This window comes from Streptomyces sp. NPDC007983 (assembly GCF_042958345.1).
Lineage (GTDB): Bacteria > Actinomycetota > Actinomycetes > Streptomycetales > Streptomycetaceae > Streptomyces.
This window is the reverse complement of sequence record NZ_JBIBJI010000031.1, coordinates 1-57671: the sequence shown is the minus strand read 5'-3', so window position 1 is coordinate 57671 and position 57671 is coordinate 1. Positions and strand designations below refer to the sequence as shown.

Sequence of the window (57671 nt, the reverse complement as noted above, 5' to 3'; positions counted from 1 at the left end):
GGTGTACGAGGTCGCCGACGCCTTCGCGGTGCTGCGCGACGGCCGCCTCGTCAGCCAGGGCCTGCTGGCGGCACACGGCGCCGCCCGCCTCGTGCGGGACATCGTGGGCGAGGAACCGGCCCGGTACCGGCCGGCTACGGCCCCCGCCGGAGGCCCGGCCGTCCTGGCCCTCGACGGCGTGCGGACGGCGCGGGCCGGGCCCGTCTCCCTCGCCCTGCGGGCCGGGGAGATCCTCGGCCTGGTGGGGCTCACGGGCGCCGGGCACCGGGAGCTGGGCCGTGCGCTCGCGGGCGCCCGGCCGATCGTGGCCGGGCGGGTGCTCCTCGACGGGCGGCCGTACCACCCGCGTACGGTCGCCGCCGCCGTCGCCTCCGGCGTCGGCCTGGTGACCGGCAACAGAGTGGAGGAGGGCTGCGCAGCCGACCTGACCGTACGGGAAAACCTGCTGGCCAACTTAGCGGCGGGCGGACCGCCGAAGCGGCACTGGATCAGCCCCCGCCGGGAGCGGGCCGAGGCCCGCGCCCTGATCGAACGGTTCTCGGTGCGGCCCCGCGACAGCGAGGCGCCGATCGCCACCCTGTCCGGCGGCAACCAGCAGAAGGTCATGCTCGGCCGATGGCTGCGAGGGGGCTCGCGCGTACTGATCCTGGAGGAGCCGACCGCGAGCGTGGACATCGGTGCCAAGGCCGCGCTCTACCGTCTGCTCGACGACGCGCTGGCGGCGGGGCTCGCGGCCGTGCTCATCTCCACCGACTTCGAGGAGGTCGCGGGGGTGTGCCGACGCGCTCTGGTGTTCGTACGGGGCGCCGTGACGGCCGAGCTGAGCGGCGCGTCGCTCACCGTCGCGGAACTCACCCGGGCGGCGTCGGCGCTGCCCGCGTCCGGAACGTCCGGAGCATGAGGACCCCATGACGCCCCCACCCTCCCCACGGTCCCGGCCGGGCGGGCACCTCATCGGCACGTACGGCCTGCTGGCCCTCACCGCCCTGCTGTTCCTGATCTTCTCCGTGACCCTGCCGCGCACGTTTCCGACCCTGGACAACATCTCGTCGATCCTGGCCAACCAGTCGATCCCGGCCATCCTCGCGCTCGGCGCCACGGTGCCCATCGTGACCGGAAACTTCGACCTGTCCATCGGATACGGCCTGGGCCTGGCGCATGTGATGGTGATGCAGCTCATCGTCCACAACGGGTGGCCCTGGCCGCTGGCCTGCCTGGCGGTGATCATCGGGGGAGCGGTGGTCGGCGTGCTCAACGGGGTCATCGCCGAGTTCGGCCAGATCGACTCCTTCATCGCCACCCTCGGGACCGGCAGCATGCTCTACGCCGTCACCGGCTGGGTCACCGGCGGCGGCAGGATCGTTCCCGGGCCGGGCGGCCTGCCCGACGCCTTCATCGGCCTCTACGACTCCACCTTCCTCGGCCTGCCGGTGCCCGCCTTCTACGTGCTCGCCCTGGCGGTCGCCCTCTGGCTGCTGCTGGAGCGGCTGCCGCTGGGCCGGTATCTGTACGTGGTCGGCTCCAACCGCCGCGCCGCCGACCTCGTCGGCATCCCCACCCGCCGGTACTCCGTCTACGCCTTCACCGTGTCGGGCCTGGTCGTCGGCTTCGCCGGGGTCCTGCTCGCGGCGCAACAGCAACTCGGCAACCCGAGCGTCGGCCTCGACTATCTGCTGCCCGCCTTCGCCGGTGCCCTGCTCGGCTCCACCGCGATCAAACCCGGCCGCGCCAACGCCATGGGCACCCTCGTCGCCGTGGCGGTCCTCGCCATCGGGCTCTCCGGCATCGGCCAGCTCGGTGCCGACTTCTGGGTGACGCCGCTGTTCAACGGCGGCACCCTGCTGGTCGTCGTCGGCCTGGCCGGTTACTCCGCGCGCCGCCGACTGCGTACGGGCATCACCGCGGACCGCCGGAGGAGGCCCCGTGCGGCCCGGCCGTAGGACCGCCCTGACCGCCGCCGCCCTGCTGACGGCGGCCGTCCTCGCCGGGTGCGACCACGGCTCGTCGGGCGGGGGAGGGGAGCCCACCGCGGGGCCGCGCGGCTGCCCCGCCGTCCTCGCCCGGGCCGAGGCCGCCGTCAAGCGGGCCGAGCGGACCGACGTGCCCTGGACCGGCCCGGCCCGCGGCCCCCGGGCGGTGCCGGGCAAGACCATCGTCTACGTCGCGCAGACCATGACCAATCCCGGAGTCGCGGGCGCCGCGCAGGGGGTACGGGAAGCGGCGAAGGCCATCGGCTGGAAGGTCCGGGTGATCGACGGCGGGGGCACCCCCGCGGGCATCCAGGCGGCGCTGAGCGAGGCCGTCACCCTCAAGCCCTCGGGCATCGTCATCGGCGGCTTCGACCCCAACTCGACGGCGCGGCAGGTCGCTCAGGCCCGGGCGGCGCGCATCCCGCTCGTCGGCTGGCACGCGGTCGCGTCCCCCGGCCCCAGCCGGCGGCCGAGGCTGTTCGCCAACGTCACCACCAGGGTCGAGGAGACCGCCAGGATCAGCGCGGACTGGGTGATCGCGAGGTCCAGAGGCAGGGCCGGGGTCGTCGTCTTCACCGACGCCTCGATCCCGTTCGCCAGGAACAAGTCCGAGCTGATCAGGAAGGCACTCGCCGACTGCCGGGACGTCAGGCTGCTCGCCTACGAGAACATCCCGATCCCGGACGCGGGCAACCGCACCCCTCAGGAGGTCTCCTCCCTCCTCTCCCGCTTCCGATACGAGTGGAACTACTCCGTCGCCATCAACGACCTGTACTTCGCGGACGCGGCCCCCGCCCTCCGCGCGGGCGGCAAGCCCGGCTCCGGGCCTCCCTTCAACATCGGCGCGGGCGACGGCGACCCCTCCGCCTTCCAGCGCGTCAACCACCGGCAGTACCAGGCCGCCACCGTCCCCGAGCCGCTGTCCCAGCAGGGCTGGCAGATGATCGACGAGTTCAACCGGGCGTTCTCCGGCCGGGGCCCCAGCGGCTACAGCGCCCCGGTCCACATCGCCACGGCCGCCAACAGCGCGGGCGCCACGAGCTGGAACCCACCGGGGTACCGAGCGGCGTACCGCAAGATCTGGGGCGTATGACGTCACGACTCTCGGCAGGGGCAACGGGCGAGGACCGGCCGGCCCCGCACATGTCATGACACCTTGACACCCCCAATGGTCCAGGCCAACATCCTGGTGATCTGTACCAAGCCGTCGAGCCCGCGGCGGCGCGCATCACTCACGCCTCGGAGGCCCCGCCATGGGAGCGAGCAGCGATCCGGAACTGCGGCGGCTCGCGCATGCCGTGCTGCAGCCGGGCTTCGTGGGGACCACCGCTCCGGAGTGGGTGCGCCGCGCGATTGCCGAGGGCCTCCACTCGGTGGTGCTGTTCGGGCGGAACATCGTGGACGGCGAGCAGGTCGCCGCGCTCACCGCGCAACTGCGCGCCGAGAACCCGGACCTGGTCATCGCCATCGACGAGGAGGCGGGGGACGTCACCCGCCTCGAGGCGCTGTCCGGCGCCACCCGCCCGGGAAACCTGGCCCTGGGCACCGTGGACGACGTCGACTTGACGGAGCGCGTGGCCCATGACGTCGGCCGCGAACTGCACGCGGCCGGAATCTCGTTGAACTACGCGCCCAGCGCCGACGTCAACTCCAACGCGCTCAACCCGGTCATCGGGGTGCGCTCCTTCGGCGCGCGGACCGACATCGTCTCCCGGCACACCGCCGCCTGGATCCGCGGCCTGCAGTCCGCGGGGGTGGCGGCCTGTGCGAAGCACTTCCCCGGCCACGGCGACACGGCCGTCGACTCCCACCACGGCCTGCCCACGGTGACCGCCGACGCGGAGGAGATCGCCTGGACCGCGCTGCCCCCGTTCATCGCCGCCATGGAGGCGGGCGTGCGCGCGGTGATGACGGCACATCTGCTGGTGACGGCGTACGATCCCGAGCTGCCCGCCACGCTCAGCCGCCGCGTCCTGGAGGATCTGCTGCGCAGGGAACTCGGCTTCACCGGCCTGGTGGTCACGGATGCCATCGAGATGGCCGCCGTCGCCGACCGCTACGGCCTCGGCGGGGCCACCGTCAAGGCGCTGGCCGCCGGGGCGGACGCGGTGTGCGTGGGCGGCGAGAACGCCGGGCAGGCCGTCACGGCAGGGCTGGCCGACGCCGTCGTACAGGCCGTACGGGATGGCGCCCTGGCGGAGGAGCGGCTGGCCGAAGCGGCCACGCGGGTAAGGCGGTTCGCCGGCTGGTCCGGTGAGCGGGCGCGATCCGTCGCTCCCGATGCCACGCGTTCCGACATCGGGCTGACCGCAGCGCGCCGGGCGATCCGGGTGCGCCGCCGCCCGGGCGCACCCGAGGCGCTGCCGGTGTCCGGTGACGTCCACGTGGTGGAGTTCTCCCCGGAGATGAGCCTCGCCGTGGACGGCCACACCCCCTGGGGGCTCGCCGCCCCGCTGCGCCAGATGCGGCCCACGACCACATCGGTCCGCCTGACGGAACCCGACCTCGACCACGCGGGCCGGGCGCTGGAACGCCGGGCGCTGACCCCGGCCGCCGGCCGGGCCCTCATCGTCGTGGTGCGCGACGCGGCCCGGCACCGCTGGATGTCCGACGCCGTGGCGCGCCTGCTGCGCAGCCGCCCGGACGCCGTCGTCGTGGAGATGGGCTTCCCGCTGGACGGCGCGGACGACGCCGCCGACCTGGTCACCTACGGCGCCACCCGAGTCTCCGGCATCGCCGCCGCCGAGGCGGTGACCGGCTCGCTGACCGCCTCGCCGATGGCGCGCCCGCTGGGGTGAGCGCGCTCGCGGTACGCGCGCTGATGCGGTCAGACGGGCTCCGGGAGCGGGCCCAGGTGCTCGATGACGCGCTCCCGCAGCAGAAGGTACTCCGCCCAGCGGCGCCGCAGGGGGCCCGGCGGGCGCGGGAGGACACGGGCGGCCGTGATGGTCTGCCCGTCCTTGAACTGCTCCCGGGTCAGGTCGAGTTCCACGCCGCTGGGCAGCCGGTTCCACCAATGGGATCCGCGCCGGGAGCCGTCCGCCCGGTACACCTCCCCGACCACGAGATCACCGCCGAAGACATCGGTGACGATCAGGGAGGTGATGTCGCAGTGCCCCCGGGCCGGGTTGCCCGGCTGCCAGTCGGCCAGATCGTCGGGTGAACAGGTGTCGGCTGCCCAGCTGGCGCGCAGCGCCTTGTCGAGGTCGAGCAGGGTTAATGGAGTCATGGCGGCAGCATCGCAGGCGGCACTGACAACGCCGCCCGCGTGCGCGGCTATCCGGCCGGGCGCACCGCGATCCTGAGGCCGGGGGCGGCCTGCCGGACCGGGCCGGGGAACTCGCTCTCGGCGGTCTTGGCGAGATGCGCGAGCCATTCCGGCTCGCCCGAGGCGAAGTGGGTGAGCACCAGTTCGCCGACGCCCGCGGCCTGCGCCGTGCGGCCCGCGTCCGTACCGGAGAGGTGGCCGTGGTCGCTGTGGTCGGGCTCGGCGAGGGTCGCCTCGGCGAGCAGGACGTCCACCCCTGCGGCCAGTTCGGTCAGCGCCGGGGTGACGCCGGTGTCCCCGGTGTACGCCAGGGAGCCGGACGGTGCCTCCACCCGCAGCCCGCAGTTGGGCAGGACATGGCGCAACTCCCGGGGGGTGACGGTGCAGTCGCCGACCTGGAAGCTCGTCCCGGGGGTGTACTCGCGCACGTCGAACGCCACCTCGAAGGCCCGGTCCAGCAGCGGCAGTGTGGTCACCGGAAACAGCGCGGCCCACGTGGTGAACAATTCCCTTGCGCCCGAGGGCACATACAGCGGTACGGGGCGGAATTCGCCGCCGGGGCGCGGCGGGCCGCCCTGCACCTCGATCAGACCGTTCAGCAGCGTTGTCCCGATCGGCAGCAGGTCGTAGCAGTGGTCGGAATGGAAATGGGTGATCACCACGGCGTCCAGGGAGGTGGGTGGTGCGACCGCGCTCAGGGCGACGGCCGTACCCGGTCCGCAGTCGAGCAGCAGTCGTGCCCCGGCGGTTTCCACCAGATATCCGGAACTCGCCGTCGGCCCGCTCGTCCTCGGTCAGCACCGAGTCGCGGTGCTCCACCTCGCCGTCGAGCACGGTGGTCTCACAGCTGGCGCAGGTCCCCTCGCGGCATGACGACGGGACGTCGACGCCCGCCGCGCCGAGGGCGTCCATGATGGACTGCCCGGGACCGACCCGGACGGTCGCGCCCGTGCTGGCGACCTGGACCTCGAAGCCCTGGTCGGGGGCGGTGGAGGGCTCCTGGGGGCGGGGCTGGAACCGTTCGATGTGCAAGGTGCCCGTGTGCCGCTCGCCCCACAGCCGCTCGACGGCGGCGAGCAGCGGCTCGGGGCCGCAGCAGTAGACGGCGGTGTCCGGCCCCGCGGTGTCCAGGATCCCGGCCGGCGGCAGCAGCCCGTGCTCGTCCTCGGGCAGGGCCCGCACCCGCTCGTCGTAGCCGCCGAGTTCGGCGAGGAACGCCATCCGCTCGCGCCGCCGCCCTCCGTAGTGCAGCTCCCAGTCCGCGCCCCTGGAGCGGGCCCAGCGGCGCAAGCCGGCCTGGGTCGCCGAACAGCTCGGGCTGACCGGGGGCGAACGGATCCTGGACGCGGGCTGCGGCTGGGGCGCCCTGCCGCTGATCATGGCCGAGGAGTACGGCTGCCGGACGGTGGGCATCAGCCCGGCACCCCGCCAGCACGCCTACATCCGGGACCGCGTCACGGCCCGCGGCCTCGGCGCCCTGGTGCACACCGAAGCCATGTCCTTCGAGGAGTACGAGCCCGAGCCCGGCGCGTTCGACGCCGTCACCCTGCTCGGGTCCGTCGTCCACATGGACGGCCTGGACGAGGTGTTGGCCAAAATCCGCCGCGCACTGCGGCGCGGCGGAACGCTGTACCTGTCCGAGAGCTGCTTCCGCAACGAGGCCACCCGCCGGACGTTCGACGAACGCCCCGGCACCGACTTCATCCGCCAACGGCGTCTTCGGCTCCGGCGAGCTGCGCCCGCTGTCCGAACTCGTTGCCGCCGCCGAAGGAGCGGGCCTGTCCATCCGCGCGGTGCACGACCTCACCGCCGGCTACCACCGCACCATCGAGTGCTGGATGGCGAACGTACGGGCGGCCTCCCGGGCCCTCGACGCACACGGCGAGGGCCTGAGCGAGCAGCTGCTGCGGTACCTGGAGACCGCCAACGCCGGCTGGGGATACACCACCAAGCACTACGCCCTGGTATGCCGCAAGTCGCGCTGACCCGCGCGCGAGGAGGGACGTCATGACCGCCACCGGGACCGCCTGCGCCGAGGCGGGCCTCCTGCCCGCCGAGGACATCGCCCGCGCCGTCGGCCACTACTTCACCGGCGCCGCCCAGGCCCGGCCGTGGAGCGTCGAATCCGGCCTGGACTGGGACCTCGCCGACGCGAACCGGCTCTCCGAAGGCGAGCGCTCCGCCGTCCAGTTCATCACCCTCATCGAGGACCACCTCCAGGGCTACTTCTCGCTCTACACCGAGAACTTCCCCGTCGACGGCTCCGTGCCGCCCGAGGTCTACGCGCACAACCGCGAGCTGTACCACTTCACCATCCGCTGGGCCTACGAGGAGGACACCCACGCCCGCGCCCTCACCCGCTACCAGCTGGCCTCCGGCATGGGGGACGAGGCCTCGGTGCGCGAACAGCTCATCGTCCCAGGCCAGGCCCGCTTCGAGCTGCCCTACACCCACCCGGTGCAGTTCTTCGCGTACGCCCTCATCCAGGAGAAGGCCACCCAGATCTACTACCAGCAGCTGCGCGCGGTGACGAACGACCCGGTGCTCACCCAGGTCCTGACCCGCCTGAGCCCCGACGAGGCCCGCCACTTCACCTTCATGGCCGACATCGTCACGTCCTACCTGCGCGCCTGCGGCGACGCCGTGGTCGAGCCGGTCAGAGAGGTCGTCGCGGGCTTCCGCATGCCCCTGTCCGACACCATCCGCGGCTACTGGCGCTGGGCCCTGAAGATCGCCGACACGGCCGACTACGACCACACCGACGCCTATGACCACCTGATCAAGGTCATCAACCGGGCCGTCGACACCCCTCGCGGCGAACGCGTCGACTCCCTGCTCGGCTTCATCGACTCGTTGAAGGTCAGCGGTCGAACCGGCACAGGAGTTCGTGGAGGTAGTCCTCCAGCCGGCTGGTGATCAGACCGGGAGTCAGATCGTCGCGTCCCAGCTCCCGCCACGGCCCCGCGACCTTCTCCGCGTCCGGGGCGAACCCGAGCGCGTCCAGGACGCGCCAGTACAGGTGCGCCGCGGGATCCTCGCTCAGCGTGCCTCCGGAAGCCAGATAGCGATCGGCGAACCGCATGCCCTCCCCGGCGCCGTAGAGGAGAGCGTGGGCGGTGGAGCAGTGCGCCACGTCCAGGTCGGCGGGCCCCCAGGAGGTCTCCACCCAGTCGACGACACCGCTGATCTCCAGACCGGGACCCTGCCCGGTGAAGAGCACATTGCCGGGGTGGAAGTCCCGGTGCAGGAAACAGGGCCGGTAGTCGGGGGGATCGCGGCGGATGATGTCCACAGCGCGCTCCCACACCTCCGGCCGCCGGGTGGACTCGGGCCGTCGCACGAGTTCGGGTGTGGTCCATGCCTCGTAGACACGCGGCCGGGACCCGGCAGGGACGCGCACCCGGTGTATGGCGAGCAGCTGGCGTGCCAGAAGCTCGGCCCGCGGCCCCGCTTCCTCTTCGTCCAGCCGCACACTGCCCGGCAGCAGCGACATCAGCAACGACGGATGATCGCAATACGCCGCCGTCGCGTCGACGCCCTTGAAGACCGCCACCGGCACATCGGTCTCCGCGAGCAGACGCAAGATATCCGCCTCGCGCGTGAGTAACCCCTTCGCGTGCCGAGCGAAAAAGGGCTTGACGAACGATCTCAGCACGAGCCACCGCGGCGCTCCGGGTCCACTGACGCGCAGACGGCGCATCTCCGAGGTCCACCCGCCGCGCAGCCGTTCGACTCCCTCGACCCGGCACCTCGCGCCCACCCGCTGCTCCACCCAGGCCCGTGTACCGACGGCCATACCCTCATGCGTATCCATGCGCACAACGGAGCGGCCGCCCCCGTGGACGGTGGGTCAGTCGGACACGGGCACGCGGATCACCGGGTCGAAGGGGTGCTGGCTGAAGCCGGTCCGCAGATTGCGGCAGCCCGGGGCCGTGCACATGAAGAATTCCTCGACGCTCTTGCGGCCCGTACGGTTCTTGAGCCAGGTCTTCTCGTCGGCGGTGAGGCGCCGGTGCTGTTCGTCGGATCGGCAGGTGTAGCAGTACATCTTCTGCTCTCGCACGACACCTCCGGTAGCGGGCGGACAGGGCGAACGCGTCCCTGTGCGGCATGCTAGGGCACCGAATGGTGCGTAGCGGGACGACTCGCCCCGGACGACGCGTGCCGCATGACGAGTTCGTACGACCGCAGGCGGGCCGCCAGCGCGTAGACCGGGGTGACCAGCATCAGTTCGTCCGCACCGGTCGCGTCCGCCACCTCCGACAGGCGGCGTACGACGGACTCGGGCGTGCCGTACGCCTGATGGGCCCCGAAGGCCGCCAGCGCCTGCCGCTCCTCCGCCGTGAACGGGTGCGCGGACGCCTCGGCGGGCGAGGGGAACGGCGCATCGCTGTGGCCCTTCAGCAGCCCGGCCTTGACGACGTTCATCGGGCCGGCCAGCCGCAGCGCCTCCTCCCGCGTCTCGGCGCAGATCGTTTCCACGCACACCAGCACACGGGGCCGCGCACACCACGCGGAGGGGGAGAAGTGGGCACGGTAGTGGCCGAGTGCGGCGAGGGTGTTGTCCGGGCGGATGTGGTGGGCGAAGGCGAGGGGCAGGCCGAGGTCCGCGGCGAGCGCGGCACCCGCGGTGCTGGAGGCCAGCAGCCACGGTTCCGGAAGCGGCCCGAGCGCCACTTCGTCGACCAGGAACCGCAGCGTCGCCGCCACGTCGTCCCGGTACGCGTCATCCGTCGTCGGCCCGGCGCCGCGCCGCAGCGCCCGGGCGGTGGACTCGTCGAAGGTGCCGGGGCCACGGCCGATGCCCAGATCGATCCGGTCGGGGTGCAGCGCGGCGAGCGTGCCGAACTGCTCGGCCAGCATGATGGGGGCGTGGTTGGGCGCGAGCACGCCCCCGGAGCCCAGGCGGATGGCCGACGTCGACGCGGCGGCATGGGCGGTCAGGACGACTGGCGGGAACGCGCCGATGGCGGGGGAGTGGTGGTGTTCGGCGTACCAGAGCCGACGGTAGCCGAGGGCGTCGAGACGCCGGGCGAAGGCGGTGGTGTCACGTAACGTGTCCACGGCCCGCGTCCCGGTCTCGACCATGGCGACTTCCAGCGCGGAGAGCGGCAGGTCGATCATGCGGCCAGCATAGGGAGTTCGGCCCGCCCAGGACGGGCGTTTGCCCGACGTCTGTCCTAGCCGGCAACGCCCAGTGAGGCGTAGTCGTAGTTGCCGTCCCAGGCCTCGCTCGTACGGACGTTGGTCAGCCGGGAGCCGCGCCAGATCGTGCTCCGCTGGAACATGAGGGGCAGATACGCGGCGGAGTCGGAGATCTTCTGATTGATCCGCGCGTAGTCCCTCCCGGCCTTCGCCGGGTCCTCTTCGGCGATCGCCGCGTCGAAGAGATCGTCGACCGTGGGGTCGTCCAGCTCGGAGATATTGATATTGCCGGTGTTCTGGATGAGGCGGCCGTCGGCGATCGGCTGGAGAAAGCCCTGGCCGGTGGGGAAGTCGGCGGCCCATCTCTGGACGACGATGCCGTAGCCCTTCTTCTTCACCGTCGCCGGCGAACCCATCGTCTCGGCGTAGTTCACGAGGTCGATCTCCTCGACCCGGGCGCTGATACCGACCCGCTTCAGCGATTCCGAGAGCGCCGTGGCGATATCCACGTCGCCGGGGCGGTTACGCGTCGCGATGGTGGTCGTGAACCCGTTCGGCTTTCCGCATGCCCTCAGCTCCTCCTTGGCCTTGGCTTTGGCCTCGGCGGTGTTCGGCTTGCCGCCGTCCTTGAGGGTCCCGTACGGGTCGTAGGAGGGATCGGAGCCCGCGACGGCCGGCGGGAGCATATGGGGCGCGATATCGCCGCTCTGCGGGCCGCCGGCCGCTGTCCGCACGTTCTCCCTGTCCGCCGCGTAGAGGATGGCCTTGCGGCAGTGGACATTGTTGAGAGGTTTGACGGAGCGTGGAAGGGCGGCGTACAGGAGTATTCCGTTGTACGGATTGTCCAGCCGGGCCCTGAGGCCGGAGTCGTTCCGGGCCTTGCTGAGGCCCTCCCCGGTGAGGCCGGTGAATCCCATGGCGAGGTCGTAGCGGCCCGAGAACAGCGCCTGTGCGGTCGCCTGCTCATCGGACGCGATATCCACGGTGATCCGGTCCGGGAGGGCGGTGCGGATCGGGTCGGACGCCCGGTTCCACTCGGTGTTGCGGACCAGTTCCAGCGATTTGCCCGACTGATAGGAACGGAACGCGTAGGGCCCGGAGGAGAACGGATCATCCTGATACCGGGCTTTGGTGTCCTTCGCCCTCTTGACGGGCGATCCGGCCGGCATCGCGAGCATCCGCTCGAAGTCGCCATTGGGCTTCGGCAGTCTGAAGACGATGGTCCTGTCGTTCGGGGTCTCGATGGCCTTCAGGCCCAGCTTGTCCTCGGACGTGTCCTTGTACGGCCCCTTGTAGGTGTGATCGGGGTCCAGCACCTGCTGCAGATAGGCCGGGCCGCCGGAAATGACGTCCGTGGCCCAGATACGTTCGATGCCGTATTTGATGTCCTTGGACGTGATCTTCGAGCCGTCCTGCCAGGTGATGCCGTCGCGCAGGGTGTAGGTGTACGTCTTGCCGCCGTCGGTCACCTCGGCCCTCTTCTCGGCGAGGTCCGGGACCAGTTCGGTGCCGCCCTTGCCGGCTTTGGGGGCATAGGTGACCAGTTGGCGGGCGTAATAGCGGGAGAAGTTCCAGACGAAGCCGTAATAACTGCGCTGCGGATCCCATGAGTCCGGGGTGGTGCTGCTGACGAATTTCAGCGTGCCGCCGCTCTTCGGCGAGGCGTTCACCGTGTCCTTGGTCGCTGCGTTGTACCCGGAGGTGGGGCCCGTCTTCGGCGTGCTGGAGGACGTGGATCGCGGCTGCCCCGAGTCGTTCGTGGAGGAGCCGGAGTCCTTCACCCAGGACATCACCAGGGGGATGCCCGCGGCGATCAGCGCGAGGGCGAGCCCGCCCGCCAGCGCGTAACGGAGGGCCCGGCGGCGGCCCGGTGAGGCACCGCCAGGGGAGGGGGCCGGGGCGGGCGAGGGCAGGGATACCGGCGACCAGGCGGGTTTCGGCGGCAGCGCGGCCGGCGGTCCGGGCGCCGGGGCCGGGGCGGTTTCGTCCTCGTACACCGATGGCGTGGGAGCGAACGGCGGTTCGTACGGCGGCGCGGGCGCGGGCCCCGGTTCGTGGCCGTACGGTGGCGGCGGCGGGCCGAAGCCGGGCGGCGTCCAGGCCACGTTGCGGGCCAGGGCCAGGCCGCCCGCCGTATTGCGGTCGCGCTTCTGCGGCAGCGGCCGCCCCTTCGCCCGCAGCGCCGAGTACACCCGTGCGTAGACCGTGTCCAGGTCCAGTAACTCCGGCCCGCCCGGCGCCCCCTCGCGCAGGAGCCGCAACAGCTCACCGGTGAAAGCCGTATGGGGCTCACCCGGCGGGGCGAGCGCGAAGCTGGTGTCGGGGACGGACGCCAGCAGATAGGTGCCCTCCACTTCCACCTGGTCGATCACGGTCTCGGCGCCCGGTGCGCTCATGAAGCCGAGCACCCGCCCGCTGAAGCAGCAGTCGAGCAGCATCACCTGGCGGCCGGTCCGCCCGTCGAGCACGACATCGCGCAGCGTGCCGTAGGGCAGCCCGGTGTAGGAGCGATGCTGTATCGACCCGGTCAGTCCCAGGAACAGCTCGCCGCGGCGCGGCTCCACGAGACCGTGTCCGGCGAAGTACACCAGCAGCGTGTCCGTGGCTTCCTCGGCCGCGGTCCGCACGGCCTCGAGGACCTCGACCGCGGTCGCGGGATCCTCGACCACCGTGCAGTGCTCGGGTGCCAGCCCCCATGAATGCGGGGCGCATAAGAGCCCGGCCAGCGCGCTCAGGTTGTTGGCCACCGCCGGGAGTTGTTGCAGATGGGCGTACCGGCTGGTGCCGATGAGCACCGCGCGAGTGGCGGCCGGGTCGGGGAGGACGGCCACGGCTATCGCCCTTCCCCCGTGCCGGCCTGCCGGTCCCGATCCCGGTCCCGTTCGCGCTCCGGTGCGGGCTCGGCCGGGCGCTCCAGCGCCTCGATCAGGCGCCGCAAGTCCTCGTCGCCGCCGCCGTCGAGGGAGACCGCGAGGTCACCCCGGCGCACGGTGATCCGACGGGCCTGCGGTCGCGTCTGCCGCCAGGTGGACAGCGCCAGCGCGAAGGAGGCCGCGCTCCAGGCGTTGTCGGTGACCAGCTGCAGCACATCGGTGAGCACGCCCATCTGGCCCGGTGCCGGCGCGGCCTGGACCAGCTCCACATGGGCGCCGCGGCGTACGGCCGGATCCCGTCTCAGCCAGTCCTGGAGCGATCGCAGCTCCTCCTCGCCGCCACTCACCGCTACGTCGATCCGCACCAAGCCCCCCCCTTGTGACGACGGTCTCCATGATTCTGACCTATGCGGGGGCGTCTGCGCAGGGTCATCGCGGAGCAGGATCACGCGGAACAGGACCAACGCGGAACGGCATCAACGCGGGGCGGGGCCAATGGAGTACGGGATGATCCGGCGTGCGGTTCGGGCGGTTCGGGCTCGTCGTCGACGACGTCACCCACTCCTCGCCACTCTTAACGTATAGCGCACCGGGGGCCTTGCGGCAAGGCCCCCATCGTGCCGCAGAATTTCCGGCCGAAGCCAGGACCTGCGGAAACGGAGCGCGACGTGCGTGTGGTGTTGTCGGAGCATGGGTCGAGCGGACCCATCGGCGCGTTCGATCTCCCCGGCCGCCTCTCGGCCAAGGCCGACCCGGCGCTGATCGCCCGTGACGAGCGGCACTTCGCCGCCGTCGCGGAGTGCCTTGAGCGGTCGATCGCCGAACTGTCCGGCCGGCTCGACGCCGCGCGCAAGGCGCCCGGCGGCATCGGCCAGCAGGCGATGGACCGGGACACGGAGATCCACCGGCTGACCGCCCGCCTGCGCACACTGCGGCGCTTCGGCCTGGACCTGTGCCTCGGGCACATGGTCGGCCAGGAAGGCGCCGAGCCCGTGTACGTCGGGCGGCTCGGCCTCAGGGACAGTGCGGGCCGTCAGCTGCTGCTCGACTGGCGTTCCCCCGCGGCCGAGCCGTTCTTCGGGGCCACCCACGCCAACCCGATGGGGCTGGCCAGCCGCCGCAGGTACCGCTGGACCCTCGGCCGGGTCAGCGACTACTGGGACGAGGTGTTCACCCCGGACGGGTTCGCCGGACACGCCGCGCTCGACGACCAGTCCGCCTTCATCGCCAGCCTGGGCGGCAACCGGTCGCCGCGGATGCGCGATGTGCTCGGCACCATCCAGGCCGACCAGGACGCCATCATCCGGGCGGGGTCCCGCGGCGCTCTCGTCGTGGACGGCGGTCCGGGTACGGGGAAGACCGTGGTCGCCCTGCACCGCTCCGCCTATCTCCTCTACTCCGACCCTCGCCTCGGGCACCGCCGGGGTGGTGTGCTGTTCGTCGGCCCGCACCAGCCGTATCTGTCGTACGTCGCCGACGTGCTGCCCAGCCTCGGCGAGGAGGGCGTGCGGATCTGCACCCTGCGGGACCTCGTGGCCGAGGGAGCGGGGGCGGTGGTCGAGGACGACCCGGAGGTGGCCCGGCTGAAGTCGTCCGCGGACATGGTGAAGGCGATCGAGAAGGCCGTCCGGTTCTACGAGGAGCCGCCCGCCGAGGGGATGACGGTCACGACCGACTGGGCCGACCTCTGGCTGAGCGCCGACGACTGGGCCGAGGCGTTCGACGCGCCGGAGCCGGGCACTCCGCACAACGAGGCGCGCGAGCAGATCTGGGAGGAGCTGGTCACGATCCTGCTGGACAAGCTCGACGGTGATATCGCGCCGGACCTCTTCCGGAGGTCGCTGGCGCACGACGAGGAACTGGTCGGGGCCCTGCACCGGGCATGGCCGCTGATCGAGGCGGCCGACCTCGTCGGGGACCTGTGGTCGGTGCCCGCCTACCTGCGGATGTGTGCTCCCTGGCTCGGCCCCGAGGACGTCCGGGCGCTGCGGCGCACGGCGGCGCCCCAGGCCTGGACGGTGTCCGACCTGCCGCTGCTGGACGCGGCGCGGCAGCGGCTCGGCGACCCGCAGGCGGCCCGGCGCAGGCGCCGCCACCAGGCCGCCGTCGAGGCCGAACGCGAGCGGATGGTCAGCGTCGTGGACAACCTGATGGAGGCCGCGGACGACGAGTACGGCGTGGGTCTGGTGACGATGCTGCGCGGCGAGGACTTCCAGGACGCCCTGGTCGACGAGACCGCGCTGCCCGGCGCCGACCCGGACCTGCTCGCCGGTCCGTTCGCGCACATCGTCGTGGACGAGGCTCAGGAACTGACCGACGCGGAGTGGCAGATGCTGCTGCTGCGGTGCCCGTCCCGGAGCTTCACCATCGTCGGGGACCGGGCCCAGGCCAGGCACGGGTTCACGGAGTCGTGGCGGGAACGGCTGGAGCGGGTCGGGCTGGACCGGATCACCCTGGCGTCCCTGAGCGTCAACTACCGGACGCCGGAGGAAATCATGGCGGAGGCCGAGCCGGTCATCCGGGCCGCTCTCCCGGACGCCAACGTGCCGACCTCCATCCGCGGCGGCGGCCTCCCCGTCGTCCACGGATCCGTCGCGGATCTGAGCGCGATCCTCGACACGTGGCTCGCCGCCCACGCCGACGGGATCGCCTGCGTCATCGGCGATCCGTCGTTCCGGGCGACATCCCGCGTCCGGTCGCTGACCCCGGAGCTGTCGAAGGGGCTCGAATTCGACCTGGTCGTCCTCGTCGACCCGGAGGAGTTCGGCGCGGGCATCGAAGGAGCGGTGGACCGCTATGTGGCCATGACCCGGGCGACGCGGCAGCTCGTCATCCTCACGAGTCAGCCGGGACCGGGCTGACGTGTTCCGGGCGTGTGCCCGAACGTACGGCGGAAGACATCGATGAACGCGCTGGCGGACGACCAGCCGCACCGGTGCGCCACCGTGGTCACCGGGTGGTCCCCGGCGAGCAGGATCAACGCGTGGTACAGGCGCAGTTGGGTGCGCCACTGCGGGAAGGTCATGCCGAGGTCGGCCTTGAAGTGGCGGGAGAGGGTGCGGTCGCTGGCGCCGACCTCCCTGCCCAGGGCGGCCAGGGTGCGGCCGTCGGCCGGATCGGCGCGCAGGATCTCGCACACCGCCGTCAGCGCGGGGGCGGTCGGGGTGGGCAGGTGCAGGGGCTGCTGGGGCGAGGCGCGCAACTGGTCGAGCAGCACGGCCCGCAGCCGCCCGCGCTCGGGGCTGTCGTCGTGCGGGGTGCGGGTGTAGGCGAGGAGCAGTTCACGCAGGAGGGGCCCGACGGCCAGCACGGTCGGCTCGTCCAGGCCGAGCGGGTTGTCGCACGCGGGCAGGCCCACCAGGTGCAGTTCGAGTTCGCCGTGGGCCTGGTGGGCGTGCGCGGTACCGGCCGGTACCCAGATGGCGCGCGTGCCCGGCGCGATCCAGGTGCCGGTGCTGGTCGTCACGGCCAGCACTCCCCGCCCCGCGTAGACGATCTGGTGGTCGTCGTGGCGGTGGGCGTCGATGGCGGCTCCGGACGCCAGCCACTGGGTGCGGGTCGGCGCCACCGGCTCATGGCGGACTTTCGTCACTGCTTGGCAGTTTATCGGAAGCCGGACAGCACGCCCGGTGAGGACCATGGCGGGGTGCCCAGAAACAGATCCATCATCATGCTGTCGGTCGGTCACGCCTGCGTGGACGTCTACCAAGGCGCTGTCGCGTCCCTCGTCCCGTTCTTCGTCGCCGAGCGCGCCTACGGCTACGCCGCCGTCTCGGGCATCGTGCTCGCCGCGTCGCTGCTGTCCTCGGTGGCACAACCGGTGTTCGGCGCGCTCACCGACCGCTGGGCGATGCCCTGGCTCCTGCCGGTGAGTACGGTCCTCGGCGGACTGGGGATCGCCCTGAGCGGGGTGAGTGGTTCCTACGGCTGGACGCTGGCGTTCGTGGCCGTGTCCGGGGTCGGGGTCGCCGCCTACCATCCGGAGTCCGCCCGCGTGGCGCGGCGCGTCAGCGCGGGCAGTCACACCGCGATGAGCTGGTTCTCCCTCGGCGGCAACCTCGGCTTCGCCACCGCGCCGCTCATGGTCGGCGCCGTCGTCGCCTGGGGCGGTCTGCGCCTGTCGCCGCTGCTCGTCGTGCCGGCGCTCGTCGGCAGTGTGCTGTGCCTGCCCGTGCTGCGCGCCCTGGACAAGCCGGTGCGCGGCGGCTCCGGCGGCGCGGTGGCGGCGGCGGGCACCGACGACACCGCCTCGTTCGTGAAGCTGGCGCTGGCCGTGGTCTGCCGGTCCATCGTCTTCATCGGCCTGAGCACCTATATCGCGCTGTACGCGCAAGCACGTCCGGGCGGCAGCACGGCGGCGGGCACCGCGGCGCTGTTCCTGCTCTATCTCGGCGGCGCGGTGGGCTCCGTGCTGGGCGGCCATCTGGCCGACCGCTGGGACCGGGTCACCGTGGCCCGCTGGTCGTACCTCGTCACGGTCGCCGCCGTCGCGGGGGTCGTGTTCGTACCCGGCCCGGCGCTCTACCTGTTCGTGGCGCTGACCTCCGTCGGCCTGTACGTCCCCTTCTCGCTGCAGGTCACCCTCGGCCAGGACTATCTGCCCACCCGCGTCGGCACCGCCGGCGGAATCACCCTCGGGCTGACCGTCAGCGTCGGCGGCCTGGTCACCCCGCTCATCGGCAGCGTCGCCCACGCGACCTCGCTGCGGACGGCCCTGGCCCCGCTGATCCTGATGCCCGCCCTGAGCTGGCTGCTGTTCCGCACGCTGCCCGAACCCACCGCGCCGGGACAGCACACCTAGGGGGTGTCCTCCGGAGCCTCGTCGGGCACGTAGCGCAGCACATCCCCGGGCTGGCAGCCGAGGGTGCGGCAGATCGCGTCGAGCGTCGTGAACCGCACCGCCTTCGCGCGGCCGTTCTTCAGCACGGCGATGTTGGCGGGGGTGATACCGACGGCGGCGGCGAACTCGCCGACGGACATGTGGTGCCGGGCGAGCTGGACGTCGAGGTCGACGATGATCGCCATCAGACGACCTCGGCCATCTCGGTCTGCAGATCCGTCGCCTTGCGCAGCAGGCCTCGCATGATGACGATGAGCATCGCGAACGACGCCCCCACACCGGCGCTCGCGGTCGCGGCGAACAGCGCGCTGATGACCTCCATGCCGTCGTCGGGGGAGGGGATGCTCGCCATGGCGAGATGGCCGGTGACCCCGACCGCCAGCAGCGTCGCCACGACCGAGGACCCGATGATGATGTCGACCCAGCGGAACGCCCGCGGGGTGAAGATGGCGCCGCGCCGGACCATGTCGAGCAGCATCCACGTGGCGACGAGCGCGACTTGGACGCAGGCGATGCCGAGGATCGCCACCGTCACGTAGGGCGTGGCGTAGGGGGCGTACGGCGGGAACCGGTCGACCTCGTCGGCCGCCGTCGTCGGGATGACGACGATCTGCCCGAAGAGACCCAGCAGGATCGCGGCGACGATACCGGCCCGCAGCGCGGCGATGAAGAGTCGATGCATCTATCGATTCTCGATCGCTATCTATCGAAAGTCAATCGACGCCTTCTCGGTTCGAACCGGTGAAGTACGGTCTGCGGAGTGACGAACCAGCGAAAGCCACGGGGCCCGTACCGCAAGAGCGCGGAACGACGGGAACAGATCCTCCAGGCCGCCTACGAGGCCATCGACGAGCACGGCGAACGAGCCTCCCTGCAGGACATCGCCGCCCGGGTCGGGGTGACGCAGCCCGCGTTGACGTACTACTTCCCCACCCGTGACGACCTGCTCCTCGCGGTCCTGGAGCGGCGCGATGTGCTGGGCAAGGCGTTCGCCCGTGCCGCCGGAGACGGTGAGACGGTGGTCGACGGCGTGGTGGCGGGCGCCCGCCTCATCACCGACCACCCCGGGGTGGCCAAATTGTGCGTCACGCTCTCGGCGGCCGCCACCGATCCGGGGAGCCCCGTGCACCGTCACTTCGCCGAGCGCTACCGGGGTCTCGCGGCCGAGGCCACGCAGGACTTCGAGAAGGGGCAGCGGGCCGGTGAGATCCGCGCCGACGAACCGGCCGACCATCTGGCCAGGGCGGTCGTGGCGGTGATGGACGGTCTGCAGATCCAGTGGATGCACGACCCCACCGTGGACATCGCCGCGATCGCCGAGACGTTCGCCCGGATGCTGGTGCCCACGGACGCCTCCGGGCAGGAGGCGGCCCCGGCCGACCGATGAGCCGTGCCGTACGGCCACACCGCGGACTTACTGGCTTCCCGCTAAATTTTTAGGTGATAGATTTTCGGCGTCCGATCTCCCGGTGGCGCGCCGACGAGCACGGCGGCCGCCGATGGACCACAGAGAGGAAGAGGACGCCGATGTCCGCCCCGAACACCTCCTCCACCCCGCCCCGGCCGCCGCGGGACCTGGGATTCGATCCGGAGGCCTTGCGCGCCCGCTACCGCGCCGAACGCGAGCGCCGGATCCGCCCCGACGGCAGTGCCCAATACCGGGGCGTCGGCGGCGAGTTCGGCTACTACGCCGAGGACCCGTACGCCGACCCCGAGTTCACGCGAGAGCCGTTGCACGACCGGGTGGAGGTGGCGATCGTCGGCGGCGGGTTCGGCGGTCTGCTCGCCGCCGCCCGGCTGCGGCAGGCGGGCGTGGAGTCGATCCGGGTGATCGACAAGGGCGGGGACTTCGGCGGCACCTGGTACTGGAACCGCTACCCGGGCATCCACTGCGACATCGAGTCGTACATCTACATGCCCCTGCTGGAGGAGGTCGGCTACGTCCCGAAGTGGCGCTACGCGCCGGGGGAGGAGATCCGGCGGCACGCGCAGGCCATCGCGCGCCACTTCGGCCTCTACGAGGACGCCTGCTTCCAGACCCAGGTGACCGAACTCCGCTGGGACGACGACCGGTTGGAGTGGACCGTCGCCACCGACCGCGGCGACCGCATACGGGCCCGGTACGTCATCACCTCCACCGGCACCCTCAGCCAGGCCAAACTGCCCGGCATCCCCGGCATCGAGACCTACCGGGGCCACACCTTCCACACCAGCCGCTGGGACTACGACTACACCGGCGGCGACGCGGACGGCGGACTGCACAAGCTGGCCGACAAGCGCGTCGCCCTCATCGGCACCGGCGCCACCGCCATCCAGGTCGTGCCCCACCTCGGCGATGACGCCCGGCACCTCTACGTGTTCCAGCGCACGCCCTCCTCCGTCGACGTACGGGACAACCGCCCCACCGACCCGGACTGGGCCGAGGCGCTCAAGCCGGGCTGGCAGCGGCACCGGATGGAGAACTTCCTCAAGGTCGTCACGGGCGTCCGGGCGGATGAGGACCTGGTGAACGACTCCTGGACCAGCAGCGCCCGGCTCCAGGAGAAGCTCATCCCGACCAACGCCTACGGCGACGTCCCGGCCGAGGACCGGGAACGGCTGTACGAGATCGCCGACTTCCAGAAGATGAACGAGATCCGGGCCCGCGTCGAAGCGGTGGTCGAGGACCCCGCGACGGCCGAGAAGCTCAAGCCCTGGTACCGCTACATGTGCAAGCGGCCCACGTTCAGCGACCACTACCTCCAGACTTTCAACCGGCCCAACGTCACCCTCGTCGACACCGCCGACACCCACGGCGTGGAGCGGATGACGGAGACCGCCGTCGTGGTCGGCGGCACCGAGTACGAGGTCGACTGCGTCATCTTCGCGACCGGCTTCGAGGTGGGCGTCTCCGGGATCCTCTCCGGACGGCTGCCGGTGTACGGCAGGGGCGGCGTCCCGCTCTCCGAGGCCTGGGCGGACGGCCCCAAGACGCTCCACGGCTTCTGCACCCACGGCTTCCCCAACCTCTTCCAGCTGGGCCCGCTGCAGAACGCGTCCTCCGTGAATTACGTCCACATCCTCGACGAACAGGCCCACCACGTCGCCGAGATGGTCACCGCGGCCCGCAAGCGCCGGGCCCGGTACGTCGAACCCACCTCCGCGGCACAGGACGCGTGGCTGGCCGTCCTCCGGGAGAACGCCCCCGACCTGCACGCGTTCCAGGCGGAGTGCACCCCGGGCTACTACAACAACGAGGGCATGCCCCAGAAGCGCAACGCGTACGCCGACGGGCCGGTCGCCTTCCACGACCTGCTCCGGCACTGGCGCGCCAGTGGTGGCATGGACGACGTCCTGGCCGGGGCGGAGGAAGCGTGAGCGCGCGGGGCCACAACCGCTTCGGAGGCACCGGCGACGACACGGCCGTCCCCGGCTCGCGCCCGCGCGCCCGGCGGCTCAACCACCCGAGCCCGCTGTGGGGTTCGAACGGTGTCGCCTTCGGCCCGGACGGGCGGCTGTACGTCGCCCAGTACCTCGCCGGGCAGATCAGCGCCGTCGACCCGGCCACCGGGGACGTCGAGGTGGTTGTCCCGATGGACGGCCCGGTGCAGTCCCCGGACGACCTCGCCTTCGGCGCGGACGGGTCGATGTACATCGCCGACCTGATCCCCGGCCGCGTGTGGCGGCGCAGCCCGGAGGGCGCGTACACCGTGGTCTCGGACGAGGTGAAGGTGGTCAACGGCATCACCTGCGTCGGGGACCGGCTCTTCGTCAACGAGATGCGGCCCGGCGGCCGGCTGCTGGAGCTGTTCCCGGACGGCGGCGAGGCCGTGGTGCTCACCGAAGGGCTCGCCCTCGGCAACGCCATGCAGCTCGGCCCGGACGGCCTGCTGTACTACCCGCACATGATGACGAACCAGGTCTGGCGGATCCCGCCGGACGGCGGTGTGCCCGAGGTGGTCGCCGAGGATGTGCACCAGCCGGTCGCGGTCCGCTTCGACCAGGGCGGGGTGCTGCACGTCCTGTCGCGCGGGGTGGAGGGCATCGTCACCCGGATCGACCTGTACGGCAGCGGCTCCCGCACGCTCGTCACCAGCGGCCTGGTGGGTCTGGACAACGCGGCGTTCGACGCGGAGAACCGCATGTTCGTCTCCAGCTACGCCAGCGGCGGCATCACCGAACTGCACCCCGACGGCCGCACCCGGGAGATCGTCCCGCGCGGACTCGACGGCCCGTACGGTGTGACGGTCGACCTCGGCGGCACGGTGTACGTGGCCGACCACTACCGGCTGGCCGGCCCGGCGCCGGTCGACGAGGGCGAGCCGGTCACCGCCGACGCGGCGGGCGAGGAGGGCGGCGTCACCTCGCTCACCCTGATGCCCTTCGTCCACGGCGTGACCAACGCGGGCGGGCTCGTCCACTCCACGTCCCAGTACGGCGACGTCCACACCTACGACCCCGGGCAGCGGACCACGCGGCAGCGGGTGACGGGCCTGAACGAGCCGGTCGGCATCGCCGTGGGACCGGACGGCTCACTCGTCGTCGCGGAGGCGGGCGCCGGGCGGGTCGTGTCCATCGACGACGGCGACACCGTCACCGTCCTCGCCGAAGGGCTCGGCCACCCGGTGGACGTGGACTTCGACGCCCGGGGACGGTGCCATGTGAGCGACGACCGGCTCGGGGCCGTCCTGCGGATCGACGAGGACGGGACGACGGCAGTCGTCGCGGACGGGCTCGGCGCGCCCCAGGGGCTGGCGGTCCTCGGCGACACGCTGTTCACCGTGGAGACCGGGCCGCGCAGGCTCACCGCGATCTCGCTGAGCACGGGGGAGTGCCGGACCGAGGCCGAGGACCTGCCCGTCGGACAGCCCCCGGGCACCGCTCCGCGCACCGCGCCCGCGCTCTTCGCGCACGGCATGGTCGGCGCTCCCCGCCCGTTCGCCGGACTCGCCACCGGCCCGGACGGCTCCCTCCTGCTCTCGGCCAACGGGGAGGGGACGGTATGGCAGCTGAAGCCTTGACACAGGGAGAAGGTGGGGGTCACATGACCAGTACTACGGGTCTTGAAGGGCGCGGTGTCGTCGTCACCGGCGCCGCGTCCGGAATCGGCAGGGCCACGGCCCTGCAGTTCGCGCAAGGCGGTGCGAAGGTGCTGGTCGCGGATGTCGACCGGGCGGGCGCCGAGGGGGTCGTGGGGGAGATCGAGGCCGCCGGGGGAACCGCCCTCGCGGTCGTCGGCGATCTGAGCGATCAGCGGGTGGTGGACGGCGTGGCCGAGCGGGCCGTCGAGGCCTTCGGCGGCGTGGACGTGCTGGTGAACAACGCCGGGATCATGGACCGCATGTCCGCGCTCGGCGAGACCGACGACGCCGAGTGGGAGCGGGTCATACGGATCAACCTGACGGCGCCGTTCCTGCTGACCCGCGCGGTTCTGCCGCACATGCTGGCCGCCGGACGCGGGTCGATCGTCTTCACCGCTTCGGAGGCGAGTCTGCGCGGCAGTACGGCGGGCGCCGCGTACACCGCTTCCAAGCACGGCATCGTCGGCCTGGTCAAAAGCCTGGCCGTCATGTACCGGGGGCAGGGCATCCGTGCCAACGCCATCGCTCCCGGGCCCACCGCGACCGCCATCCGGGTGGATGCCGCTGAGGAAGCCCACGGGCCCGCCGTGGTGGGGCAGTTGATCGGCGCCACCATGGGCCGGTTCGGGTCGGCGGAGGAGCAGGCCGCCGCCATCGTCTTCCTGGCCTCCGACGCCGCCTCGTTCGTCAACGGCGCCGTGCTCCCGGTCGACGACGCCTGGGCGGCCGTCTGACGGCAGGGGGCGCGGGCGGCGCCTCGCCCGGGTCGGCGGTGTGATCGCGTACTGATTGCGTACGCTTTCCTCGTTCGACCTCGCCGACCCGGTCGAGGATCCGCGGTGGCCTGGGGGACGGGCCTTCCGCGGACCGGTGTGATGTCCCGAAGTGGTGGTGGCGATGGCCGGCAGGGTGCGGCGGGACGAGCAGGTCAGCGCGACACGGGAAGCGCTCCTGGACGCGGCGGAGCGGCTGTTCGCCGAACACGGGGTGCACGCGGTCGCCAACCGCCAGATCAGCACGGCCGCCGGGCAGGGCAACAACGCCGCGGTCAGCTATCACTTCGGCACCAAGACCGACCTGGTGCGCGCCCTTGCCCGCAGGCACGCAGAGAAGATGGAGGCGGGGCGGCTGCGCATGATGGCCGAGATCGGCGACTCCACCGATCTGCGGGACTGGGTGGCCTGCGCGGTCCGCCCGGTCACCGGGCATCTGGAGGCCCTGGGCACCCCCAGCTGGTACGCCCGGTTCATCGCCCAGGTCACGGCCGACCCGGCCCTGCGGGCGGTCACCGTCGAGGAGTTCGCGGCCGGATCGCCGTCGATGCGCACGTTGCAGGAGGGCCTGGAACGCTGTCTGCCCGACCTTCCGGCCGAGGTGCACGCCGAGCGCGCCGCCATGACACGCCACTTGATCACGCAGATGTCCGCGGAACGGGAGCGCGCGCTCGCGGACAACGCGCCGACGTCCAGGGCCAGTTGGCGGGAGACGGCGAACGGTCTCATCGATGTCATCGTCGCCCTCTGGCAGGCGCCGGTCACCAGCGATTCCGGGGTGGCTTGATCAAGAGGGTCGCCCAAGATCGTTTAAACCGTCCGCTTGACTGGATTAAGTCGTCGGGTTTACCTGTGCGGGTCAACGAACCGACGAAGGGGCATCCGCGATGAAGGTCACGGTGGACGACGAGAAGTGCTGCGCCGCGGGCAGCTGCGTGATGATCGCGCCGGAGGTGTTCGACCAGCGCGAGGAGGACGGCATCGTGATCCTGCTCGACGCGGCCCCCTCCGAGGACCAGCACGACGCGGTGCGTGAATGCGTACAGGTGTGCCCCGCGGGCGCGATCCAGGTCAGCGAGGACGCGTGACCAGCCCCCGGTACGCCGCAAGCGACGAGGGCGCCGAGCTCCCGGAATTCCCCATGCCCAGGGCGCGCGGATGCCCCTTCGACCCGCCCCCGGCGTTCCGCGCGCTGCGGGAGAAAGGCCCGCTCACCCGGGTCCGGCTGCGGGACGGCAGCACCCCGTGGGTGGTGACCCGGTACGCCGAGCAGCGGACACTGCTGTCGGACCCCAGACTCAGCGTCGTCCCCGCCCTGCCCGGCTTCCCGCGCCCGGAGCGGCCGTACGCCGATGACCAGGAGGCGCCCGCCGACGGCCACGGCCTCAGCTTCATCAACATGGACGACCCCGAGCACGCGCGGCTGCGCCGGATGGTCACCGGGGCGTTCGCCATCAAGCGGATGGAGGCCATGCGCCCGGCCGTCCAGAAGATCGTCGACGACCGGATCGACGACCTGCTGTCCGGGCCGAACCCGACGGACCTGGTCGAGGCCTTCGCCCTGCCGGTGCCGTCCCTGGTCATCTGCGAACTGCTCGGCGTGCCCTACGACGACCACGCGTTCTTCCAGGCCAACAGCAAGGCCATCATCACCCGCTCCTCGACGCCCGGGCAGCGCGCCGAAGCCAACGGCCGGCTGAGCGCCTACCTCGGCGGACTGCTGGACACCAAGCTCGACACCCCCGGCGAGGACGTGCTGTCCGACCTGGCCGCGAAGGTCGAGGACGGCGCGCTGACCCACCGGGAAGCGACCTCGATGGCCGTGCTCCTGCTGTTCGCCGGGCACGAGACCACCGCCAACATGATCGCCCTGGGCACCCTGGCCCTGCTGGAGAACCCCGGCCAGCTGGCCCGCCTCCGGGACGGCGACGACCCGAAGCTCGTCGCGGGCGCGGTCGAGGAACTGCTGCGCTACCTGCACATCCCGCACCTCGGGATGCGCCGGGTCGCCCTGGAGGACATCGAGGTCGCCGGTCACACCATCCGCGCCGGCGAAGGGCTGCTGCTGCTCAACGAGATGGGCAACCGCGACCCCGACATCTTCCCCGACGCCGACCGGCTCGACCTCGACCGCGACGCCCGCCGTCACATCACCTTCAGCTTCGGCGTGCACCAGTGCCTGGGCCAGCCGCTGGCCCGCATGGAACTCCAGGTCGTCTACAGCACGCTCTACCGGCGCGTCCCCACCCTCCGCCTGGCCACCGGCCTGGACCGGATCCCCTTCAAACACGACTCCTTCGTCTACGGGGTCCACGAACTGCCCGTGGCCTGGTGACGCCGTAGGGAGAAGTAGTGGCGGGCGGTCCCGCCGGACACCGTCCACAGGGCCGCCACGTCGATGCCCGCGACCACGAACACCGCGAGGTTGGGCGCCCCGGCGGCCAGCGAGCCGAGGAAACCGGCGCCCGTCGACAGCGCCACGAAGCCCAGGCACACGATGAGCACCACACGGACCCAGGCGCGGCGCTGACGAGCCAGTACGACGCAGACGACCTGAAGCGCCGCCAGCCCCCAGCAGAACAGCGCCACGAACCAGGCCATCCCCATCGGCAAGAGCAGATCCTGCCCGTGCTCCTGCTTGCTCTCGTTCTCCTCGAGGATGGCCCAGCCGCCGAAGACCGTGCCCAGCGCGTGCGCGGCGACGACCACGAGAACGAAGATCAGGGCCCCGGGCATGCGCGCCGTCATGGGTGTGGCGGACGGGGAGGGAGTGGTCTGCATCGCGGATCACCTCACGCTTTCGGTTTCGTGTCGCTGTCGTTGTCGAGCTCCGGCAGGTCGTGGACAGGGGGCCGGTCCGAACCCTCCCCTCGCGGGGTTCGGACGCACTCTGGCCCGTCCTGGCCACGTCCTCCGGGTATTCGACCGCCGTACGGGGTTGTTCAGCAGGCCCCGGCCCCGCACCGAACAACCCCGAGACACGAACCGCACGAACGGTCCGGGAAGAAGAGAGAAGAAGAGTGAAGATCGGGTGAACGCCCCTTGCCCCGCCCGCCGGTACACCGGTAGTTCGATTGCGGCCGCCCCTGCGACTACCTACCGTGGGCGCCCGGACGGCCACGCCGGGTGATGCCCCGGCGGCGGCACGGTGAACGAGGGGAGGGCGGGCGCATGGCGGGACGGCCGGGGCCCGGGCGCACCGAGGGGGAGCTGGATCCGGAGGCCGGGACGGTGCCGCGGTTCGCCGCCGGGCTGCGTGCGCTGCGCGAGTCCGCGGGCAGGCCCACGTACCGGGCGATGGCCGAGCGGACGCGGTACGGGGTGACCACGCTGTCGCAGGCGGCGGCCGGGAAGCAGCTGCCCAGCCGCGCGGTGACGCTCGCCTATGTGAAGGCGTGCGGCGGCGATGTGAACGAGTGGGAGCGGCGCTGGGGCGAGGCGTCGGCCGAGCTCGCCGCCGAGGCCGCCGCGGACGACACCTCCCGGCCGCCGTACCGGGGCCTGACCCGGTTCGAACCGGCCGACGCCGAACTGTTCTTCGGCCGCGACCGGCTTGTGGAGCGGCTGACCGAGCTGAACCGCAAGCACCGCTTCACCGCCGTCTTCGGCCCCTCCGGCAGTGGCAAGTCCTCGCTGCTGCGCGCCGGGCTGATCCCCTGGCTGCGGGCCCCGCGGGAGTGCCCCGACGGCGACGGTCCTCCCGCGGCCGTACGGATCCTCGCGCCCGGTGCGGATCCGCTGCGCACCCACGCCGACCGGCTCCTGCCCGTAGCCGGCACCGACGCCGACACCTGGCTGATCGTCGACCAGTTCGAGGAGCTGTACACCCTCGGCGCCGACCCGGCCGACCGGGACACCTTCATCGACCGCCTCGTCGCCGCCACCGCCCCCGACAGCCGTTTGCGCGTCGTCATCGCGGTGCGGGCCGATTTCCTCGGCCGCTGCGCCGAACACCCCGGCCTCACCGCCGCGCTCCAGGACGCCACGCTGCTCGCCGGGCCGATGAGCCGCGCCGAGCTGCGGGAGGCCATCGTCCGCCCGGCCGCCGCGGACGGCCTGATCGTGGAACGCTCCCTGACCGAACGCCTGCTGGACGAGGTCGAGGGCGCCCCGGGCGGACTCCCGATGATGTCGCACGCCCTGCTGGAGACCTGGCGTCACCGCAGCGGCCGGGCCCTGACCGAGAGCGCGTACGAGGCGGCGGGCGGGCTGCGCGGCGCCGTCGTCCGTACGGCCGAGCAGGTGTACGGCGAACTCACGGATCCCCAGGCCGAGCTGGCCCGCCGTATCCTGCTCAGGCTCGTCGCGCCCGGAGACAGCACCCCGGACACGCGTCGCCCCACCGAGCACGCGGAACTCGACTTCGGCAGCCCCGCCGACACCCGAGTGGTGCTGGAACGCCTGGTCCGGGCCCGTCTCATCACCTTCGACGACGGCACGGTCGACCTCGCCCACGAAGCCCTCATCACCGCATGGCCCCGGCTGTGCGCGTGGATCGACGACGAACGCGACCGGCTGCGCGTCCACCGCTCGCTCTCCGAGGCGGCCCGCACGTGGCAGGTGCTCGGCCGGGAGAACGCCGCGCTCTACGCGGGCTCCCGCCTGACGGCGGCCCGCGACGCCTTCCCGCGCGACACCGGGCCGGAGGATCGTCGCGGCGATGAACTCACCCCGCTGGAGCGGCAGTTCCTCACCGCCTCGCTCCGGCGGCGGCACCGCGCCGTGCGGCTGCGCCGTTCAGTCGTGGCCGTACTCACCGCGCTCGTGCTGCTCGCCACCGGTACCGCTGTCGTCGCGCTCCAGGCGCGCGTCACCGCGCAGAACGAGCGGGACGACGCCGTGTTCGGCCGCCTCACCGCCGAGGCCGACAGCGTCCGCGAGACCGACGCGGGCCTGGCCGCCCGCCTCGACGTCGCCGCGTACCGCATGCGCACCACCCCGGACCTGAGGACCCGGCTGGCCTCGGACGCGGGCCGGGTGCTGGCCACCCGGCTGCCCGGCCACCGCGGTCTCGGCAGCTCCGTGGCGTACGCGCCCGATGGCCGCACCCTCGCCAGCGGCGGCCACGACGGCACGGTCCGGCTGTGGGACACGGACCGGGAAAGGCCGCTGGGTGAGCCGCTGCGGTTGCGTACGGGACGGGTCGGCGCGGTGGCCTTTTCCCCGCCGGACGGCGACCTGCTGGTGGCCACCGGGGAGGGCGGGGGCATCCAGCTGTGGGACCTACGGGACCGGTCGCGGCCCCGCCCTCTCGGCCGACCGCTGGTCAGCCACGGCAAGGAGGACGTCGTGTCCGTCGCGGTCGCCCCCGACGGCCGGCGGCTTGCCACCGCGGGCGACGACGGGACCGTACGGCTGTGGGACCTGAGCGACCCGGCCCGCCCCACGCCACTGGGCAAGCCCGCCGAGGCCGACGGCTCCGAGACACGCAGCGCCCGGGCCGTCGCGTTCGCCCCGGACGGGAAAACCCTGGCCACGGGCGGCTACGACGGGACCGTACGGATGTGGCGGGTCGGTGAGGACGCCGGGCTCACGCCGCTCGGCAAGCCGCTGCGCGAACACACCTCCTCCGTCTGGTCCCTGGCCTTCTCCCCGGACGGCCGGACCCTGGCCACGGCCGGTTTCGACGAGACCGTACGGCTGTGGGACGCCTCCGCCCCGGGCCGCGTCCAGCCGCTGGGTGAACCGCTCACCGCGCACACCGCGCCCGTCATGTCGGTGGCCTTCAGCCCCGACGGCGAGACCCTGGCGACCGCGGGGGAGGACGACTCGCCCATCCTGTGGAACGTGGCCAATCCCGCTTATCCGCAGCAGCTCGGGGAGCCGCTGACCGGCCACACGGAGGCCGTATGGGAGGTGGCCTTCAGCCCCGACGGCCGTACCCTCGCCAGCACCGGTGGCGACGGCAGTGTCCGCCTCTGGCACCGGCCGCCGACCGTCCTCACCGACTTCACCAACCCGCTGACCGCCGTCGCCTACAGCCCCGACGGCCGCCTGCTCGCCGCCGCCAGCACCGACGACGGACTGATCCGCCTGTGGGACGTACGTCGTCCGGACCGCCCGCGCCGCCTCCCACGGACGCTCGGCCACGAGGACGCGGTGCTGGCCGTGGCGTTCTCCCCGGACGGCGGCACGGTGGCCAGCGGCTCGAAGGACGGCACCGTACGGCTGTGGGACGTGTCCGCACCCGAGCGTCCCGCCCCGCTCGGCGACCCCCTGCACGCGCACGACGGCGGCGTCCCCGCCGTGGCGTTCGCCCCGGACGGCCGCACGCTGGCGACCGGCGGAGACGACGGCACGGCTCGGCTGTGGGACGTACGGCGGCGGGACCGCGTACGTCCGCTCGGCGCACCGCTGCGCGGCCACACGGACGCCCTCACCTCGGTGGCCTTCGCACGGGACGGCCGGACCCTGGCCACCGGCAGCGAGGACAGCACGGTGCGGCTGTGGCACGTGGGCGACGGGGCGCGCGCACGGCCTGCGGGGGCCGCCCTCACCGGGCACGGTGAGCAGATCAACGCGGTGGCCTTCGCCCCGGACGGCAAGACCCTGGCGACGGGCGGCGACGACCGCACCGTGCGGCTGTGGGACGTGGCACGGGCGGACCACGCACGCCAGGCGGGGAAGGAGCTGACCGGGCACCGCGGGCCGGTCAGGTCGGTGGCCTTCGCCCCGGACGGCAGGACGCTGGCCTCCGGCGGCGGCGACCACACGGTCCGGCTGTGGGACGTGGCCGACCCGGCCCGCGCCGAGATGGCCGGTCAGGAACTCACCGGCCATCTCGACACCGTTACCTCCGTCGCGTTCAGCCCCAAGGGCGACGCCCTCGCCTCCGTCGGCTACGACCTGACGGCCCGGATCTGGCCCCTGGACGCCGACCGCGCGGCGGCCTCCGTCTGCGGCCGAACCGGAGGCGTCCTCACTCGCGCCACATGGCAGGAACATCTCCCACGACTCGGCTACCGGGAGGTGTGCGACACCCCCTAGGGGGTGCTGAACTTCAGCACGGCGCCGTCCTCGTTCTGCGCGACGACGGTCGCCTTCAGGGTGTCTCCGAACGTGGCCACACCGCCCTGACCGCCAAGGTTCATGACGGTGCCCGAGGTCTGGAAGGTGACGGAGCTGTCCCCGACGGTGACATGCACGCTCAGTCCGTTCGCCGTGATGTCCGCGGCGGAGGTGATCAGCACCTCGCACTCGCCGTCCGAACAGGCGGCCGTGTTCTTGCCGTCCGCCGCCTTGGGCAGCGGGCCGGTGGGGTCGGGCGTGGGCGAGGCCGTCTCCTCGGTCGGCTTCCAGCCGGGGGCGCACTGCTCGGCGCGCTGATGCGCGGCCGCGAGCCGCGGGTACTTCTTCGTCAGCGCCGGCAGATCCGGTTCGGGCGGGGTGAGGGACCGGATGAGCTTGTCGGCCTCCGCGACACTGCCCTCGGCGTCGTTGAAGGCCGTAGCCGGGGACATCGCGTCGAGCTGGGGCACGACGCGCTTCAGCTTCTTCTGCCAGGCGTCGAGCAGCCGGTCGGCCGCGGGAACACCGGACGGCCCGAGGTCGTTCAGGTCACGGTCCACGTCGTCCACCGCCGACGGTGTCCCGGCGAGGTAGCCGACCGCTCGGGACCGGGCGGTCAGATCGGCCTCGTCCATGCCCCGGATCTCCTTCAGATCCGCCGCGCTTTTCGTCCGCAGGTTCTTGAGCGTGCGCGTCGACTCGCACAGGCCGCCGATCCACTTCACCAGTTCCCTGGACGGCGGCCGGGCCGGCGCCGGCTCGGCCGACCTCCTGTCCGGCGCGCCGGCCTTCTCGTCCGTCCCGCCTCCACAGCCGCCGAGGGCCAGTACCAGCCCGGCCGTCATCACCGCGACGCTCCCCCTTGTGAACATGCGACGACCTCTCTTTCGTGGTTTCGCGGGCCGACACCGGCACCGCGGGCCCAGTTCAACGCGGCACGGATTGTTCGGTCACCCGGTCCGCAACCGTGAACAACGCCCGCTTCCCGGTAGGCGGGACGCGGCCGTCGATAGTGGTGACCGGGGCGTCTAGCCTCGGGGCAGGCGGCCGCACGGGAGGCCGTACACCGAGGAGAAAAGAGGCCACTGGTGGACTTTGAGCAGCTTGTCGCGTTGCGCCGGGAACTGCACCGGAATCCGGAGCCCGCGTTCGTGGAGATCGGCACGGCGGCCCGGATCGAACAAGCCCTCGAGGGCCTGCCGATACGTGTCCTCACGGGGAAGGCCGCCCAGGACCTCTCCGCCGTCGTCAACTTCCCGGCCCCGGAAACCCTGGACACCTGGGCGGCCCGAGCGGCCGATTCGGGTGTTCCGGAGGACCGGGTCCGGTACTTCCGGGAGAACGGCACCGCGCTGGTCGTGGACCTGGTGGGCACCCGCCCCGGGCCGCGCTGGGGGCTTCGCGTCGACATCGACGCGCTGCCGATGCGCGAATCGTCCGATGCCGCCCACTTCCCGGTGGCCAACGGGTTCGCCGCCACGAACGGCGCCATGCACGCATGCGGCCACGACGCCCACGCCACCATCGGCGTCGGCCTGCTGCACCGGCTGGCGGACCGCGACTTCGCGGGTTCGCTGCGGGTTCTGTTCCAGCCCGCCGAAGAGGGGGTCCGGGGAGCGCAGACGATGATCGACGCCGGGGTGGCCGACGAGATCGACCACATGCTCGCCGTGCACATGGCCGGGGACACGGCCGTCGGCGGGGTGGTCGGAAGCTTCACCGGCGGCCTGGCCACCCGCAAGCTGAAGGTCGACTTCGAGGGCAAGGCGTCCCACGCGGCCGGGGCGCCGGAAGCCGGACGCAACGCGCTGCTCGCCGCGGCCACGGCCGCGCTGGGCATCATGGGAATCCCGCGCTTCAACTCCGCGGACACCCGGCTCAATGTCGGCACGCTCGTCGCCGGTGACGGAGTGAACATCGTGCCCTCCTCCGCGGTGATGACCTGCGAGGCCCGGGCGACCGATGACGACATCGTCGACGAACTGGTCGACCGGGTCCGCGCGATCGCGGAGGGCGCGGGCCTGGCGCAAGGGGTGCGCACGAGCGTCGTGGTGATGGGCCAGTCCGCGACCGTCACACCGGACGACCGGATGATCGACCGCATCGTGGAGGTCGCCACCGCCCATGACGATGTCACCGAGGTCGTCCGGACCCGGGCGTTCTCGGGCAGCGACGACGCCAACCTCCTCATCAGGCACGTCCAGCAGCGCGGGGGCATGGGCGCGTATCTGCTGGTCGGAGCGGGCAGCCCGGGCCCGCACCACAGCGAGACCTTCGACGTCGCGGAGGAGGCGATCCCGACCGCGATCGACATCCTCGCCTCGCTGATTCGTACTTGAGCTCAGATGCGTACCTGAGCTCAGATGCGTACCTGAGCACAGGGCAAGCGGCGGTCAGGGCCGGGAGGCGGCGGCGAACACCGGTGGGCGACGCGACGCCCAGGGGCGTTCCGCCTCCAGCTGCGCCGCCACCCCGACCAGCAGGTCCTCCCGTCCGTAGGCCGCGGCCAGCTGGACGCCGAGGGGGGTGCCGGACTCGGTCAGGGCCGCCGGTACCGCGATCGCGGGCTGACCGGTGGTGTTGAAGGGCGCGGTGAAGGTGAGCACGTCCACCGACTTCTGGAGGCCGTCCGGTTCCCGCCACGGCCACCCCACCGGCTTCGGCGGGGTGGCGAACACCGGGCTCAGCAGCAGGTCGAACTCCTGCCACCAGCGGGCCATACCGGCCCGGAACCCGTCCTGCCAGGCCAGGGCGTCGGCGAGTTCCAGCCCTGTGATCTCCTGTCCGCGCCGCACCCAGAACCGGGTGACGGGGTCGAGGTCGCCGGGCCCCGGCCGCTCGCCGAACTCCCTGGTCAGCGCCTCGACGCTCTGCGCGGCTGTGACGCTCAGCGCGTCGAAGAACGCGGTGAGGCACCGGGGATCCAGCATGGGGGCGGGGTGCGCCTCCTCGACCGCGTGCCCGAGCCGTTCGAGGATCCGGGCCGTGTCGAGTACGGCGTCCCGCACCGCGTCCACGACCTGGGGCGCGTGGTCGGGCGCGTGGGCGAGGACACCGACCCTGAGCCGTCCCGGTTCACGGCCGACCATCGCGGCCAGGCCGCCCGGCGGAAGGGGCGCCGGTCCGCCCCGGTCTCCCGGGGCGCCACCGCTCACCGCGTCGAGCACCGCCGCCGTGTCGCGCACGGTCCGGGTGACGACGGCCGGGACGCTGTGCCCCCATCGGCCGGACCTCCCCGGACCCGCGCTGACGCGCCCCAGGCTGGGCTTCAACCCGACCAGATGGCAGAACGCGGCGGGCATCCGGATCGAGCCGCCGCCGTCCCCGCCCTGCGCCACGGGCACCATGCCCGCGGCCACCGAGGCCGACGCGCCGCCCGACGAGCCACCCGGCGTCACATCGGTGCGCCACGGGTTGCGCGTCACACCGTGGAGCCGGCTCTCGCTGACCGAGAGCAGCCCGAACTCCGGAGCCGAGGTCTGGCCGAGGACGAGGAAGCCCGCCTCCTTCAGGCGCCGGTTGACCACGGAGTCCTCCCGGGCGACCCGGCCGCGCCGGGCCACCGACGCGCACCCGAACGTGGCCGGGTCGCCTTCGCTGTCGCTGAGGGACTTCGTCAGCGTGGGCACCCCCGCGAACGGGGCGTCCCGGCGCACCCGTTCCGCCTCCGCGAGCGCCCGCTCGTACCGCCGGTGTGTGATCGCGTTGATCCGGGGATCGGTCGCCTCGATGCGCTCGATGGCGGCCTCGACCAGTTCGCGCGGGGAGGCCTCGCCCCGCCGGACCAGGTCCGCCTGGTCCAGCGCGTCCATCGTGGCCGGCGTGGTCATGCGGTTCTCTCCTCATCTGCGGGGACGGCGGAAGGCCGGTCAAGCGGACCGGTTCACTGAGCGGAACGGATGCGTGGCAGCCGTTGCCGGACGGGCTTAGCTTCCCCGCACGACCGACGACGGAGGCGCCATGTTGCACACCCAGAGGGTGCCGTCGGCCGGTCGTGCCGCGGGGTCACTTCAGGCCGATGTGCGCACCGGGCCCGAGTGGCAGCCCGAACCCGTAGAACACCCCCAGGATCGCCGGCCACACCACCAGGAACGGCACGGCGAAGACCGCGAGCCGGGCGATGAGGGTGCCGAGCCGGGCCTCGGGCTCGTACTGGCGGAGCATGGCGAGGATGACGAACAGGTACGGGTTCATCGGCGTGAGGATGCCGGTGGCGGAGTCGCCGATACGGAACGCCGCCTGGCTGAGCGCGGGGCTCATCCCGAGCAGCATGAACGCCGGGACGAAGATGGGCCCGGCCAGGGACCACAGGGCGGACCCGGAGACGATGAAGAGGTTGAGACAGGCGGTCAGCGCGACGAACGCCACGATGACCCAGAAGCCCGTGAGGTTGATGGCGTTGAGGAACGCGGCGGACTTCACGGCGAGCAGGATGCCGACGTTGGACCAGTTGAAGAGCGCGATGACCTGGGCCGCCACGAACATCATGACGAGGTAGCCGACATGGTCCTGAGCGAGTCGGCGACGGACGTGATCAGCTCGTCGGCACCGGTGACGGTCCTGGCCGTCCCGGGCATAGGTGATGCCGGCCAGGAGGAAGCCGCCGAACACGATCGGGACCATTCCGGTGAGCACCGGGGAGGGCAGCAACGCTCCGCCCTCGCCGCGCAGCGGAGCCCCGGCGGGCAGCCACAGGGCGAGGATCGCCGCCAGGTACACGGCGACGACGAGCCCGGTGTACCGCAGGCCCCGGCGCTGGGCGGGGGTGAGGGCCAGGTCCTCCGGCTCGGGCTCGCCCTCGGCCGTCCGGTAGGGCCCGAGGCGCGGTTCGATCACGCGGCTGATGAGGAAACCGCCGAGCAGGCCGAGCACGATGCTGCTGGACGCGGTGAAGAAGTAGTTGATGAGCAGGTGGATGTGGAGCCCGTCGCCGGCGGGAAGCGTCGAGGCCGCCTGCTGGGTGATGCCGACGTAGTTGGCGTCGAGCGAGCCGACGGTGAACCCGGCGGCGTACCCCGCGCTGACGCAGGCGAAGGCGCCGATGAGACCCGCCACGGGGTGGCGGCCCGCGCTCTTGAAGGCCATGGCCGCCAGTGGCGGGAAGACGAGCGCGGCCACGTCGTCATCACGTGTGCCTGACACGCGACGATCGCCACCGCGTACGGCAGGACGGCCTTGGGGGCGCGGGCCAGCGTGGCCCGCATGACGGTGTCCAGCAGGCCGGCCTTCTCCGCCAGCCCGACGACCATGAACAGGGTCAGCACCGTGCCGATGGGCGGGAACGTGGCGAAGTTGAGGACCAGGTTATCCAGCAGCCAGCGCAGCCCCTCGCCGGTGAGCAGACCGGTGATGTGCTTGGACTGATCGGTGCCGGGCACGGCGGCGGAGACCCCGGCGAGGTCGAGCGCGGTGGAGACGACGGCCAGCAGCGCGAAGAGCACGGCGAACAGGATGACGGGGTTGGGCAGGGCGTTGCCCGCCCGCTCGATCAGGGAGAGCAGCCGGTCGAGTCCGCCGGATCCGCGGCCGGCCGGAGGCTTGCCGCCGTCGGGCTTCACAACGGACGTGGGGAGGCCGGGCGATGAGGTCATTGCGGCTGCCTTACGGACGTGGCGGTGGGGAGCGGCAGCTCCTTGCGGATCACGCCGTCCTGGACGACGCAGACGACGTTGGCGGAGTCGCCGAGGAGGCCGATGTCCGTGAGCGGGTCACCGTCACAGATGATCAGGTCGGCGGTGCGGCCCGCGGTCAGGGTGCCGAGCCGGTCGGCCAGGCCGAGGAGTTCGGCGGAGGTGCGGGTGCCCGCGACGATGGCCGCCATCGGGTCCATGCCCAACTCCACCAGGTGGGCCGGCTCCTTGAGGTTCACGCCGTGCGGGGCGATGGCCGCGTCGGTGCCGAGCGTGACGCGGGCACCCCGCTCGATGGCCCGGGAGATGTTCTCCTTGGTGATGCCGGACCAGCGGGTCTTCTTCTGGTACTGGTAGTCCGGCATCGTGGCCTTGTCGATGCGCGCGAAGGCGGCGGACAGCGTCGGTACGACGAAGACCCCGCGTTCACCCGCCAGGTCCAGCGCCCGGTCGTCCAGCCCGTAGCCGTGCTCGATGCTGGTGACGCCGCCGCGGATGGCGTTGAGGATGCCCGCGGTGCCCTGGGCGTGGGCGGCGACCGGTTTGCCGCCGTGCCGCCGCGCCTCGTCCACAACGGCGCGTATCTCCTCCTCCATCAGCCCCTCGTCCTCGGGCTGGTCGTACGGGCTGGCCATGCCGCCGGTGGCGCAGATCTTGATCACGTCGGCGCCCGCGCGCAGCACCTTGCGGACGGCGAGCCGGGATTCGTCGACGGTGTCGGCGAGATGGGCCATCTCGCCGCCGGTGAGGTCGGTGCCGTCGGGCAGCCGGAAGTCGGAGTGGCCGCCGGTGTGGCCGATGATCGCCACGGCCGTGTGCAACCGCGGGCCCACGATCCGTCCGGTCTCCACCGCGGTACGGAAGCCCGCCGACAGCCCGCCCAGGTCGCGGGCGGTGGTGATGCCCGCGTCGAGGGTCTGCCGCAGCCGGGTGGCCGTGTCGAGGGTGACGAGTACCGGATCGAGTTCGCCACGGCGGCCGGGGTGGGCCCGGTGTGCGTACGCGAGGTGGACGTGGCAGTCGAAGAAGCCGGGCAGCACGGTGCGGCCGCCCGCGTCGACCTCCCGGACCGGGGAGGCCGGGCTCACCGGGGGCGCGGTCGTGGCGGGTCCGGCGTACGTGATCGTCCCTTCGGCGTCGGCGGTGACGACCGCGTCGTCCACGGGAGACGCCCCCGTGCCGTCGATGAGCCGGGCGTGGGGTGAACGCGCAGTGCGGTCCTGGCGGTCTCGTGCGTCATGGCATCTGTCATGGCATCCGTCGTGGCATCCGTCATGGCGGGCGGGATCACTCCTCCGGTTACAGGAACAAGTAAAGGCAGTGTGCGAATGCAGAAGAAGAGCCGGCGTGACGATGCAGCTTTGAGCCGCGATTCCGGGGAAACCCGCAGGAACGCGCATCCTCCGGCGGTGCGGGATCGCGCCGCGCCGGAGCTGGACGAGCTCGACCGCGGCATCGTGCACGCCCTGCAGATCCACCCCCGAGCCCCCTGGACGCTCGTCGGTGATGTGCTGGGAGTCGACCCGGTGACGGCCGCGCGGCGCTGGCAGCGCCTGGCGGACGCCGGACTCGCCTGGGTGACCGCGCATCCCCGGCTGGCCAATTCCCGGGTCGTGGCGACCGGCGTCATCGAGGTCGATACGGAGCCCGGCGCCGCGCCGAACGTCGCCCACGCCCTGGCGGCGGACCACGCGATGGTCAACGTCAAACTCACCTCGGGCGGCCGCGATCTGATCGCCGAGGTGCAGGTCCCGGACCTCGACGGACTGCTCGGCCTCACCACCCGGCTGTTCCAGGGGACGCCCGGGGTGCGGGCGACGCGCGCACATCTCCACCGGCATGCCGACGGAGGGCAGCCGCTGGCGGCTGCGCGACCTGGACGGCGACCAGTGCGCGCGGATGGACGCGGCCCTGCCCCCGCCGTCCCGGCCGGGGACCGATGCCGGCGCCGGCTGGGACGCTCTGGACGCGCGCCTCCTCGAACTGCTCGGCGCCGACGGCCGCATGTCGATGCGCAGGCTGTCGGCGGCGACCGATGTGGGCCTCACCACCGTGCGCCGCCGACTGCAGTCGCTGTTCCCGTCGCGGGTGAGCCTGCGCTGCGACCTCGCCCGCTCGCCCTTCGGATGGCCGCTGTCCGCGGTCTACTTCGCGTCCGTTCCGGCCCAGCACCTGGAGGAGACGAGCCGTGTGCTGTCCGGTTTCCGCGAGGTCCGCGCGTGCGCGATCATGGCGGGCCCGCACAATCTGGTGATCGACGTCTGGCTGCGCGCCCTGGGCGACGTCCACGCCTTCGAGGCGCATCTGGCCCGGCGGCTGCCCCGCCTGACCATCGACGACCGTTCGCTGGTCCTGCGCACGGTCAAACACATGGGTCGGCTGCTCGACGAGGAGGGACGCTCCGTGGGGATCGTCCCGCTGTCCTGTGGGGTGCCACCGGCCGTGGGAGCGCTTCCATGACGGTCGTGTTCATGCCACGATGCTGCGCGGGCAGGCCGCGCACGGGGGCGTTCCGCGGCGGCGTGTCCTGATCACGATCGATCCGTCACCGCGATCAGGAAGGGATGAGGACGTGTCCCCATCGACCCGCACCACCCCGCGAGGACCACGGCGTTCGGTGCCCGTCACCCTCGCCGGAGCGCTGATCTCGTTACTCGCGGTCCTGCTGCTGGGCGCGCCCACGGCCTCGGCCCGTACGGCCGCCACCGAGACCCCCGCCGGGACCAAGGCCCCCACCGCGGCGCTGACCGAGATCAAGAACTTCGGCACCAACCCCAGCAATCTCCAGATGTACCTGTACGTCCCGGACAAGGTGGCCCCCAACCCGGCCGTCGTGGTGGTCGTGCACTACTGCACGGGATCCGGGCCCGCGATGTACTCCGGCACCGAGTTCGCCTCCCTGGCCGACCGGTACGGCTTCATCGCCGTGTACCCGTCCGTCACCCGCGCCAGCAAGTGCTTCGACGTCTCCTCACCGCAGGCGCTGCGCCGTGACGGCGGGAGCGATCCGGTGGGCATCAAGTCCATGGTCGACTGGACGGTCCGTACGTATCACGCCGACACCGGCAGGATCTTCGCCACCGGTACCTCCTCCGGCGCGATGATGACCAACGTCCTGCTGGGGGACTACCCCGATGTGTTCGCGGCGGGCTCCGCGTTCGCGGGTGTGCCGTTCGCCTGCTTCGCCACCACCAACGGGTCGGAGTGGAACAGCGACTGCGCGAACGGCGCCATCACCCGCACCCCGCAGCAGTGGGGCGATCTGGTCCGCGGCGCCTCCCCCGGTTACAGCGGGCCCCGGCCACGTATGCAGCTGTGGCACGGAACGGAGGACGCCACCCTGCGCTACCCCAACTTCGGGGAGGAGATCAAGCAGTGGACGAACGTGAAGGGGGTGAGCCAGACACCGGCCCGTACGGACTCTCCCCAGTCCGGCTGGACCCGCACCCGGTACGGCTCCACCGGTGACCAGGCCCCCGTCGAGGCCATCAGCCTCCAGGGCGTCGGCCACAACCTGGTCACCAGCGGTATGGCGGCCCGCGCGATCACCTTCTTCGGCCTGGACACAGGCGGCCCCGGGCCCCAGCCCCAGCCGGGCGCCTGCCAGGTGTCGGCCACCACCAGCGCCTGGAGCACCGGCCTGACCGCCTCCGTGACCGTCACCAACACGGGCACGAGCACGCTGAACGGCTGGCAGCTGGGCTTCACCCTGCCCTCCGGCCAGACCATCACCGGCGGCTGGGGCGCCACGTACAGCCCCGCGAGCGGAGCCGTGACCGCCACCAACGCCGCCTACAACGGCACCCTCGCCCCGGGCGCGAGCGTCACCATCGGCTACCAGGCCAACCACACGGGCACCACGAGCGCTCCCGGCGCCTTCACGCTCAACGGCCAGGCCTGCACGGCCACCTGATGGCGGTCCGTGACGCCCATGGGCCTGTAGCCGCTCCTTGCCACGTCGCGGGCCGCTCGGTGTAGAACGGGGTGGAGCCGTGTCAGGCACCCTCGACGCGGCGAGCGGCATGGCAACGAGGAGCACGGGATGACCCTGACCGGCGCACAGCGCGAGGAAGCCGCCCGGCTGCTGCGGGAGGCCGAGCGGCGCGTGACGCCGATCGGCCCGCTGTCGGAGCTGATGCCCGGCCTGACAGTGGCCGACGCCTACGCCGTCCAGCGCGACAACATCACCCGGCGCCTGACCGCGGGCGCCACGGTCGTCGGCCACAAGGTCGGGCTCACCGCGGCCGCGATGCAGCAGCTCCTCGGCGTGGACGAGCCGGACTTCGGCCATCTGCTGGACGACATGGTCCACCCCGACGGCGGCGCCGTACCCGCTGCGCGCTACTGCGCCCCGCGCATCGAACCGGAGATCTGCTTCCGGCTCGCCGAGCCGCTGCGTGGGCCGGGCGTCACCGTGGAGGACGTCCTCGCCGCCACCGAGGCGGTCGCTCCGGCCCTGGAGATCGTCGACAGCCGGATCCGCGACTGGAAGATCACCCTGGCCGACACGGTGGCGGACAACGCCAGCTCCGCCGGTCTGGTCCACGGTGCCTGGACACCCCTGGCCGAGGCGTCCGACCTCGCCGCCGTCCTGGTCGACCTGGTGGTCGACGGCGAGCGGGTCGCCTCGGGCAGCGGCGGCGAGGTGCTGGGCCACCCCGCCGCCGCGGTCGCCTGGCTGGCCAACACCCTCGCCGACTTCGGCACCGCGCCGGAGCCCGGCCACCTGGTGCTGCCCGGCACCATGACCGGCGCCCCGTTCGTGAGCGCGGGCCAGCGGATCGAGGCACGTTTCAGTGGCCTCGGGCCGGTCTCGGTAACCTTCACCTGAGGCGCCCCCGCCTCGCGCACCCACAAGGACCCCGCCATGCCCGCCGCCCCCACACCGCCACCGGCCCGTCCGGATCCGGCGCACCCGGGGGACGCAGGCTGGGAGTGGGACGAGACGTTGTTCTCCGGCACGGCCGCCTACTACCAGCGCGGGCGCCTCCCTTACGCGCCCGGGCTGGCGGATGTGCTCGGCGAGGCCCTGAGGCTCGACGGGCGGGGGCGCCTCATCGACGTGGGATGCGGTCCGGGCACCCTTGCCCTGAGCCTGGCGCATCTGTTCGGTGACGTCGTGGGCGTGGACCCGGACCGGGGGATGATCGCCGAGGCCGGACGCCAGACCGCCGGGCGTGGCGTGGCCGGTCGGACGCGGTGGGTGCGGGCCCGGGCCGAGGAACTGCCCGCGGGGCTCGGCACGTTCACCGTCGCGACCTTCGGCCAGTCGTTCCACTGGATGGACCGCGATCCGGTGGCGGCGACCATCCGGGGCATGCTCCGCCCCGGCGGGGCGCTGGTGCACATCGCCGACCTGAAGACGGAGACCCGGACCACCGACGGCCTTCCGCACCCGGCGGTGCCCTACGCGGCCATGGGGGAGTTGGTCCGCCACTACCTGGGACCGGTCCGGCGAGCCGGCCGGGGCACGCTGCCGCACGGCACACCGGGCGGCGAGGCGGCGGTGTTCACCCGGGCGGGATTCGCCGGTCCCGAGCGCCATGTCGTGCCCGGTGGACAGGGGCTGGTGCGTACGGTCGACGACGCCGTCGCGGGGGTGTTCTCGATGTCGTTCTCCGCTCCGCATCTGTTCGGCTCGCGCCGCGACGACTTCGAGGCGGAACTGCGCCGACTGCTGCGGGAGGCCTCCCCGTCGGGCCGGTTCTCCGAACGGCTGCCGAGCACCGAGGTCTTCGTCTGGCGGAAAGACCCTACGTAGCGGGCGGCGGGTCGGCCTCCGCCGATGACGGGTCCGGCCGTGTGGTCCCCTGTCCGGCGCTGCCCTCCCCGGTGTTCCCCTCCTCGGTGTCGAGGATCAGCTCCATGAAGATCCGCAGGAGCCGCAGCACATCGCGCGAGGGATCGAGCAGTGCCTGCATCCGCAGCCCGTCGATCATCGCGAGCACCAGCGTGACCTTGTCGTCGGCGGGCAGCCGCATGCTGTCGGAGGCCGTGGGCAGCGAGCCCTGACGGAAGTGCTCGCGCATGCGTGCGCGGCGCCCGGTGAAGAACGCGTGTGCCGGGTGTTCGGGGTCGGTGGCGGCGATGGCGAGGGCGAGCCAGTGCCGCAGGTAGTCGGGGTCGCTGAACTCGTCGCCGAGCACCGCGCCGAGCACGGCCGGGGCCGCGATGCCCGATTCGGCGATGCGCGTGGCCTGTTCCTCCTCGTCCGCCTCGCGCTGGGCCAGGGCGGCCAGGAGGAGTTCGTCCTTGCCCGAGAAGTGGCGCAGCAGGGCGGCGTGGGTGACGCCGGCCCGCGCCGCGATGTCGCGGAGCGAGGCCCGCTCGTACCCGTGCTCGGCGAAACCGGCCAGCGCAGCACGGACGATCTGCGCCCGGCGGGCCGGGGTGGACGCGTACGGCCCTCGTGGCTCGCCACTCCTCGTAGCGCTCATATCCGTACCTCCTGCCGGCGGCCGCGACGGCCACAACGGTCACAAATCGGTAAACAGCTTCGCGGGGGCTATCGCGGCCACCCGTCCGGGAGTTTAAATCCACCCTCGAAACGTAACCACAGTGGTTACATTTGGTCGAGGCCGTCCCCGGCCCGCATGCCGACCCGGACAAAGGGGTTCCATTGGGCACCGTTACGAAGCCGTTCCTCTGGGGCGCGTCCACCGCTCCGCACCAGATCGAGGGCAACAACGTCAACAGCGACTGGTGGGCGCGCGAGGGGCTGATGCCCGGCATGGAGCGCAGTGGTGACGCGATCGACAGCTATCACCGCTACGAGGAGGACATGCGCCTCCTGGCCGAGGCCGGGCTGAACGCCTACCGCTTCGGCATCGAGTGGGCACGTATCGAGCCCGTCCCCGGGCACCTCTCCCGGGCCGAACTCGCCCACTACCGGCGGATGATCGACACCGCCGTGCGGTTCGGCCTCACCCCGGTCGTCACCCTCCACCACTTCACCGGCCCGCGCTGGTTCGCGGAGGAAGGCGGATGGCTCGGCGACCGGGCCGTCGAACGCTTCTCGTCCTACGTCACGGCGGCCACCCGGATCCTCGACGGCGTCCCCTGGGTTGCCACGATGAACGAGCCGAACATGCTCGCGATGATGGTCACCGCGGAACGCGACGCGAGGCTGCGGCCCGACGAGGCATGGCAGAGCCCCACCGTCGACAACCAGCCGCGCCCCATCCTGCCCACCCCGGACCCCGAGGTCGGCGCCCGCCTGGTCGAAGCGCACCACGCCGCGCGGGAGATCGTGCGGGAGCGTACGGACGCGGCGGTCGGCTGGACCGTCGCCAACCGGGCCTTCGTGGCGCGGCCCGGGGCCGAGGAAACCCTCCACGAGCTGGAGCACATCTGGGAGGACCTGTACCTGGAGGCCGCGCGCGGCGACGGGTTCATCGGTGTGCAGTCCTACTCGAGCCAGTGGATCTCCCGCGAGGGCATCGAGCCCCATCCGCCGCACCCGGACAACACGCTCGTCGGCACCGCGTACCGCCCCGACTCCCTCGGCATCGCCGTGCGGCACACCTGGGAGGTCACCGGAGGGGTGCCCGTGCTGGTCACGGAGAACGGCATCGCCACCGCCGACGACGAGCGCCGCATCGCCTACACCTCCGAGGCGCTGGGGCACCTCTTCGCGGCGGCCGACGACGGCATCGACGTACGGGGCTATCTGCACTGGAGCGCCCTGGACAACTACGAGTGGGGCCACTGGGAGCCCACGTTCGGGCTCATCGCGGTCGACCGGGAGACCTTCGAGCGCCGTCCGAAGCCGAGCCTGGCCTGGCTCGGTGACGTGGCCCGCCGTGGCCGCCCCTGAACACCCCCGACTTTTCACAGAGAAGAGACATCCGTGCTGAAGCCCCGCGCCACCGCCACCCGTGACCTGGTGAACCTGGACGGTCTGTGGCGGTTCGCCGTCGAGACCGATGCCACGTCCGAGCCATGGCGCGGACGGCTGCCCGGCACCCTCGAGGTGGCGGTGCCCGCGAGCTACAACGACCTGTTCGCCGACCGGGCCGTGCGTGATCACGTCGGCCGGGTCTGGTACCAGCGTCAGGTGCGCGTGCCACGGGGGTGGCGCGGCGAGCGCATCGTCCTGCGGTTCGACGCGGCGACGCACGCGGCGGTCGTCTACGTGGGAGACGTCCTGGTCGCCGAGCACGTCGGCGGCTACACACCGTTCGAGGCGGACCTCACCGAGGTCGTGGCGGCCGGGGCCGAGTTCCGGCTGACGGTCGGTGTCAGCAACGAGCTGAGCAACGTCACGATCCCGCCCGGCACCGTCACCGTGACCCAGGGGCGCAGGACGCAGACGTACCTCCACGACTTCTACAACTACGCGGGCCTGCACCGATCCGTGTGGCTCTACAGCACCCCCGCCACCCACATCGAGGACGTGACGGTCCGCACCGGGGTGGCGGCCGGAGCCGGATACGCCGACTACCGGATCGCTGCCGACGGAGAGTCATCCGTGCGCGTCCGGGTGCTCGACCACGAGGGGAGGCAGGTCGCGAGCCACGACGGGGCAACCGGCCGCCTCGTCATCGAGGACGTCCGCCTCTGGCAGCCCGGCGACGCCTACCTCTACGACCTCGTCGCCGAGGCCGTCGACGGGGGAGAGGTCATCGACACCTACACCCAGCCCTTCGGCGTGCGGACCGTCGAGGTGCGGGGCACCGACTTCCTCATCAACGGCGAGCCGTTCTACTTCACCGGATTCGGCAAGCACGAGGACACCCCCGTCCGTGGCAAGGGGCACGACAACGCCTACCTCGTGCACGACTTCGAGCTGCTGAAGTGGAGCGGCGCCAACTCCTTCCGCACCTCGCACTACCCCTACGCCGAGGAGGTGCTCGACTTCGCGGACCGGCACGGGATCGTCGTCATCGACGAGACGGCCGCCGTCGGCCTCAACCTGGCCGTCACCGGCGGCCTCAGCGGGCGGGCCGCGACGCCCACGTTCTCCCCGGACACCTGCAACGACCGCACCCGTGAGGCACACGCCCAGCACCTGCGCGAGCTGATCGGGCGGGACAAGAACCACCCGAGCGTCGTGATGTGGTGCATCGCGAACGAACCGTCCTCCAACGAGGAGGGCGCCCGCGAGTACTTCGAGCCGCTGATCTCCCTCACCCGGGAACTCGACCCGACCCGCCCGGTATCGGTCGCCAACGTCATGTTCGCCACCTACGGCAACGACCTGATCGCCGACCTCCTCGACGTCGTCTGCCTCAACCGCTACTACGGCTGGTACCTGAGCACCGGCGACCTCACCGCCGCCGAGCAGCAGCTGGAGGGCGAGCTGCGCGCCTGGGCGCGGACTCACGCCAAGCCCATCATCATGACCGAGTACGGCGCGGACGCCATGCCGGGCGTGCACTCGATCTGGGACCAGCCCTGGAGCGAGGAGTTCCAGCAGGCACACCTGGCGATGTACCACCGAGTCTTCGACCGCGTCCCCGAGGTCGTCGGGGAGCAGGTGTGGAACTTCGCCGACTTCCAGACGTCCAACGGCATCCACCGCGTCGACGGCAACCGGAAGGGTGTCTTCACCCGGGACCGCCGCCCCAAGGCCGCCGCGCACACGCTGCGCGAGCGATGGACCCGTACGGGGACCCGCAAGCCCCTCACCTGACCCGAGCCCCCCGCATGACAAAGGAGTCATCGTGGCCGAGAAGCAGAGGGCGGCGGGCCACCCCGGGCCCGACCCCGGGCCCGCCGTCGTCGCACCCCCACTCGCCCGGGTGAGCGCGGGCTACATCACCTGGATGTCGATCGCGTTCTTCGGCTCCTCGCTCGCCTACATCCTGCCGCTCTCCTACTCGCTCGCGCTGCGCATCGACCAGCTGGCGCCGGGAAACGAGGAGGTCCTGGGATATGTGACGGGCACCGCGCAATTCGTCTACCTGGTCCTCAGCCCGCTGATCGGCTTATGGAGCGACCGGTTACGGTCGCCGTTCGGCCGCCGCACACCGTTCATGGTGCTCGGGGCGGTGCTGGGTCTGATCGCCCTGGCCGGTATCGCGCTGGCCCCCAATGTGCCACTGGTCGGGGCCGGTTGGGTGCTCGGCCTGGCCGGATGGTCCACCGCCGGGCAGGCGATCCAGAACCTGCAGGCGGACCGGATCCCGGAGGAGCAGCGCGGACGGGTATCGGCCCTGGTGGGCCTGAGTGTCCAGGTCGCGCCCGTGCTCGGCATCGGCATCGCCTACGCCCTCGCCTCCAGCATGTTTCTCGTCTTCGTCGTTCCGGGGGTGCTGGGCTTCGTGCTGCTCCTGCTGTTTCCCCTCATCGAGCGGGAGGGCGGTTCGCGCGATCTCGTGCGTACCAGCGGTGTGACGGCGAGGGAATTGTTCTCGAGCTACGGATTCAACCCCCGTAAGTACCCTGATTTCGCCTGGAACTGGCTCGGCCGCTTTCTGTTCTTCATGGGCCTGTACTTCAACACCACCTTCGGCACCTTCTTCTACGCCCAGCGGCTCGACCTGCCGGTCAAGGAGGTGGCGGGGATCGTCGCCTCGATCGGTCTGCTCGGCGTCGTCGCGGCGGGCGTCGGCGCGATAGCGGGTGGTTTCCTGTCGGACAAGCTGGGCCGCCGCAGGCTGTTCGCCCTGATCGGCTCGCTGCTCTTCGTCGCCGGTGCGTGCCTCGAGGCGTTCGCGTACTCCTTCGCGCCGCTCGTCGTCGGCGGGGTGCTCATGCAGCTGGCCATCGCCGCGTTCGGGGCCGTGGATCTGGCGATCGTGTTCGCCGTGCTGCCCGACCGGGCCCAGGCGGGCCGCTATATGGCCGTCGTCGCGTTCGCGCAGAAGATTCCGAGCGCCGTCGCCCCGCTGATCGCGCCCGCGGTCATCGCGATCGGCGCCACCGGGGCGGACAAGAACTACACCCTGCTCTATCTCTCCGGTGCCGCGCTGGCACTCACCGGCGGCCTGCTGATCATGCTCAAGGTGAAGTCGGTCCGGTGAGGGGGGAGTTGTGCGATGTCGAGGAAAGAGGCGAAACGATGCGCACTGCGCCGTACGACATGAGAATCGACAGCGGGGACGACCGGTTTCCGGTGTCCGGACCCCGCCCGCGGCTGTCCTGGAAGCTCCCGCCCGGCTGGCAGCGGCAGGAGGGCTACCAGCTGGAGGCCCATGTCCACGGCGCGCGGCGGGAAAGGACCGCCCGGAGCTCGGCCACCCATCTGTTCGTCGACTGGCCGTGGCGGGCGCTGCGCAGCCGGGAGCGGGTGGCCTGGCGGGTCCGGGTGCAGGGGCCCGACGGGCTGTCCGGCTGGTCGGCGTGGCACGCGTTCGAATGCGGGCTGCTCGACCAGGACTGGTCGGCCCGGTGGATCTCCCCGGCCGCCTCGGCCGAGGCCCCACGTGACGGCGCCCGTCCCGCCTACTCCCTGACGGCCCGGTTCGGCATCCGTGGCGAGGTGGCCTCGGCCCGGCTGTACGCGACCGCGCTCGGCGTGTACGAGGTGTTCGTGGGCGAGGACCGCGTGGGGGACGCGGAGCTGTCGCCGGGGTCCACGTCGTACGACCGCACGCTGTACGCCCAGGCGTCCGACGTCACGGCCTCCCTCCGACGTGGCGCCGACACGCTCCGCGTCCTGCTCTCCGACGGGTGGTATCGCGGCCAGGTCGGTGCCTTCCGGGAGCCGGCGGGCTGGGGGGACACCCTCGCCGCCCGGCTGGAGCTGCACATCGACTACGCCGACGGCTCGCGGCAGATCGTGCGCACGGACGACACGTGGACGAGCGCACGCTCCCGGATCGTCCGCGCCGGTCTCATGGACGGCCAGACGACGGACTTCACGGCGGCGCCCGGCCCCGCACGGCCGGTGCGCGTCGACGCCGTGGACGCGCCCGCTGTCGACTGGTCGCCCGCGCCGCCCGTGCGCCGGGTGGAGTCCCGGCCCGCCGCCTCCGTCACACAGCTCCCGGGGGGCGCGTGGATCGCCGACTTCGGGCAGAACACCTCGGGCTGGATCGCGCTCACCGACCTCGGCCCCGCCGGTACCCGCACCGTGATCGACTACGGCGAACACCTCGGCCCGGACGGCGACCTCACGACCGCGCATCTGGACGGCGTACGGCCGGGGCAGGACCCGGTGCCGTTCGTACAGCGCGACGAGGCCGTCTCCTCGGGCGCCCCCGGCGAGGTGTTCGAACCACGCCACACCGTGCACGGCTTCCGGTACGCCCGGCTCGACCGCGGTGGCGCACCCCTCGACGCCCGGAGCCTCGTCCTGCGCGTCGTGCACACCGATCTGCGGGCAACGGGCGGCTTCACCTGCGGCCACGACGACCTGAACCGGCTGCACGAGGCCGCCCGGTGGAGTTTCCGGGGCAACGCGGTCGACGTGCCGACGGACTGCCCCACCCGGGAGCGGATGGGATGGACCGGGGACTACCAGGTGTTCGCGCCCACCGCGGTCCGCCTCTACGACGTGGCGGGCTTCACCCGGAAGTGGCTGCGCTCGGTCCGGGACGACCAGCTGCCCGATGGCCGGATCGCGAACTTCTCCCCGGACGGACGCCGCATCAAGCTCCACCTCGACGACCAGTTCGCCCTGCTGACCGGGTCGGCCGGATGGGGCGACGCGATCGTGCTGGTGCCCTGGGTGATGTACGAGACGTACGGGGACCGCGATGTGCTCGCCGAGAACTGGGACGCCATGGTCCGGTGGGTCGAATGGGCGCTGGCGACGGCCCGCACCGCGCGGCATCCCGCACGCGAGGCGCGTTCGGCCCAGCCGCTGCCGCATGAGCGGTTCATCTGGGACGGCTCCTTCCACTGGGGCGAATGGGCCGAACCCGCGGCGCGGGCGGACGACGGCACGCTGATCGACCCCGTCGCGTCCGACCCGGTGGCCTGGTACATGGCCGACAAGGGCGAGGTCGGCACCGCGTATCTGCACCGGTCGCTGACCACCCTCGCCGCCACGGCCGCCGTGCTGGGCGCGTCCGGGCACGCCCAGCGCTACACGGCGCTCGCGGAAGACGTCCGCGCGGCGTGGCAGACCGAATTCCTCGACGCGCGGGGACACACGAAGGCCGATACGCAGGCGAGTTACGTCCGCGCCCTCGCGTTCGGCCTCGTCCCCGAAAACCTGCGCGCCCCGGCGGCCGATCGGCTCGTATCGCTGATTCACGCGGCCGGTGACCACCTCGGCACCGGCTTCCTCTCCACCCCCGACCTGCTGCCGGTGCTGGCCGACACGGGCCACGCAGACGTGGCGTACGCCCTGCTCTTCCAGCGGACACCGCCCTCATGGCTCGCCATGCTCCGGCGCGGTGCGACGACGATCTGGGAGAACTGGGAAGGGATCGACGCCGACGGCGCCGCCTCGGGGTCCCTGAACCACTACAGCAAGGGTGCCGTCATCCGCTTCCTGCACACGCACACCCTCGGCCTGCGGCAGCGGCGGGGCTCCGTCGCCTGGGAGTCGTTCACCGTCGCGCCGGTCCTCCATCCGTCGATCCCCTGGGCGAAGGGCACCTTCGACGGCCCGCGCGGCACGATCGCCGTGGAGTGGCGGACCGACGGGAGCGATCTGCATCTCTCCGTGGATGTGCCCGCGGGATCGACGGCCGAGATCGTCTTCCCGGGCGCCGAGCCCTTCACCGCCGGCCCCGGCCACTTCAGCGACCACCGAACCGTGAAGGGACATCACCATGAGCATTCCTGATGTGTCGGGCAGATCGATTCCGGAGCTCGTCTCGCTCGCCGGGCGGCGCGCCGTGGTCACGGGCGGCGCCCAGGGCCTCGGCGGCGCGATCGCCCACCGTTTCGCGGAGGCCGGTGCCGCCGTGCTCCTCGGCGATCTCAAGGCGGACAAGGCCCGCGCCCTGGCCGGTGAACTGCGGGCGCGCCACGGCGTCACCGCGATCGCCGCCGAGATGGACGTCACCCACGAGGCGTCCGTGGCCGCGACCGCCCGGCGCGCCGTGGATGAACTCGGCGGCATCGACATCTGGGTGAACAACGCCGGGATCTTCCCCTCCGTGCCGCTGCTCCGCATGGACGTCGAGGTGTGGGACCAGGTCATGGCGGTCAATCTCCGCGGGGTGTTCCTCGGCGCCCGCGAGGCGGCCCGGCACATGATCGCCGCCGGCCGGGGAGGCGTCATCGTCAACATCGTCTCCACCGCCGGTTTCAAGGGTGTCGCGCCGGGCCTGGCCGCCTACGTCGCGTCCAAGCACGGAGCGCGCGGCGCGACGCGCCAACTGGCCCTCGAACTCGCGCCGCACAACATCCGGGTGCTCGGGGTCGCCCCGACGTACACGGTCACCGAAGGCAACCTCGAAGCCGCCGCTGCCGCCCCGCGATCCGCAACGTTCAGTGGCGACATCGCCGCCATGACCGGCAGCGTCCTCGGCCGGGTCGGGGTGCCCGACGACATCGCCCGCGTGGTGCTGTTCTGTGCCACGGACATGGCGGCGTTCATGACCGGCAGCACTCTGCTCGCGGACGTCGGGGAAATCAGCTGACGGGAGCGGACGGCACGGCCGGTCGGCGGGACGTGGCGAGCGCGATGAGCGCGGCGAGGGCGATGAGCGCGCAGACGGCACCCCAGCCCAGCTGGACATAGGCGCGGGTGCCGAGCCACGATCCGGCGCTGCCGCCGAGGAACGAGCAGGTCATGTAGCCGGTGTTCAGCCGGCTGCGGGCGTCGGGCCGCAGGGCGAAGATACGGGCCTGGTTGGCGACCTGGCCGCACTGCACCGCCACGTCGAGCAGCAGAAGCCCGGCAGCCAGCGTCACGAGCCCCACCGCTCCGCCCAGCGACCCGGCGGTGAGCACCGCCGCGGCGGCGAGCGCTGTCAGGACGCACCACAGGTTCACGCGGTCGGCGCCCAGCCGGTCGACCCAGCGCCCGGCCGCGGGCGCGCAGAACATACTGCCCGCGCCGATCAGGGCCAGCAGACCGACGGCCTGGGTGCCCATGCCGTACCGGGGGCCGGTGATCAGCAACGCCAGCGCGGTCCAGGCGGCGCTGAACCCGCCGAACACGGTGACCTGGAAGTACACCGAGCGCCGCAACTCCTTCTCGTCGCGCAGCATCCGCAGGGTGCCGGCGAGCAGCGTCGGGTACCGGTCGCGCACGGCAGGCGCGGTGGCGGGCAGGGCGGAACCGAGGACGACGGCGAGCAGCCCGGTGAGGGCGGCTGCGACGAGGTACGGGGCGCGCCAGCCCAGATGTTCGCCCAGCACCCCGCCGAAGGTGCGGGCCAGCAGGATGCCGCCGATCAGGCCCGCCTGGAGGGTGCCGAGCACACTGCCGCGCCGGTCGGGCTCTACCAGCCCGGCGGCCATGGGCAGCAGGAGCTGCGGGACCACCGTCGCCACGCCGACCACCGTCCCGGCCGCGAGCAGCGGACCGGTGGCCGGGGCGAGACCTGCGGCCAGGAGGGCGAGGCCGGTCACGGTGAGCAGCCCGGTGATCAGCGGACGGCGCGGCAACCGGTCGCCGAGCGGCACCAGCAGGAAGATCCCGGCGGCGTAGCCGAGCTGGGTCACCGTCGCCACGACCGCCGCCGTGGCCGGGGCGATGCCCAGGCCGTCGGCGATGAGCGGCGTCAGGGCCTGCGGGAAGTAGATGTTCGCGACACTGACCCCGCAGGCCAGCGCCATGATCAGGGGCAGCCTCCGCCCTATGCCGCTCGGGCCCGGGGCGGGCGGAACGTTCCGGGACATCACACACTCCATATCGAACGAACTAGATGGTTCGGTCAGTGAGCGTGGCATGCGGGCTGGGGATCGTCAAACGAACCAGTTCGTTACCATCGGGCGCATGGCATACGACTCAGCGGCGACCAAGGAACGCATCCTCGCCGCGGCGGCCTCGGAGTTCGCCGCGCACGGCGTCGCGGGAGCCCGGGTGGACCGTATCGCCGCCCAGGCCAAGGCCAACAAGCGTGCGATCTACGACTACTTCGGCGACAAGAACAAGCTCTTCGCCGCCGTCCTCGAACACGTCCTGGCCGACCTCGCCCGGGCCGTCCCGCCCAGCGACGACCTGCCCGCCTACGCCGAGCGCCTCTTCGACTACCACCGCGCCCACCCCGAGGCGCTGCGCCTGGTCATGTGGGAAGCCCTCGAAATCGGCGACCAGCCCGTCCCGGCGGAAGAGGACCGCACCCGCCACTACCAGGACAAGGTCGACGCCGCCGCGTCCGGCGGCCAGAGCGGCCAGGGCGGCGACACGGGCGACGCACGCACCCGCGTGTTCTTCACGCTCGCCCTGGCCGGTTGGAGTGTCGCCATGCCCCAGCTGCGGCGCATGGTCCTCGGCCCCGGCCACAGCCTCGACGACCTCCGCGCGGACATCGCCCGAGCCGTGCGGGACCTGTCAACAGGCCCCGGGCAGCCCGGGGCCTGACGACATGGCGAAGCTCAGATGCCGAATTCCGTGGGCGCGATCCCGAGGGCGGCGCAGGCCTCGCGGATGGCCGCCTGCTCGGACGGCTCGATGTAGCCGTCGGCCCCGGCGATGACGATGCCGGTCTGGATGACCGCGCGGGCCTCGGCCGGCTTCTTCGCCGCCTTGGCGATCTCCTGCAGCGCCTCGGTCTTGCCCAGCTGGAAGTTGGCCACGAGCCGGTCCAGGTTCTTGTTGAACCGCTGCCGGAGCTGGTCCGCCGGGAAGTTCTGCAGAACGTCGTTGGTAGTGATCAGTTCCTCGACGCGCTGCCGCTCCGCCTGCTCGATGTGTCCGTCCGCCGCGGCCACCAGCGCGCACATCGCCATGGTGGCATCGCGGTAGGCACCGCTCTTCAGCTCGGTCTTGACCGACGCGAGCTGCGACTTGAGCAGCCCGACCAGCTGGGCCTTGGAGCCGCCGGAGGACGAGCCGGACCCGTGGCCACCGTGCGAGCCGGGCCCCTGCTGCCCCTGCCCGAACCCGCCCCTGCCACGGGCGCTCTGGGACTGCTGGAGGTTCTTGGCCTGGTCCTTGAGCCGGTCCCACATTGCCATCGGTGCCACCTCGGCTTCTGTTGCTGCTTGTCCGGTTCTGCTCGTCGGTCGCGCTGCTTCGCGGTCTGTTCAAGGTGAACGCTCCCGGCGGCGACCTGGTTCCCGAAGAGCAAAGTCCGCGTAAAAGGGAGGGTGAACGGCCTCAGGAGGAAGCGTCGGCGTAGCGGCGCGCCAGCCGCGCGAAGGCGTCCTTCAACTCGGTCGGTCCGACGACCTCGATATCGGCGTCGAACCTGCCGAGATCGGCGGCCAGGCCGATCCATGACCACGAGCCCAGGACGAGCCGGCAGCGGTTCGGGCCCAGCGCCTCGACGACCCCGTCGCGAAGGTGGCGGGACACGTCGGCGGCGGGCAGCCCGAGGATCACCTCGCCGCGGCAGGGCCAGTCGCCGGAGCCGTCCGAGCCCCGGAACCGTGCGGCCACGAAGGCGGCCACATCGCCTCCGGGCAGTTCGCGCGGGGAGAAGCGCGGCCCGGTAGGGGTGCGCGGGGTGATCCGGTCGGCGCGGAAGGTGCGCCAGTCCTCGCGATCGAGGTCCCAGGCGACGAGATACCAGCGCCCGCCCCAGGTCACGAGGTGATGAGGCTGCACCCGGCGCGGCGGAGCCGGTACGCCGCCGTCGGCCAGCTCCGGCGGGGACACCGCGGCGTAGTCGAACCGCAGCACCTCGCGGGCGTGGACGGCGGCGCCGAGCGCCACGAGCACGCCGCCGTCGACCCGTGGTTCCGGCCGGGCGGAGGGCCGCTCGACGGCGGTGACCTGGAGGGCGTCGATCCGGTGGCGCAGCCGTGCGGGCATGACCTGCCGGACGGTGTTCAGCGCGCGCACCGCGGCCTCCTCGACACCGGCACCCGAGGTGGCGGCGATCTGGAGGGCGACGGCCAGCGCGACGGCCTGCTCGTCGTCGAACAGCAGCGGGGGCATCGCCGTGCCCGCCTCCAGCCGGTACCCGCCGTCGGGACCCTTGAACGCCACGACGGGATAGCCGAGTTCGCGAAGCCGGTCCACATCACGCCGAACGGTGCGCGGGCTGATCCCCAGCCGCTCCGCCAGTAGCGCCCCCGGCCAGTCCCGGCGCGCCTGGAGCAGCGAGAGCAACGACAGCAGTCGCGCGGAAGTCTTCGGCATGACCCCATGGTGCCCGCAGAAGCGGACACTTCCTGGCCGCTTCCCCTGCGACGGTTCTCCCGTGCCGGACAGCCACAACAAACCGAAGGGCCAGAACACCGTGACCGCCACCACCACACCCCCCGCGACCCTCGACGCCGAGCGGACCGACCTGCTCGCCGCGCTCGCCACCGCGCGATCCGCCCTCACCCACACCGCCCGCGGGCTCAGCGACGAGCAGGCCGGTGAGCAGCCGACCGTCAGCGCGCTGTGCCTGGGCGGGCTGATCAAGCACGTCGCGTCCATGGAGGAGACGTGGATGCGCTTCGTGGCCGAGGGCCCGTCGGCGATGTCCTACGACCTGCCGGACGGTGTCACCTGGGCCGACATCGCGGCCGGTACCGCGCGCGCGTTCCCGCAGTGGATGATCGACCACCAGAACGGGTTCCGGATGCTGCCTGGCGAGACGCTGGCCGGGATCGTCGAGCACTACGAGCGGGTTGCCGCCCACAGCGAGGACGTCATCGCCTCCGTATCCGACCTGTCGGCGACCCATCCGCTGCCGGAGGCGCCGTGGAACGAGCCGGGAGCGGTGTACAGCGTCCGCCGGGTGCTGACGCACATCATCGCCGAGACCACCCAGCACGCCGGACACGCGGACATCCTGCGCGAGACGCTCGACGGCCAGAAGTCGACCTGACCGTACAGACAGAGGGACGGACGGGCAGGCCCGCCCGGCGGCCACCCGCCGGGCGGCCCTCAATGCCCCTCAGGGCCTCAAGGGCGGGTCAGTCCATCGTGGCGCCAGGAACACCTCGGCCGTGATGTCGGCGACCAGGTGCGGATCGGTGATCCGCCGCGCCACGAACCGTGGGAGAGGCGTCACCGAGGTTAGGGGCGATCAGGGGTTGGGGGCCCTTATCACCCTGCGTAGCGTTCCCGGCAAGCGCGCGTCGCAGTGTCGGGCGCCTTTTCGACCCGGGGTGGCTGTGGTGGGCAACCAGGAGAAGCTTCTCGACTACCTCAAGCGCGCGACCACGGACCTGCGCGCTGCCCGCAAACGCATCGCGGAGATCGAGCACCGCGACCGGGAGCCGATCGCCATCGTGGCGATGGCGTGCCGCTATCCGGGCGGGGTGGACTCGCCCGAGGGGCTGTGGCGGCTGGTGGACGAGGGTGTGGACGCGATCTCGGAGTTTCCGGCCGACCGGGGCTGGGGCGTCGAGGACATCTACGACCCCGAGCCCGGCAAGCCCGGGAAGACAGCCGCCCGCGAGGGCGGATTCCTCCACGACGCGGCCGAGTTCGACGCCCAGCTCTTCGGGATCAGCCCCCGCGAGGCGACCGAAACCGACCCCCAGCAGCGATTACTGCTCGAGGTGTCGTGGGAGGTGCTGGAGCGGGCCGGCATCGATCCGCTGTCGCTGAAGGGCAGCCCGACGGGCGTGTTCGCAGGGCTCATGTACCACGACTACGCGCGGGGCAGCAACGGGGGCAGCATCGTCTCCGGCCGGGTGGCCTACACCCTCGGCCTCGAAGGCCCCGCGGTGACCGTGGACACGGCCTGCTCGTCGTCGCTGGTCGCTCTGCACATGGCGACGCAGTCGCTGCGCTCGGGCGAGTGCACGCTCGCCCTCGCGGGCGGCGTGACGGTGATGTCGACCCCTGAGATGTTCATCTACTTCAGCGAACAACGCGGTCTGGCGACGGACGGCCGCTGCCATTCGTTCGGTGCGGGCGCTCACGGTGTCGGCTGCTCCGAAGGCGCCGGGGTCCTCCTTCTGGAACGTCTGTCGGACGCGCGGCGCCACGGCCACCCGGTGCTGGCGGTCGTACGGGGGAGCGCCCTCAACCAGGACGGCGCCAGCAACGGCATGTCGGCCCCGAACGGACCGTCACAGCGACGCGTCATCCGCCAGGCGTTGGCGAACGCGGGCCTGTCGGCCGCTGATGTGGACGCGGTCGAGGCGCATGGTACGGGGACGACGCTGGGCGATCCGATCGAGGCGCAGGCGCTGCTGGCCACGTACGGACAGGACCGGGACGAGCCGCTGTGGCTGGGGTCGGTCAAGTCCAACATGGGCCACACCCAAGCCGCTTCGGGCGTGGCCGGGATCATCAAAGTGGTGCAGGCGATGCGGTACGGCGTGTTGCCGAGGACGCTGCATGTGGAGGAGCCGACGCCGCAGGTGGACTGGTCGGCGGGCAACGTCCGGCTGCTGACCGAGCCGAGGAAGTGGCCGCGCGGCGAACGCCCGCGCCGTGCCGGCGTCTCCTCGTTCGGGATGAGCGGGACGAACGCCCATGTGATCGTGGAGGAGGCGCCACCGGTCGACGACGAGTCCGAGGAGCGCCGCCCGCTGCCGGTGGCGCCCATCGTCGTCTCGGCCGCGACCGCCGATGCACTCCAGGCGCAGATTCAGCGGATCGGCGCCATCGTCGCGGATCACGATGAGCTTGATGTGGCGTTCTCGGCGGCGACGGGGCGTGCGGCGCTGGAGCATCGTGCGGTGCTGGTCGGGTCGGAGACGATCAGCGATGTGGTGGCGGGCGAGGGCGGCAAGCTGGCGTTCCTGTTCACCGGGCAGGGGAGTCAACGCCTGGGGATGGGGCGGGAGTTGTATGACACCTTCCCGGTTTTCGCGGCGGCGTTCGAGGCGGTGTGTGAGGCGTCGGGGCTGCCGTTGAAGGAGGTGATGTGGGGCGATGCGGCGGCGCTGGAGCGTACGGAGTTCACCCAGCCCGCGATCTTCGCGCTGGAAGTGGCCCTGTTCCGGCTGGTGGAGTCCTGGGGGATTCGGCCGGACTTCCTCGCCGGTCATTCGATCGGCGAGCTGGCGGCGGCGCATGTGGCGGGTGTGTTGGGTTTGAAGGATGCGGCGCGCCTGGTGGTGGCGCGTGGTCGGCTGATGGGGGCGTTGCCGTCCGGTGGGGCGATGGTGGCGATTCAGGCCACGGAGGAGGAAGTGGCGCCGCTGCTGGACGGTGCGGTGGGGGTCGCGGCGGTCAATGGCCCGTCGTC

The 57671-nt window shown here is 72.0% G+C and carries 47 protein-coding genes and 4 pseudogenes (1 of these 51 running past the window's edge); 30 read left to right on the top strand and 21 right to left on the bottom strand.

All coding sequences use genetic code 11. From position 1 onward, the window contains the following. The 4 genes from ACFZCY_RS42505 to ACFZCY_RS42490 form a co-directional block, all read left to right on the top strand. Positions 1 to 901 carry the 3' portion of an ATP-binding cassette domain-containing protein gene (locus ACFZCY_RS42505; protein WP_391186502.1) on the top strand. It extends 656 nt beyond the left edge of the window, so only the last 901 of its 1557 coding nucleotides appear in the window; its start codon lies beyond the left edge, outside the window; it ends in the stop codon at positions 899 to 901. A 7-nt stretch (positions 902 to 908) separates the two neighbouring features. Then, a complete protein-coding gene (locus ACFZCY_RS42500; protein ID WP_391186500.1) occupies positions 909 to 1940 on the top strand; it encodes an ABC transporter permease in 1032 nt (343 codons plus the stop codon). Then, positions 1924 to 3063 carry a substrate-binding domain-containing protein gene (locus ACFZCY_RS42495; protein ID WP_391186497.1) on the top strand — a complete coding sequence of 380 codons (1140 nt, stop codon included), beginning with the start codon at positions 1924 to 1926 and terminating at the stop codon, positions 3061 to 3063. The genes ACFZCY_RS42500 and ACFZCY_RS42495 overlap by 17 nt, the downstream gene beginning before the upstream one ends. A 160-nt stretch (positions 3064 to 3223) precedes the next feature. After that, positions 3224 to 4768, top strand: a complete 1545-nt coding sequence (locus ACFZCY_RS42490; RefSeq protein ID WP_391186494.1) for a glycoside hydrolase family 3 N-terminal domain-containing protein — start codon at positions 3224 to 3226, stop codon at positions 4766 to 4768. Positions 4769 to 4797: 29 nt separating this feature from the next. Here ACFZCY_RS42490 and ACFZCY_RS42485 read toward each other — a convergent pair whose 3' ends face one another. The 3 genes and pseudogenes from ACFZCY_RS42485 to ACFZCY_RS42475 all read right to left on the bottom strand — a co-directional run. After that, a complete protein-coding gene (locus ACFZCY_RS42485; protein ID WP_391186537.1) occupies positions 4798 to 5199 on the bottom strand; it encodes a hypothetical protein in 402 nt (133 codons plus the stop codon). Positions 5200 to 5246: 47 nt separating this feature from the next. Then, positions 5247 to 5996 carry an MBL fold metallo-hydrolase gene (locus tag ACFZCY_RS42480; RefSeq protein WP_391186534.1) on the bottom strand — a complete coding sequence of 250 codons (750 nt, stop codon included), beginning with the start codon at positions 5994 to 5996 and terminating at the stop codon, positions 5247 to 5249. 70 nt (positions 5997 to 6066) lie between these two features. Next, a pseudogene (locus tag ACFZCY_RS42475) lies at positions 6067 to 6150 on the bottom strand (2Fe-2S iron-sulfur cluster-binding protein); the annotation flags it as partial. Positions 6151 to 6505: 355 nt separating this feature from the next. Between ACFZCY_RS42475 and ACFZCY_RS42470 the strand changes: the two are divergent. The 3 genes and pseudogenes from ACFZCY_RS42470 to ACFZCY_RS42460 form a co-directional block, all read left to right on the top strand. Beyond that, positions 6506 to 6841 (top strand): annotated as a pseudogene (locus tag ACFZCY_RS42470) (SAM-dependent methyltransferase); the annotation flags it as partial. Positions 6842 to 7031: 190 nt separating this feature from the next. Beyond that, positions 7032 to 7223: a hypothetical protein gene (locus ACFZCY_RS42465; protein WP_391186491.1), complete on the top strand. Its 192-nt coding sequence runs from the start codon at positions 7032 to 7034 to the stop codon at positions 7221 to 7223. A 22-nt stretch (positions 7224 to 7245) separates the two neighbouring features. Further along, the gene (locus ACFZCY_RS42460) at positions 7246 to 8154 is read left to right on the top strand and encodes an acyl-ACP desaturase (RefSeq protein ID WP_391186488.1); all 909 of its coding nucleotides are present in this window, start codon (positions 7246 to 7248) and stop codon (positions 8152 to 8154) included. On the opposite strand, the gene ACFZCY_RS42455 is transcribed toward ACFZCY_RS42460, so the two are convergent. The 5 genes from ACFZCY_RS42455 to ACFZCY_RS42435 all read right to left on the bottom strand — a co-directional run bounded on the left by ACFZCY_RS42455 (position 8099) and on the right by ACFZCY_RS42435 (position 13621). Beyond that, a complete protein-coding gene (locus ACFZCY_RS42455) occupies positions 8099 to 9052 on the bottom strand; it encodes a phosphotransferase (RefSeq protein WP_391186485.1) in 954 nt (317 codons plus the stop codon). The genes ACFZCY_RS42460 and ACFZCY_RS42455 overlap by 56 nt on opposite strands. Before the next feature lie 36 nt (positions 9053 to 9088). Beyond that, positions 9089 to 9286: a hypothetical protein gene (locus ACFZCY_RS42450; protein WP_079038889.1), complete on the bottom strand. Its 198-nt coding sequence runs from the start codon at positions 9284 to 9286 to the stop codon at positions 9089 to 9091. 65 nt (positions 9287 to 9351) lie between these two features. Next, on the bottom strand, positions 9352 to 10362 hold the full coding sequence (locus tag ACFZCY_RS42445) for an MsnO8 family LLM class oxidoreductase (RefSeq protein WP_391186482.1): 1011 nt from the start codon (positions 10360 to 10362) through the stop codon (positions 9352 to 9354). A 56-nt stretch (positions 10363 to 10418) separates the two neighbouring features. Then, positions 10419 to 13214, bottom strand: a complete 2796-nt coding sequence (locus tag ACFZCY_RS42440; RefSeq protein ID WP_391186479.1) for an ABC transporter substrate-binding protein — start codon at positions 13212 to 13214, stop codon at positions 10419 to 10421. A 2-nt stretch (positions 13215 to 13216) separates the two neighbouring features. After that, positions 13217 to 13621, bottom strand: a complete 405-nt coding sequence (locus tag ACFZCY_RS42435; RefSeq protein ID WP_391186476.1) for a hypothetical protein — start codon at positions 13619 to 13621, stop codon at positions 13217 to 13219. Between the two features lie 309 nt (positions 13622 to 13930). Here ACFZCY_RS42435 and helR point away from each other — a divergent pair, with 309 nt between their 5' ends. Continuing rightward, a complete protein-coding gene (helR, locus tag ACFZCY_RS42430) occupies positions 13931 to 16117 on the top strand; it encodes an RNA polymerase recycling motor ATPase HelR (RefSeq protein ID WP_391186530.1) in 2187 nt (728 codons plus the stop codon). Here helR and ACFZCY_RS42425 read toward each other — a convergent pair. Then, positions 16099 to 16848: a helix-turn-helix domain-containing protein gene (locus tag ACFZCY_RS42425; RefSeq protein WP_391186475.1), complete on the bottom strand. Its 750-nt coding sequence runs from the start codon at positions 16846 to 16848 to the stop codon at positions 16099 to 16101. The two genes, helR and ACFZCY_RS42425, sit on opposite strands and share 19 nt — an antisense overlap. Positions 16849 to 16902: 54 nt before the next feature. Between ACFZCY_RS42425 and ACFZCY_RS42420 the strand changes: the two genes are divergently transcribed. Beyond that, the gene (locus ACFZCY_RS42420; RefSeq protein ID WP_391186472.1) at positions 16903 to 18057 is read left to right on the top strand and encodes an MFS transporter; all 1155 of its coding nucleotides are present in this window, start codon (positions 16903 to 16905) and stop codon (positions 18055 to 18057) included. Here the strand turns inward: ACFZCY_RS42420 and ACFZCY_RS42415 are convergent. Both ACFZCY_RS42415 and ACFZCY_RS42410 read right to left on the bottom strand, forming a co-directional pair. Then, entirely contained in the window at positions 18054 to 18281 is a 228-nt protein-coding gene (locus ACFZCY_RS42415) for a helix-turn-helix domain-containing protein (protein ID WP_391186469.1), read from the bottom strand. The genes ACFZCY_RS42420 and ACFZCY_RS42415 overlap by 4 nt on opposite strands. After that, on the bottom strand, positions 18281 to 18778 hold the full coding sequence (locus tag ACFZCY_RS42410) for a DUF2975 domain-containing protein (protein WP_391186465.1): 498 nt from the start codon (positions 18776 to 18778) through the stop codon (positions 18281 to 18283). Before ACFZCY_RS42410 ends, ACFZCY_RS42415 begins: the two co-directional genes overlap by 1 nt. Positions 18779 to 18856: 78 nt before the next feature. Here ACFZCY_RS42410 and ACFZCY_RS42405 point away from each other — a divergent pair, with 78 nt between their 5' ends. The 7 genes from ACFZCY_RS42405 (at position 18857) to ACFZCY_RS42375 (ending at position 26264) form a co-directional block, all read left to right on the top strand. Further along, complete coding sequence (locus tag ACFZCY_RS42405) at positions 18857 to 19483, top strand: TetR family transcriptional regulator (RefSeq protein WP_391186462.1); 627 nt, start codon at positions 18857 to 18859, stop codon at positions 19481 to 19483. A gap of 140 nt (positions 19484 to 19623) precedes the next feature. After that, the gene (locus tag ACFZCY_RS42400; RefSeq protein ID WP_391186459.1) at positions 19624 to 21453 is read left to right on the top strand and encodes an NAD(P)-binding domain-containing protein; all 1830 of its coding nucleotides are present in this window, start codon (positions 19624 to 19626) and stop codon (positions 21451 to 21453) included. Further along, entirely contained in the window at positions 21450 to 23096 is a 1647-nt protein-coding gene (locus tag ACFZCY_RS42395) for a hypothetical protein (protein ID WP_391186457.1), read from the top strand. Before ACFZCY_RS42400 ends, ACFZCY_RS42395 begins: the two co-directional genes overlap by 4 nt. 23 nt (positions 23097 to 23119) lie before the next feature. After that, complete coding sequence (locus ACFZCY_RS42390) at positions 23120 to 23890, top strand: SDR family oxidoreductase (RefSeq protein WP_391186454.1); 771 nt, start codon at positions 23120 to 23122, stop codon at positions 23888 to 23890. A gap of 163 nt (positions 23891 to 24053) precedes the next feature. Further along, positions 24054 to 24716, top strand: coding sequence for a TetR family transcriptional regulator (locus ACFZCY_RS42385; protein ID WP_391186451.1), 663 nt, complete (start codon positions 24054 to 24056; stop codon positions 24714 to 24716). A gap of 100 nt (positions 24717 to 24816) precedes the next feature. Continuing rightward, on the top strand, positions 24817 to 25017 hold the full coding sequence (locus ACFZCY_RS42380; RefSeq protein ID WP_391186448.1) for a 4Fe-4S domain-containing protein: 201 nt from the start codon (positions 24817 to 24819) through the stop codon (positions 25015 to 25017). Further along, entirely contained in the window at positions 25014 to 26264 is a 1251-nt protein-coding gene (locus ACFZCY_RS42375) for a cytochrome P450 (RefSeq protein ID WP_391186445.1), read from the top strand. The genes ACFZCY_RS42380 and ACFZCY_RS42375 overlap by 4 nt, the downstream gene beginning before the upstream one ends. Here ACFZCY_RS42375 and ACFZCY_RS42370 read toward each other — a convergent pair. After that, positions 26231 to 26710 carry a hypothetical protein gene (locus ACFZCY_RS42370; RefSeq protein ID WP_391186441.1) on the bottom strand — a complete coding sequence of 160 codons (480 nt, stop codon included), beginning with the start codon at positions 26708 to 26710 and terminating at the stop codon, positions 26231 to 26233. The genes ACFZCY_RS42375 and ACFZCY_RS42370 overlap by 34 nt on opposite strands. 390 nt (positions 26711 to 27100) lie before the next feature. Here ACFZCY_RS42370 and ACFZCY_RS42365 point away from each other — a divergent pair, with 390 nt between their 5' ends. Then, positions 27101 to 30916, top strand: a complete 3816-nt coding sequence (locus ACFZCY_RS42365) for a WD40 repeat domain-containing protein (protein ID WP_391186438.1) — start codon at positions 27101 to 27103, stop codon at positions 30914 to 30916. Here the strand turns inward: ACFZCY_RS42365 and ACFZCY_RS42360 are convergent. Continuing rightward, the gene (locus ACFZCY_RS42360) at positions 30913 to 31809 is read right to left on the bottom strand and encodes a hypothetical protein (protein WP_391186434.1); all 897 of its coding nucleotides are present in this window, start codon (positions 31807 to 31809) and stop codon (positions 30913 to 30915) included. The two genes, ACFZCY_RS42365 and ACFZCY_RS42360, sit on opposite strands and share 4 nt — an antisense overlap. A 216-nt stretch (positions 31810 to 32025) precedes the next feature. On the opposite strand from ACFZCY_RS42360, the gene ACFZCY_RS42355 reads away from it, so the two are divergent. Next, positions 32026 to 33276: an amidohydrolase gene (locus ACFZCY_RS42355; protein WP_391186431.1), complete on the top strand. Its 1251-nt coding sequence runs from the start codon at positions 32026 to 32028 to the stop codon at positions 33274 to 33276. A gap of 54 nt (positions 33277 to 33330) precedes the next feature. On the opposite strand, the gene ACFZCY_RS42350 is transcribed toward ACFZCY_RS42355, so the two are convergent. The 4 genes and pseudogenes from ACFZCY_RS42350 to ACFZCY_RS42335 form a co-directional block, all read right to left on the bottom strand. Continuing rightward, positions 33331 to 34767, bottom strand: a complete 1437-nt coding sequence (locus tag ACFZCY_RS42350; RefSeq protein ID WP_391186428.1) for an amidase family protein — start codon at positions 34765 to 34767, stop codon at positions 33331 to 33333. Between the two features lie 175 nt (positions 34768 to 34942). After that, positions 34943 to 36079, bottom strand: a complete 1137-nt coding sequence (locus ACFZCY_RS42345) for an AbgT family transporter (protein WP_391186426.1) — start codon at positions 36077 to 36079, stop codon at positions 34943 to 34945. A gap of 44 nt (positions 36080 to 36123) precedes the next feature. Next, positions 36124 to 36528, bottom strand: a pseudogene (locus ACFZCY_RS42340) (AbgT family transporter); the annotation flags it as partial. Beyond that, positions 36525 to 37730 carry an amidohydrolase family protein gene (locus ACFZCY_RS42335; RefSeq protein ID WP_391186423.1) on the bottom strand — a complete coding sequence of 402 codons (1206 nt, stop codon included), beginning with the start codon at positions 37728 to 37730 and terminating at the stop codon, positions 36525 to 36527. The pseudogene ACFZCY_RS42340 and the gene ACFZCY_RS42335, both read right to left, overlap by 4 nt. 246 nt (positions 37731 to 37976) lie before the next feature. Here ACFZCY_RS42335 and ACFZCY_RS42330 point away from each other — a divergent pair. The 4 genes and pseudogenes from ACFZCY_RS42330 (at position 37977) to ACFZCY_RS42315 (ending at position 42328) form a co-directional block, all read left to right on the top strand. Then, positions 37977 to 39027, top strand: a pseudogene (locus ACFZCY_RS42330) (Lrp/AsnC family transcriptional regulator). Positions 39028 to 39046: 19 nt separating this feature from the next. Next, on the top strand, positions 39047 to 40480 hold the full coding sequence (locus ACFZCY_RS42325; protein WP_391186420.1) for a PHB depolymerase family esterase: 1434 nt from the start codon (positions 39047 to 39049) through the stop codon (positions 40478 to 40480). A 129-nt stretch (positions 40481 to 40609) separates the two neighbouring features. Then, positions 40610 to 41398, top strand: a complete 789-nt coding sequence (locus ACFZCY_RS42320; RefSeq protein ID WP_391186417.1) for a fumarylacetoacetate hydrolase family protein — start codon at positions 40610 to 40612, stop codon at positions 41396 to 41398. Between the two features lie 36 nt (positions 41399 to 41434). Continuing rightward, a complete protein-coding gene (locus ACFZCY_RS42315) occupies positions 41435 to 42328 on the top strand; it encodes a methyltransferase domain-containing protein (RefSeq protein WP_391186415.1) in 894 nt (297 codons plus the stop codon). Here the strand turns inward: ACFZCY_RS42315 and ACFZCY_RS42310 are convergent. Then, positions 42321 to 43004: a TetR family transcriptional regulator gene (locus ACFZCY_RS42310; protein ID WP_391186411.1), complete on the bottom strand. Its 684-nt coding sequence runs from the start codon at positions 43002 to 43004 to the stop codon at positions 42321 to 42323. The genes ACFZCY_RS42315 and ACFZCY_RS42310 overlap by 8 nt on opposite strands. A 182-nt stretch (positions 43005 to 43186) precedes the next feature. Between ACFZCY_RS42310 and ACFZCY_RS42305 the strand changes: the two genes are divergently transcribed. The 5 genes from ACFZCY_RS42305 to ACFZCY_RS42285 are packed head-to-tail and all read left to right on the top strand — an operon-like array spanning position 43187 to position 51053. Continuing rightward, positions 43187 to 44383 (top strand): family 1 glycosylhydrolase, encoded by a 1197-nt coding sequence (locus ACFZCY_RS42305; RefSeq protein WP_391186408.1) that lies wholly within the window; start codon positions 43187 to 43189, stop codon positions 44381 to 44383. Positions 44384 to 44416: 33 nt separating this feature from the next. Continuing rightward, a complete protein-coding gene (uidA, locus tag ACFZCY_RS42300) occupies positions 44417 to 46201 on the top strand; it encodes a beta-glucuronidase (protein ID WP_391186405.1) in 1785 nt (594 codons plus the stop codon). Between the two features lie 31 nt (positions 46202 to 46232). Beyond that, positions 46233 to 47534 (top strand): MFS transporter, encoded by a 1302-nt coding sequence (locus ACFZCY_RS42295; protein WP_391186402.1) that lies wholly within the window; start codon positions 46233 to 46235, stop codon positions 47532 to 47534. Positions 47535 to 47572: 38 nt separating this feature from the next. Further along, positions 47573 to 50251 (top strand): family 78 glycoside hydrolase catalytic domain, encoded by a 2679-nt coding sequence (locus ACFZCY_RS42290; RefSeq protein WP_391186399.1) that lies wholly within the window; start codon positions 47573 to 47575, stop codon positions 50249 to 50251. Continuing rightward, positions 50238 to 51053, top strand: coding sequence for an SDR family NAD(P)-dependent oxidoreductase (locus tag ACFZCY_RS42285; RefSeq protein ID WP_391186395.1), 816 nt, complete (start codon positions 50238 to 50240; stop codon positions 51051 to 51053). Before ACFZCY_RS42290 ends, ACFZCY_RS42285 begins: the two co-directional genes overlap by 14 nt. On the opposite strand, the gene ACFZCY_RS42280 is transcribed toward ACFZCY_RS42285, so the two are convergent. Further along, positions 51046 to 52260: an MFS transporter gene (locus ACFZCY_RS42280; RefSeq protein ID WP_391186392.1), complete on the bottom strand. Its 1215-nt coding sequence runs from the start codon at positions 52258 to 52260 to the stop codon at positions 51046 to 51048. The two genes, ACFZCY_RS42285 and ACFZCY_RS42280, sit on opposite strands and share 8 nt — an antisense overlap. Before the next feature lie 97 nt (positions 52261 to 52357). On the opposite strand from ACFZCY_RS42280, the gene ACFZCY_RS42275 reads away from it, so the two are divergent. Next, complete coding sequence (locus ACFZCY_RS42275) at positions 52358 to 52945, top strand: TetR family transcriptional regulator (RefSeq protein WP_391186390.1); 588 nt, start codon at positions 52358 to 52360, stop codon at positions 52943 to 52945. 14 nt (positions 52946 to 52959) lie between these two features. Here ACFZCY_RS42275 and ACFZCY_RS42270 read toward each other — a convergent pair whose 3' ends face one another. Together ACFZCY_RS42270 and ACFZCY_RS42265 are read right to left on the bottom strand one after the other, a co-directional pair. Beyond that, a complete protein-coding gene (locus tag ACFZCY_RS42270) occupies positions 52960 to 53541 on the bottom strand; it encodes a TerB family tellurite resistance protein (protein WP_391186387.1) in 582 nt (193 codons plus the stop codon). Between the two features lie 142 nt (positions 53542 to 53683). Then, entirely contained in the window at positions 53684 to 54670 is a 987-nt protein-coding gene (locus ACFZCY_RS42265) for a WYL domain-containing protein (protein WP_391186384.1), read from the bottom strand. A gap of 100 nt (positions 54671 to 54770) precedes the next feature. Here ACFZCY_RS42265 and ACFZCY_RS42260 point away from each other — a divergent pair, with 100 nt between their 5' ends. Both ACFZCY_RS42260 and ACFZCY_RS42255 read left to right on the top strand, forming a co-directional pair. Beyond that, positions 54771 to 55349 carry a DUF664 domain-containing protein gene (locus ACFZCY_RS42260; RefSeq protein WP_391186527.1) on the top strand — a complete coding sequence of 193 codons (579 nt, stop codon included), beginning with the start codon at positions 54771 to 54773 and terminating at the stop codon, positions 55347 to 55349. Positions 55350 to 55641: 292 nt separating this feature from the next. Beyond that, positions 55642 to 57671 (top strand): beta-ketoacyl synthase N-terminal-like domain-containing protein (locus ACFZCY_RS42255; RefSeq protein WP_391186524.1); only part of this gene is annotated, 2030 nt, incomplete at its 3' end.

What these genes read in the sequence shown, in the direction of transcription:
- ACFZCY_RS42460 (WP_391186488.1), top strand. Translation starts at nt 7,246, where the DNA reads ATGACCGCCACCGGGACCGCCTGCGCCGAGGCGGGCCTCCTGCCCGCC.
- ACFZCY_RS42485 (WP_391186537.1), bottom strand. Translation starts at nt 5,199, where the DNA reads ATGACTCCATTAACCCTGCTCGACCTCGACAAGGCGCTGCGCGCCAGC.
- ACFZCY_RS42410 (WP_391186465.1), bottom strand. Translation starts at nt 18,778, where the DNA reads ATGCATCGACTCTTCATCGCCGCGCTGCGGGCCGGTATCGTCGCCGCG.
- ACFZCY_RS42445 (WP_391186482.1), bottom strand. Translation starts at nt 10,362, where the DNA reads ATGATCGACCTGCCGCTCTCCGCGCTGGAAGTCGCCATGGTCGAGACC.
- ACFZCY_RS42385 (WP_391186451.1), top strand. Translation starts at nt 24,054, where the DNA reads ATGGCCGGCAGGGTGCGGCGGGACGAGCAGGTCAGCGCGACACGGGAA.
- ACFZCY_RS42270 (WP_391186387.1), bottom strand. Translation starts at nt 53,541, where the DNA reads ATGGCAATGTGGGACCGGCTCAAGGACCAGGCCAAGAACCTCCAGCAG.
- ACFZCY_RS42280 (WP_391186392.1), bottom strand. Translation starts at nt 52,260, where the DNA reads ATGTCCCGGAACGTTCCGCCCGCCCCGGGCCCGAGCGGCATAGGGCGG.
- ACFZCY_RS42360 (WP_391186434.1), bottom strand. Translation starts at nt 31,809, where the DNA reads ATGTTCACAAGGGGGAGCGTCGCGGTGATGACGGCCGGGCTGGTACTG.
- ACFZCY_RS42500 (WP_391186500.1), top strand. Translation starts at nt 909, where the DNA reads ATGACGCCCCCACCCTCCCCACGGTCCCGGCCGGGCGGGCACCTCATC.
- ACFZCY_RS42265 (WP_391186384.1), bottom strand. Translation starts at nt 54,670, where the DNA reads ATGCCGAAGACTTCCGCGCGACTGCTGTCGTTGCTCTCGCTGCTCCAG.
- ACFZCY_RS42365 (WP_391186438.1), top strand. Translation starts at nt 27,101, where the DNA reads ATGGCGGGACGGCCGGGGCCCGGGCGCACCGAGGGGGAGCTGGATCCG.
- ACFZCY_RS42390 (WP_391186454.1), top strand. Translation starts at nt 23,120, where the DNA reads ATGACCAGTACTACGGGTCTTGAAGGGCGCGGTGTCGTCGTCACCGGC.
- ACFZCY_RS42285 (WP_391186395.1), top strand. Translation starts at nt 50,238, where the DNA reads ATGAGCATTCCTGATGTGTCGGGCAGATCGATTCCGGAGCTCGTCTCG.
- ACFZCY_RS42290 (WP_391186399.1), top strand. Translation starts at nt 47,573, where the DNA reads ATGCGCACTGCGCCGTACGACATGAGAATCGACAGCGGGGACGACCGG.
- ACFZCY_RS42325 (WP_391186420.1), top strand. Translation starts at nt 39,047, where the DNA reads ATGCTGCGCGGGCAGGCCGCGCACGGGGGCGTTCCGCGGCGGCGTGTC.
- ACFZCY_RS42400 (WP_391186459.1), top strand. Translation starts at nt 19,624, where the DNA reads ATGTCCGCCCCGAACACCTCCTCCACCCCGCCCCGGCCGCCGCGGGAC.
- ACFZCY_RS42455 (WP_391186485.1), bottom strand. Translation starts at nt 9,052, where the DNA reads ATGGATACGCATGAGGGTATGGCCGTCGGTACACGGGCCTGGGTGGAG.
- ACFZCY_RS42350 (WP_391186428.1), bottom strand. Translation starts at nt 34,767, where the DNA reads ATGACCACGCCGGCCACGATGGACGCGCTGGACCAGGCGGACCTGGTC.
- ACFZCY_RS42310 (WP_391186411.1), bottom strand. Translation starts at nt 43,004, where the DNA reads ATGAGCGCTACGAGGAGTGGCGAGCCACGAGGGCCGTACGCGTCCACC.
- ACFZCY_RS42490 (WP_391186494.1), top strand. Translation starts at nt 3,224, where the DNA reads ATGGGAGCGAGCAGCGATCCGGAACTGCGGCGGCTCGCGCATGCCGTG.
- ACFZCY_RS42415 (WP_391186469.1), bottom strand. Translation starts at nt 18,281, where the DNA reads ATGGCGATCATCGTCGACCTCGACGTCCAGCTCGCCCGGCACCACATG.
- ACFZCY_RS42275 (WP_391186390.1), top strand. Translation starts at nt 52,358, where the DNA reads ATGGCATACGACTCAGCGGCGACCAAGGAACGCATCCTCGCCGCGGCG.
- ACFZCY_RS42370 (WP_391186441.1), bottom strand. Translation starts at nt 26,710, where the DNA reads ATGCAGACCACTCCCTCCCCGTCCGCCACACCCATGACGGCGCGCATG.
- ACFZCY_RS42320 (WP_391186417.1), top strand. Translation starts at nt 40,610, where the DNA reads ATGACCCTGACCGGCGCACAGCGCGAGGAAGCCGCCCGGCTGCTGCGG.
- ACFZCY_RS42315 (WP_391186415.1), top strand. Translation starts at nt 41,435, where the DNA reads ATGCCCGCCGCCCCCACACCGCCACCGGCCCGTCCGGATCCGGCGCAC.
- ACFZCY_RS42380 (WP_391186448.1), top strand. Translation starts at nt 24,817, where the DNA reads ATGAAGGTCACGGTGGACGACGAGAAGTGCTGCGCCGCGGGCAGCTGC.
- ACFZCY_RS42450 (WP_079038889.1), bottom strand. Translation starts at nt 9,286, where the DNA reads ATGTACTGCTACACCTGCCGATCCGACGAACAGCACCGGCGCCTCACC.